Genomic DNA, 57,671 nt, shown 5'->3' with positions numbered 1-57,671 from the left:
GCTGTTCGACATGCCGCGACGGCATGAGAGCACGTCGATCAGGGCTGCACGTGCAGCGCCGCGAACTGTATCCATGTCGAAAGACAGCTTGCCATCCTCGGTGAAGAGGCGAGCGGCATGGCGGCCGAAGCGCGCACCGCCGTAAAGGTTGCCGCCCGCGCCGGAGTCGACGCGAACGTTCTGTCCCGCGAAGGCAAGCACGAGCAGCGCCATCAGCATATCGTCTTCGATCAGAGCGCGGCCGAGGGCATCGTGCAGGGCGTCGGTGCGGAAATCGCCAATCATATCCTGACCCTTCTGGGTAACATCCGGGCGTGCCTTCGGTGTTGAGCCGGTATCGTCATTGATGGCGCTCTCGGCACCATTTGCACTGTCGCCCTTCGGCTTCGCCGCCTCGGGCATGCGGTAGTAGACGGTCTGAACCTTGCCGTCGCGATTGAGATAAAGGCCTGTGTCGTCGGATTTCGAGGGCTTGCCGTAGACCTGGCTTGCCTTCTTCGGCAGTTCCGGCTGACCCCAGCTGTTGACCTCGACGATCGCGCCGCGCTTCGGCAGATTGGACGTCATCCATTCGTGCTGGGCGCCGAGAAAACCTTCGACGTTGGTGGTGTAGCGGCTGTCCTGGTCGGCCGGCGCGAACAGATCTTCGACCCATTCGATGCCATAGGCCTCGCGCAGATCATCGCCGAAGCTGGCATCCTTGGCATACATGCGCTTCTTGGTCAGGGCATTGGCGATCGACCACCAGGCAGCGGTGTCGCCCTTCTTCGGCTTGTGCGCCTTCCAGACTTCCTTCTGTTCGACCTCACCGGCGGCAGCAATGATCCGCAACTGCTGCTCGGAGGGCATATCGCCCAGCGCCATCTGCTCGAGCATCGCCGGCAGAACGTTTGCAAGCAGGCGTAGCTTGCGGATCTGGCGAACGGGGAGCGCCAGCGCGACGGCGATCGCTTCCTCGGTCCAGCCGAGTGCGACGAGCCGCTCGATACCCCGCCATTGGTCGACCGGGTTTAGCGCTTCGCGCACGCTGTTTTCGACCATCGAGCGCATGGCGCCGTTGTCGTTCGCAGCATCCACCACGAGGATCTCGATTTCCCCGAGGCCCGCAGCGATCGCGAGGCGCACTCGGCGATGGCCGGCATCGATGATGTAGCCATTGCCACCATCCGCTTCGGGCGCAACGATGGGCGGCTGGACGATACCGACGGCTTTGATCGTCGCCAGCATCAGCGCATCGGCCTGTGGCGACGATTTCGTCTGACGCATGCGGTCGGGGTTTTCCTTCAGAGCGCGGGGATCGATCGTCTTGATCTGCATGGGACTGTCCTTTCGGGAGGGTTACGAGCCGGCGCCTTGCCAGCCCTTCCTGTCTTCATTTTTCTCGAAGACACCTCCGGGACCGCGGGGTCGGCCGAACTGCCGCAACTGCGGCCGAGCATCCCTGCTGGGCAGGACGAGCGGGGCATCTGCCCTGCGAAGGACAACCGGCCGGGATCGCACAGGCGGCGGTTGAGCGGAAGCGGCGGCAGGAGGACCGATCTGCGACCGGTTCCATTTTCTTTCCTATACTTCGCCCCTTTTCTAATTTACATCGCAGCGATTTCCGGTTCATCATGCAGCGCCAGATCTGCGTATAGACGCGGCCCGTCTGAAAGACTTAGGGGCGCCGTTTCAGAAGCGAGAACGCATCAGCCACTATCCTCTTCAGCATCGCCTTTCGATCGGCCTCGACCGCGGACGTTGGGGCAGGGTGAGTGGCCGGAACCGGCCCGCCATCCTCAGGATCCGCAACCGGATCTGCGAGTGAGATAGCCGGTTTCGCAGCAACGACGATGTGCGAGACGGTCGTTTCGTCGGACTTCACAGTGACGGCGACTTTGTTGCCGGATCGGATCTGGTCGACCGCAATTCGAGCAGCGGCCTCCTCGTCGTCGGCTTCAATGAGAGAGGTCTGGATTACAAGATAAAAAGGCATGGGTTCCCGCAGTGTTATTCTTCAGGTCTCATCGCGCGCGCATCGGTCAAGGCGCCAAAAGCGAAAACGAAATCCGTATCTCGTATCCACATCGACTTAGCGGCCGAAGCGAAAAGGGCGCTCGACCCGTGCGGGGAGCGCCCTTTTCTCTGATCCCGGACGATATCGAAAGCCGCGGCGGTTGCCCGGCGGCAGGACATCATCGAAACGGGAAGTGATGCTCAGATATTGTTGATAGCCACAGATTTCAAGTCGCGGCGTGAGCGACCCCCTGATAGATGTCGCCGCCCATCCGATAACTCCCAAGTCGAGGCAAGATGAGCACGGACCCCAACACCCGGAAATCCATCGCGCAGCGGGCCATCGACAGGGCGAAAGGCCATGGCGTGCCCATCGATGAAAATCCGGCCTTCATCGCGCTTCTCGACGAATGGGTTCGCGGCGAGATCGATATGAAGCAGATGCGGGAGCGCTACCTCGGCAGACTCGCCCTGCAGGAGGCCGAGCAACGCGGCCGCCTCGCGCGCAGGCGAGCACGACCGGAACCAGGCGAGACCTGAAGACCTCCGGTTCCGGCCGCAGTTTCAAGCGGCCTCCTGGGCACCGTCATCCACGGCGGCGGCCGCCAGTTCGTCTTCGATCCCAAGGAGAAGACGGCGCTTCTCGGAGAGCTCATCGGCGAACTGGAAGGTTCCGCCCGTGCGGGAACGATAGGACGTCAGGCGTCGCTCGGCGTCATCCAGGCGCTGGCGATAGCGCCGTTGTTCCTCCTCGAACCCGTCGAGCCCATGCTCGAGCCGGGAGATCGCTCCAAGTGGGGTGACAGTGATAGCAAGCTCGATCTCGTAGTCGGCGCCGCTGCGCTGGATGAGCGTCTTGTAGCGATAGCCATCGCCCCTGCCGAACCGCTCGCCCTCATAGACGAGATCGAACCCGCCGATCGTCGCCAGATGAACCTCGCCCTCGTGCTGGAGCTGCAGAAGCGTGAGGATCTCTTTCATCAGTGAGCGGCCGGCCTCCTTGCGCTCGGTATGGCTCTCTCCCAGCACCGTCATCGTAAAGGCGTCGCCTGACGTGGGCTGGAGCCGCTCGAGGTCCTGGCCGACCTCACCGATGCGGCGGGTCGAGATCTCGATCTCGCGTTCGGCATCGCGCATCTGCCCGCGGACGGCATACTGATCGTCTTCGTGGGCGGCGCGGAGCCGTTCGAGCCGGGCAATGTCGGCTTCCAGGCCGGCTTTCTGCATCAATCGCTCGTCGCCGGACGCGATGGCCTTGGCCATGGCGAACTGGTTGGCGGCGCCTTCGCCTACATCTTCGAGCCTGCGGATCGACGTGTCGCCTGAAAGGGCAGCGGCGATAAACCGCGCCTTGCGTTCGTTGTTCTGCCACATGGAAGCGTCGAGACTTCCCTCGGTGGCATAGGCGAAGATGTCGACCTCGTCATGCTGGTTTCCCTGTCGAACGATGCGTCCTTCGCGCTGTTCGATCTGCGACGGCAGCCACGGGACATCGAGATGGTGGAGCGCTTTCAGCCGGAGCTGGGCATTGACGCCGGTGCCCATGGTCTCGGAGGATCCAATCAGGAAACGCACCTTGCCGGCGCGGACATCGCCGAACAGCCGTTGCTTGGCCTCGGTCTTCTTGTAGTCCTGCATGAAGGCGATCTCCGCCGCGGGTACGCCGAGCCGGATCAGCTCGTCGCGGATGAACCGGTAGGCCGAAAACCCCCGGGTCTTCTCGACATTCATAGTGCCGAGATCGGAGAAGATCATCTGCGCGGCCCCCGGCAGTTCGAAATCCTTGCCATCGGGGCGCCGGTAGACCGCATCACCGGTCTCCTTCCAGATCCGGTGCGCATTGCGGACCAGGAGATTCAGCTTGTTATCGTCCTCGTTCCCAGCCGCCGGCATGACGAACCGCAGATCGATAGCGGCGTGGCGGCCGTCAGTGATGACGGATAGAAGAATGTCGTCACCGGGTTTGGCCGGACCCTCGCGCTGTTCGATCATCTTGATCCTGCTGCCGAGCGTCTGCTGATAGGTCTTGAACAGCGCCGTCGGCTTCGCGGTCATGATCTGCCGCCGGCCGGTCGAGATGTCGGGCACCCTCACATACTGCCGAAGGTCATCCGGCATGACCACATCGGCAAACGAGCGGAACATCGCGATCAGCTCGGGGACGTTGACGAACGACGCAAAGCGACTGACCGGCTTGTATTTGCCGGATGGTTGGATTTCCAGTTCGGTCGTCGTATCGCCGAAGCAGGACGCCCAGGCATCGAATTCATGCAGCCCGCGCTCGAAAAGAGCCGCGTGGCCAAGCAGTCTCTGGATCGAGAACATTTCGCCTAGCGTGTTGGTGATCGGCGTGCCGGAGGCCAGCACCAGCGCCCGGCCGGGATTTTTCGTCTCGATGTAGCGGGACTTCACATAGAGATCCCAGGCGCGCTGCGAGCCGTTCGGATCGATGCCCTTCAGCGTCGACATATTGGTGGCGAAGGAGAGCTTGCGGAATTCCTGCGCCTCGTCGACGACGATCTGATCCACACCGATCTCCGAGATCGTAAGAAGATCGTCCTTGCGGGTAGCGAGACCTTCGAGCCGCTCCTTCATTCCTTCTTTCAACCGCTCAAGCCGCTTACGCGAGACGCGGTCCTCGCTGTCGACCTTGGTCAGCAGATCCTCGTATAGCTGCAGCTCGTCCTGGATCATCTCCTGCTCGAAGGCCGACGGCACGGCGATGAAGCGAAACGCCGAATGGGTGATGATGATCGCGTCCCAAGTGGCGGTCGCTGCCCGCGACAGGAAGCGAGCGCGCTTGTCCTTGGTGAAATTGGTCTCGTCGGCCACGAGAATGCGCGCGTTGGGGTAAAGAGCCAGGAATTCGCGCGCCGCCTGCGCCAGGCAATGGCCGGGGACAACCAGCATCGCCTTGGCGATCAGCCCCAGCCGGCGTTGCTCCATGATCGCGGCCGCCATCGTCATGGTCTTGCCGGCGCCGACGGCGTGGGCGAGATAGGTCGAGCCATCGGCGATGATCCGCCAGATGCCGCGTTTCTGGTGCCCATAAAGAACGAAGGCGCCAGAGGCGCCGGGAAGTTTCAGATGGGAGCCGTCGAATTTGCGTGGCGCAATGTTGTTGAAGCGGTCGTTGTAATCGCGGGCCAACCGGTCGGTGCGGTCCGGATCGGTCCAAACCCAGTCTTGAAACGCCTGCTTGATCTTCTGCAACTTGTCGCGCGCCGCCTCGGTATCGACGACGTTCAGCACCCGGCGCTCGCCATCGACATCCTTGAACACATCGAAGATCTGCGGGACGCGGCTGTTTAACGCATCGGCGAGCAGCTCGCCGGCATGCCGGCGGCCCGTGCCCCATTCGGATGTGCCGGCTGCAGAATAGCCGAGCTGGCGCGCTTCCACCGTCCAGGAGCTAAGCTCCGGCATGTGGTGGATGCGGATATCGCTTTCCATCCTTTCCTTGACGAAGGCGACGACATCCGCGGCCGGGATCCAAGGCGCGCCGAGGCGTGCCGTGATGTCCGACGGACGCAGGTCGGCCGGTTGGACCGCCTGAAGGGCACGAACATTGCGCTCGTAGACCGGATCAAGTTCCGCTGCTGCCTGCGCGGCCGCCAGCTTGGTGCGGACCGATCCGGAGAGATAGGCATCGGCAGTCTTCCAGGAACCATCAGCCGGATCTTGAAACACCGTGTCACGGAGGTCATCGATGACTGCGGAGATTTCGCGATGGAGGAGTTCGGCGATATGATCGACATCGACATGGCCGCGCTCGTTGAGTACGACCGCCAGCGCATCAGCAGCATTGGTGATGACAGGCGACATCGGCGGAGCGATCACACGGGTGGCGAAGATCGGACCCGGCTTCGCCGTGTCGGTCTCCAGATCATAGTCCTCGATCGATGCAACCAGCCAGCAATCGGGATCATCGCGGAAGGGCAACAAGTTCGGCTGACGATGGGTCTCCTTCACCTCGCCGGTCTCTGGATCCTCCTGGATCGAGACGGTTGTGTGGTTGATCGGACCGAAGTCGCGGACGAATGCCGACCAGGCGAGGCGGAGCCGCACCTGCAGGTCGCGCCACGGCCGGTCCGTCTCCTGGGCCTTCAGTATCTCACGGACGGCATCGCGGATCGGGACCAGTTTCGAGATGATCCGAACATGCTTTTCAGAGATCCCGTCACCGGGGCGGCCCTTCCGGACGGTCACCGCTACCGCCGTGCCGTCGAGCATCTGCATCAGCCCCTTCGCCCGGTCAACGAAGAAGCTGCCTTCGCGGACCGGGCTATCCTTCGGCCTGAGGTCGACGATCTCGGCGAGCTCATCTTCCAGATCGATATCAATCGGGGTCGGCTCGCCGTCATAGACGTCGGCCGGAAGAAGTTCGATGGCGGCGTCGAGGATGGTGTCGAGATCGGCTCCGTCGCGGGCGACGCAGGTGTACGTCTCGCCAAACGGCCCAGAGGTGAGGGCATGGGTGCCGAGCACGAAGTCGGGATGGCGTGCAAACCAGCGGTTCACGCGGATCGCACCCTCATCGTCGACAGCAGGCCGCACCTCATCAACATCAAGCCAGATCTGATCGCCTTCCGGTTCTCCTGCCTTGCGCTTGCGGAAGAAGAGGATGTCAACGACGACATCGGTGCCGGCGTCGCGCCGAAAGCTGCCTTCTGGCAGGCGGATCGCCGCGATCAGGTCGGCGGTTTTGGCGATATGCTCGCGTGCGGTCGTCGCGGCCTTGTCCAACGTGCCATGCGAGGTGACGAAGGCGGCCAGTGCGCCCGGCTTCAACAAGTCGATCGAGCGCGCAATGAAATAATCGTGGAGCCGCAAGCCAAGCGACCGGTAGGCCCGGTCGGAGCGGACGGTGCGATCGGAAAAGGGCGGATTGCCGATGGCGAGATCGTAGATCGGCGCCAGATCCGTGCGGGCGAAGTCGCCTTCAATGATGCGAGACCGCGGCTGAAGAAGGCGCACGATGCGCGCCGTGACCGGATCGAGCTCGATCCCGGTGACATAGGCGGTGTCGCGGTACTCTGGTGGGATGAGGGCAGGGAAGAGCCCTGTCCCGATACCGGGCTCAAGCACCCGGCCCCCGCGCCAGCCGAGACGCTGGATCCCAGCCCAGATCGCCCGGACGATCAGTTCCGGCGTGAAATGGGCATATTGGGTGCAGCGGGCAAGCGAGGCATAATCAGCCTCCGACACGGCGGTTTCGAGCGAAGAACCGAGCGCGTCCCAGCCATCACAAAAATCGACCTCGCCCGGCCGGCGGAACATGCCATTGGCAAGCTCGCCAGCACCGAAGCCAGTGAAGCGGACCATCTGTGCCTGCTCCTTGGCGGTCGCCGGCCGCTCCTGCTTCACTATGCCCTCCGTGACCAGGATTGCCGCCACGTTGACGCGAGCACGATCCTTCCATGAGGCACCGAGACCGCGGTCGCCGTCCAGATAGAAATTCTGGCGCTGACTGTTCGGGCACGCCGCCGAAGTCACAACTGGCAAAGCCGGGGCGGGCGCCGGCGGAGTGGGATCGGGATCGTCGTCATTGGCCGCCACTGTGTCGAAGCCGCCAAATGCGGTGACACCTAGCGCAAGGCCTGAAGAGAGCGCAGAGCTACCGAACATGTCGAGAGTGAAAGGATCGTTGCTCATCGGGAGTTTTCCTTTTCGGATGCGCGCCATCGCTCGCCCGCCGCAATAGCGGGCTGGAAGCGCCTGATGGATTGAAGGGATTGATGACGCCTAGGCCGCGATGTCAGGCAGATGCCGCATATGAACGGGCAGTTTGGCGGCGGTCTCATCATCGGTAAGGTCGTCCAGCAGCTTCAGAAGCGTGCCATTGGTGCCGCTCCACAGCATGACCATGCGCTGCCCCTGCATCACCGGTGGAAACCGATCGCCGGCATAGCCGCGATAGGCATTCGTAGTGCTGCTCCAGATATGTTCTAGTAGCTCTTCACGGGACATGGCGTGAACCGGCTGGGTTTCGCGCTCGAAGATCGTCGCCCGCATCGTCTCGACCGAAGTGGGATCGGACAGGTCGCAATAGCCGTGGAAGTACCGAGGCTTTCCGTCGATCCGCAGCGCAAGGAAGATGCTGGTGGTCGAGCCCGTTAGGAATTCGCGCAACGCGAAGATCGGCCCGCACATCCACAATGGCGGCAGGATATTGAGCATGTAATCGTAGAGTGCCTCATCAAGTTCGAACCATTCTCCGCTGTAAAGCGGAGCAGCATCGCTCCGCCACCGGTCGGGGCGCTGACTATGGCGATCGAAAAGCCGGAACATTTGCGGGCGCGTTGCGACGCCCTCGAAAATCTTGCGGATGGGGGCAGGGGTGTTCATCTCTGGCTCCTTCAGGTTTCGGGACCTGGCGATGGCCACTCCATCACCTCTGTTTTAGTCCCTCATGACACCTTCCGGGCCGCCGGCATCCCGATCGGCCGCGTCAAGGGCCGGCTTTAGCCGGGCGAAGCCTCCCTTGATGCGGTCGGCGGCGATGCGGCACGCCTCTCTCTTCCTTCGCTCTTCAATTTCTCTCTCCTTCTCTCCTGCAGGACTTCATTCCAATCCTCCGCCGGCGGCCGGAGACGGACCGAAGGGCGATCGACCTGTGCGGCCAGTGCCTGAAGACGACGTGCGAACGCATCGCCTTGGCTATTGGCATCGGTGGCACAGACGAGGTGAGTGCCAGGGCAAGCGAGAAGGTCGACCAGCGCCGCTTCGGTTCTGGGCGACCATCCGCCACCGGTACTGAGGTAAAGACTTCCGTCCTGCAGATCTTCGATCGTGGCGAGGCTCATCGCGTCGATGGCAGCCTCCGTCACGCAGAGACGGAGAGCGTCAGGCGCACCCAGGCGAAACAGAACTTTGCTGCCACCCGTCGAAAAGCCGCGCCAGTCAGGTCCGCGCTCTTCCCATCCAACCACCAATCCGGCGCCATCGCTATGGGCGGCCCACATGCTGCCGAATGGACCTTCTCGAACGATCCCTTGATTGATGGCCGAGCGCAGGATGGAGATCGGGATCGCACGCGACCAGCAGAGATACCTCCAGACGCCGGATCCAGTAGCTGGAAGACCGCGACCTTGCCATCGTGTCAGAATATCCGCAGGCTCGACCTTGGACGGCGGCTTCTTCCAGATGACGGGTGCAGCTGTGAAGCCGATGAGATCGCCAACACGGTCGACAGCCTCTGAAAATCCTAAATGCTGAAGCAAGCAAGTAAGAGCGAAAACGTCGCCTTTGTCGTCGCTCAAGGGATCAAACCAGCCGCGACCTTCGTGGGTGACGATGATGATTTCCGCTCCGCGACGAAACTTCACCGCCCGGCGCGTGCTTTCCTTCACATCGACCGCGAACCCAGCCTGTTCGAGGACGGCAGCACAACTCACCGCCTCGCGTAGTTTCTCGATTTCTTCTCTTTTCATGATTTTTCCGATCGCCTGCGATCGTTCCTCAATTTAACTCCCCGCATGATCGGCGGGACATCTTCCAGCCGCCGCGAAGAGCAGAGGGGGCAAGGGCGCGGGAAGCAAGGTGCAAGGTTGCACCGCCCGCGGCGAAGCTTCCCTTGCCGCCGATAGGTCGCCAGCGGCACTCGGAACGGCAATTGCCGGCTCAGTGAGCCGGCCACGGATGAAATTCATGGATGACCGAAAGGTCATCATCGGCGTCGATCTCGTCAGAGGGCAGGACGCCATACTCCCCGTCGACTTCGAAGACGGTGACGGGGACCATCAGGTCGCGGGAGAGCTGGAAGGCGTGGGACTGTGCGAGAGAAAGATCGTGCGACATGTGAGAGGCTCCATTTGGGAGCGGGCCAATTCCCGCTCGATGGCTCCTCAAGAGGCCCTGGGACGGGCGCGATCACCGCGAGGGTGCAGCCCGAGTGGCCGCAGCTTGCTAGCGGACCCCTTGCGGGTTGATCGTGGAAGATCCGGATCTGGGCCAGGACGCCATCGCAAGAGAGCGGGTTTGGCGTGCTTCCGAATGGTGCCGCCCAGCCACAGCCGAATTCGAATGGAGTTGGACACTCAGCCGCGTACAAGCCAGACATTCGGGACATTTGCGGATGTCCTTCACAGACGAAAGGGAGAGGCGTGTATGCACACGCATGTGTTTGCAAACCGCTCGACGATAAGCCATGTCATGGAGGAGGTGAGGGCGAACAATGCTGGCATTCGGAAACATGTTGGACCTGGCGGGAATTGAACGAAGCACGGTCCGGCTGCTTCGACATCAGGACAACCGGCATGCCGGGTTCCCGACACCCTATGCTTTATGGCGTGACCATCGCGAACGCTTCGAGGCATACCAGGCGACCCAATCCTTCGCCAGTGAGCCGAAACTGCGCGCGACCTACTGGGCCTCTTTTGTCGGCATTCCCGAGCGGGAAACGTTGTTCGTTGGGCTATACGCAGCCCGGCTTCTCGGCCCATTGCCGGCCGATCGCCAGCACCCGATCACCGGCGGCATAGAGCCCGCCGGAAGCTGCAACGTTTACGAAGTTGATCGCCTGCCTTCGCTTTCCGAATACGCCGGCCGGCTCTGGATCGACTGGGGCGATAGCTATAGGTCCTGGATCCAGCGCGGTGACGGTAAGGCGAAGCGCCTAATCGAACTGCGGCGAACTCTAGGCGATCCTCCATTCCCCGGCTTTGCGGCCTTTATCGCCAATCTCTCCGATATCGAGAGCCTTCCCGCGACCTGGCAGGCACCTCTGTCTGCGACGAGCGGCATCTATCTTCTGACCTGCCCGAGAACGCGCGAGCAATATGTCGGCATGGCGTCGGGTGTCGACGGCTTCATCGGCAGGTGGCGCGAATACTTTGCAACGGGCCACGGCGGTAATGTCGGGCTTAAGAGTCGCGACGCCAGCGACTACCAGCTATCGATCCTTAAACGGTCGGCTCGACCGCGACGATCGCGGACCTCGGGGAGCTCGAACGACGCTGGAAGGACAAGCTGCAGAGCCGGGAAATGGGCCTTAACAGGAACTGACATGACAAAAGCAGATCAGATACGCTCATTAGCGGCGGATGGCCTGAAGGCGGCGGACATCGCTGCTCGATTGGGGATCCGCTATCAGCATGCCTACAATGTCATCAATGCCGGTCCCCGTCGGACGTTGGAAGCGGCGACCAAGCCGTCCCCCATCGGTCGACCGGAAACGCGCCCACAAAGCAAACCCGCGCTCACGACCGACATCCTGATCAGCGGCGGCTTTACACGGGTCGGACGCTGGATCATCTCGGGGGACAGCCTTGCTGTCGAAACGCCTGCGCCGAAGTCCAAGGGTGTCTATGCCTTCGTAAAAGCCGGCGTCGCGCTCTATGTCGGCGTCGCAACAAAAGGGCTCGCGGGCAGGCTCTATTCATATGGGCGCCCGGGGATCTCGCAGCGAACCAACCAGCGCCTCGAAGCCATCATCATGGCAGAGCTGTCAGGCCCTGAGGCCATTGAGATCTCCATAGCCATGCCTCCGGATCTCGAATGGAATGGCCTGCCGGTCAACGGAAGTGCGGGCCTTGAACTCGGATTGATCGAGAAATACTCGCTTCCGTGGAATATCCGCGGCGCCACTGCGCTCGAAGCCATAGCCGGCCCGGGTCAACCGGCGTTAGGCCGAGATCCGGGACAAAAAATGTAGAACATCGGAGAAATCAGCATAGCGACGGCCGCTCGGCCGGGATTTCGGGAATTCTCGACACGGCACTGCCGGAAGTAGCGCAGCCGCAGGAGGCTTAGCATAGCGCCGGTCAGTGGAAGCCGGGACCGACTGCGCCCGGCGGGGGCGTTCCGCTTCAGGCTGCTGCCTGGTCGTCCGAGACATATTCCCTCAAGCCGTCGAAGACTCCCAGTCTTTTTGGCGGAGCCTCCTTGACGCATCGTTGGGGCGGATCGGGGCCAGTCGATGACCATCGCTTCAAGAGGGCCGAGGCCGTCTCCTTCTTAATCGATCTCGTCAAACAAAAAAGCCTACGCGGTTGGGCGTGGCCACGGGCGCATAGACACAAGGTTGTGCGTTCTAGCTCAGATCGAAGCAACGCAGGATTGACCAATGCACTGGCTACAGGCGCTATTGCGCAACTCCTTGAAGCTGGGTTGATTCGCCCCGGAGAGATCCATGGCCGTCGTCGATGCTCGAATTCTTATTCTCTGCAAGACCTACCCGTCGCCGAGCGGAAAGTATGCGGAGACGACGTGTGTTGCTGGGATGGACGAGAGTGGCAAGCTGGTCCGCCTCTTCCCGGTTCCTTTTCGTCTTATTGCCACGGGTCAACAGTTTAAGAAGTGGCAGTGGATCCGTGCGAAGGTTGAAAAAGCGCGCAAAGATCATCGGCAGGAAAGCTTGACCATCAAGGTCGACACGATCGAAGGCGAAGCCGTCGTTCAGCCGGGCAAGGATTGGGCCGAACGAAGACACCTGATCTCGCCCATCCATGTCTACGATCATTTCGATAAGATAGATGCCGAGCAGCGGGCCAGCGGTATGTCGCTCGCCATGTTGAAGCCGGCGCGGATCCTTGGTCTGGATATCGAGCCAGTCTCGAATCCCGAATGGACCGAAGAGGAACTGGCGAAGCTAGTGCAAGAGCAAAAGCAGGGCGGTCTCTTCGATGATGAAGACAAGCCATCGATCAGGACCCTGCAGAAGCTTCCCTTCGACTTTTACTACCGCTACCAGTGCGGCGAAGGTCCAGGCGCGAAAATGTTCAGGCACAAGCTTGTGGACTGGGAGGTGGGTGCTCTCTATTTGAACTGTCATCGCTCCCATGGAGCCGACTGGGAAAAATACTTCCGGGACCAACTCGAAAATAAGATTCCAGCGAAGGACCTGATGTTTCTCATGGGCAACCAGCACCGGTTTCAGGACCAGTGGTTGATCATCAGCCTCATCTATCCGCCACATCTTGCCCAGGGGCTGCTGCTATAGCTAAAGAGCTACGACCGCTTCGGAAGCCGGTCCTGGTTTCGGATGTACCGTGCAGGATCGTCGCCGAAGAGATGCGTCATCTCGTATCCGAAAGCGCCCATGCGTTCGCCGACTATGAATCGGTGGCAGGTTTTCGGATCGCGTTCGAAGCAGAGGAGGCAGACCGCCTGCTCCTCGGAGGCGGTCGCGAGCTCTTCAATTGCCGCGGCTACTTCGGGAAGGTCAACATGCCCGGAATAGATCGAGCGGAACCGATCGTAGTCGCCCGCCTTCGCCGCTTCACGGCCTTCTTTCGGATCGCCAAGCTGCTGCATCGCGAGATACTTGATGCCGGCTTTTTCAAGATGCTCCCGCAAAGCGTTCTTGGAGAATCCCTTCTTGCGTGACAGGGGAACTGCCCGGACATCTGCTACCGCTTCGATTCCGACGGCGGTCAGCGTCTTCACGAAACGCTCGATGTCGGTGCCCTCGTAGCCGATGGTGTAGACTGTCTTCATGCGATGCTCCTTCTTCGCTCGTGATAGCGAGCGTCGCTGGCCTGACGCTTGCCTAGCGCGAACGCGCCTCGATACTGCATCGGGGAGGGGGCCGCCAGAGGGAAACGCCGATTTCCGCAAGGGCGGGTAACCTGGCCGCCGCTATTGACTTGCAATGCCGAAGACCTTCTAGCCCGAGTTTCTGTGGACGGCCCGCATCGCGCGTTTGCAGGAATCTTGGCCAGCCTTGTACCTTCCCGGTCGCTAAACGTTACAGGAGAGATGGAGATGGCACTGAAGTGGACCGCGCTTGGTGTCCTGCCGAACATTAACATGATGTCGGACGTCTTTGCAGGCGAGCACATGGCGCTGGTGGGCTTCCAGGATGATCGCTTCCTAGATGCCCTCGCCAACGGTCCAAACCTCCAGACCTTTCTCTCGAAATTCGAAGGCAACCACGGTCAGCGGCTAAGACCGAGCCTGCTGGTGAGATCGGATGCCTATCCGGATCGCCCGAACTCGGAGGCAATTTCGAGCTTCATGGATATAGTTGTCGCCTGTGTCGTGCTTGATGCCAGAGTGAGGGCGGTGACATGGCGCAGGAACGTCGGCCCGTTTCATACCGATGCCTTCGAGATCTACCCGTGGATGATCGACCCGCAGGGCAAGAGACTCGTCGCCGGTAACGCCGCGCTGTGGGCAATCCACGAACTCGACAAGTTCCGCGGCGCGGCGTCGGCGGCCGTTCCGGTCCAGGACGTCGGAAACGAGCCGGCGCATCCCCGGTTCTTCAAGCAGCTCCTCGCGCTATGGAAGTCCCGGTTCATCGACGGGCACAACGATTGGACGTCGCGCGCTATTCTACGGTCTCTGAAAATGGCTGCGTCCGCGATGCGCCTGTCGTCTCCTACCGGTTCCACCGAATCCTTCTACGACTACGGTCGCGTCCTGTCCCTGTGGGTCAGCGCGTTCGAGATCCTCGTGCATCCCGGAGCGACCGGCAAGGCGACCCGTCAGAGGGTGCTCGACCTGCTGAAGTCCATTCCATGGCAGAGCGAGATGGCGAGGGAGGAGACACATTCGGCTGACTTCGGCGGCGGAAAGACCTTCGACCTCCGGCTCGCGAATGCGCTCTATATGAAGATGAATGACCTGAGGAACAACTTCCTTCATGGAAATGCCGTCGAACCAGAGGACTTCCGACTCAAAAACGGGACGTTGATCCTGTCCTTCCCGGCCGCAATATTCCGGATGGCTCTTGCGACAATACTGGGCGATCCGGATGGGGTGACATCGGAGCAGGTCATTGCGGGTGAAAAAACTCGAGAGGAATACGGCAAGCACCTGCAGGCGACGAGGTTCAGGAACGACTGCGAGGAATGCCTTCTGGCGGCAGTCAAACCGCAGACTCCCGACGACGAATAGCAGCTTCCGACATTACGAATCAATTCGTGGAAAAGCTAACCCAAGTGCATCACGCCTGTTTTGCAGAGTAGGGGATCACCTATCTTCGTGCAAATGCGCCATAAACACCTCGGTCGGCGTCCTGTATCCGAGGCATTTGCGCGGTTGATCGTTGACATGACGCGTGAGGTGGAGAAGGTCGCGTTGCGACACAACTGCCAGATCTGTGGTGCCTGGCAGGAAGCGTCGAATGCGCTTGTTGGTGTTCTCGACTGTCCCTTTTTGCCAAGGCGCACTTGGGTCGCAAAACCAACTGCACGCACCGATCCCTTCTTCCAAAGCCCTGAACCCGGCAAACTCGGTCCCTCGATTCAACGTGAAGCTTTGACGCGCGAACGCCGGCAAAGGAGAAAACGCTCTGATGATCTTGTCCATGATTGGGCGCGAGTGCCGGCTCGGATTCTTGATGAGAACGGTATAGCGGCTCTTGCGCTCGACGAGAGTGGTGATATTGGCATGGCCGAGTGGGCGTTCGAAGATGAGAAGGTCACCCTCCCAATGGCCAAACCGCGATCTATCTCCAACAAAATCAGGCCGTTGGGATATGCGGTGCGTGGCTGGAAACGCACCGTCGCGCGGCTTCCTGGAGCGCATTGCACGACGTTTGCGGCGTGCCTCCGGTAGATACTGATAGAGACCAAGCCCATAATCTTCCTTGCTGTAGATGAAGCGATAGATTGTCTCCTTGCAAACGCGAATACGACTGAGGCCGTCCGACAGCAGGCGTCCGGCAATCTGTTCCGGCGACCAGCGAGCCTCCAACTGGTTGATGATCTCTGTGCGCAAGGTCGGGTGGCGCCGCAGCTTTCTCAGCCGGCGACGTCGGTCCTGCGCAATGTCGTTCGCAACCGTGCTGTAATAACCGTTGTAGTCCGGCAGTTCACGGTCGTGAAACGTATTGCGCTTGATCTCGCGGTAAATCGTCGAGCGATGACGGCCAAGCTGACGTGCCATCTCGTTGACGGGAACTTTTGCCGCCACCAGCTGATGTAGGCGTCGCCGGTCGGCGAGGGCAAGCTGCATATAGCATCGAGACATGCCAAAATCTCCAAAGTGAAGCCATTGAAATTACTGGCATGTCGCACTTGGAAATAGAATGTACCTCGTAATGTTATAACGTTGCATAAGCAGGTTTATGGAACTGCAGCTTTGAGAGAAACAGATGGCAATGTCACCAGACCTGGCTGAACGGTGACACCCCGCAGGTTCAGCGCCTTAGAGCCTCACCGGTACTTTTCAAGAAGAAATGCATCTTTTCCGGATCGATCGGAACATCGATCGTGTCCTCCGGTCTGACCCTGGATGAAGCGTGAATCTGAGCGGTAAACGCACTCGCACCAGCTTTACCGATGGCAAGCGTGTGCGGGCCGAGAGGTTCGATATCCGCGACGTGCACGCGGATCATCGGAAAGGTGCTGTCCGCTGTCATCGTGTGCTCTGGCCGAATACCGAGAACGACAGCCTGGCCAATACCCGCCGAGAGATGCTCCTCCATGCGTGCGGGAACGACAATCGCCACATCGCCTTCCGCCCGGAAGACAACGCCGCCGTCGCCGGCCTCCAACCGTCCTTGAACGAAATTCATGCTGGGCGCGCCGATGAAAGCGGCGACGAAGAGGTTCTTCGGCGATTCATAAAGCGTGATCGGGTCGGCAGCCTGTTCGATCCGGCCCTGGTTCATCACCACGACCCGGTCGGCCATGGTCATCGCCTCCACCTGGTCGTGCGTCACATAGACGATCGTGGTCTGCAGACGGCGATGCAGCAGTTTGATCTCGGTGCGCATTTCGATGCGCAACTTGGCGTCCAGATTGGATAGCGGTTCATCGAACAGAAAAACATCGGGCTGGCGTACAATGGCGCGCCCGATGGCGACGCGCTGACGTTGACCGCCCGAAAGCGCGCTCGGTTTGCGATTGAGATAGGCGCCGAGATTGAGAATGCGCGCAGCATTCGCAACAGCAGTGTCGATGTCCTCTTTCGGCGTTCCACGCACCTTCATGCCGTAGCCAATGTTTTCGGCGACCGTCATATGCGGATAGAGGGCATAATTCTGAAACACCATCGAGCAATTGCGCAGACCCGGACGCAACGCAGTAACCTCTCGCTCGCCGATGCGGATTTCTCCGGACGTCGCCTGTTCCAGCCCCGCGATCATTCGCAGCGTGGTTGTCTTCCCACAACCGGAAGGCCCGACGAGAACCACGAATTCCTTGTCGGCAATCACCAGATCGAGCGGAGGAATGACCGCAACGCTACCGAAGGACTTGGTGACCTGATCCAAACGCACCTGCGACATGCTGAAACCTTTTCATGAGAATTCCATCGCCTACCCGAAGCGGCGATGGTCCCTTCCTCTACCAACGATGCTGATCCCACCCCGCAGAGCCGGGATGGGATTTATTGAAGACGGCCTACTTCGCAGGCAGGCCCATCGACGAGCGATAAGCTGCCCGTTGTTTGTCACGGCCGAACTCGTCCGTAAGCTTGTTCCATCCGTCAGCCACGGTATCCAGCGCCTGCTGGGGCGTCACTTCTCCGGCCAATGCCTTGGAAAGCTCGATCTCGAGAATTTCCGTGTAGGAGAAGTAGCCCGGCAGGCGCATATCGAGCGCCGTGTTTTTCGCTGTGACGGCGTCCTTCTGCGCGCCGAGATATTCCTTAGCCTCGCGCTCGGAGAAGATCTTCGACCACAACTTGGTATTTGTCGTATGCGAAAGGCGGTAAGGGTTGACGCCTGTGCCGCCGGTAATCGCCGCCTGACCGGAAACCGCCGGGCTCGTCAGGAAGTGGATATAGTTCCAGGCCGCCTCCTGGTTCTTGGAGGACGACGGAACAGCCGCCTGCCAGCCACCGAAGGCCATGAAGGAGGTCTGGACGACCTCGGCCTGCTTGTCCCACTTCTTGGTCTTGTAGTTCCAGATTTCGTCCGAGCCCGGCAGCGATGCCGAACCGACATTGCCAGCAACCTTCGACTGTTTCGGGTCGGCGGCGATGACGCCGGTGTCGCCCCAGCCGATCGATTCCGCGACCTGTCCGCCCGCAAAGGCGGCATTGACTTCGCCGAAGGAGAAGTTCAACGCATTCGGCGGCGCCAGCTTCGAAGCGCGGATATATTCCTCAAGGCCGCGAACCCAGCCCGGATTGTTGACCTGCGCATCCATCGTATCCGGATCGAAGAACATGCCGCCCGGATTATCCGGATGGCTTGTGTAACCGGCAACATGGCTGAACAGGAACCAGAACTGCTGGCCACCACGGCGGAAGGCTTCCGCCGTGCCCCAGAGGCCCTTATCCGGCTGCTGGAAGAATTCAGCGATGTCGAGATACTGCTTCCATGTCTTCGGCGGGGCTAGATCGTAGCCATACTTCGCCTTGAAGGCGCTCTGGTTTTCCGCGTTTTCAAACAGATCAATGCGGTAGGTATAGGTATGGGCGTCACCGTCCATGGTCTGCGACAGGACCTTGCCGTTCCAGACCATCAGTTGCTCGCGGTAAACCGGGGCAATGTCCTCCCAGTCGGCACCCGATTGCATCGCTTTCGGCATTTCCGAGAGATAGTCGGTAAAGTCCGGTGCCCAGGCCGGTGCGAAGGCGACCACGTCGAACGTGTCTTCGCCCGAGGTCAACGAGGTTACAATCTTCGGATAGAGTTCCGACCAGGGAAATTCAACGACGTTCACCTTGCCGCAAGTCTTTTCTTCCCAACCCTTGCCCGCGAGTTGCAGCGCAGAGGCGATATAGGGCCCCGTCTGCGTCGTGGCGGTGAGCGTGACACCGGTATAATCCGGTTCGCAGGCAAGCGCGGATGTGGTGCCCGCCGCAGCAAGCAGTGCCGCAGCCGTTGAACTCAATAGCAATCTTCTCATGTTTTCCTCCCCGGAATTGAACAATGACTAGGGTTGTTGAGCGGTCACTTTATTGCTCCTAAAAGCAGGCCGGACCGCATCAGCCTGCTCAAAATGCCCGCCATGACGACCATGGGTATGATCGCGACCAAGGCGGCTGCCGATATCGCCCACCATTCATCGCCGCGTTGGCTGTTCTGGCCTGCGACGAGAATGGGGAGTGTCTGCCATTTGGAATTGGTCAGGAAGAGAGCAAACAGGAACTCGTTCCAGACAAAGGCGAGCGTGATCATGAACGTAGCGATCAGGCCCGGTTTGGACATGGGCAGGACGATACCGAAGAAAATTCTCCATGTGGGGACGTTGTCGACCATCGCCGCTTCCTCCACCTCGACTGGCAGCGCCGCGAAGAAATCGCGCATCAGCCAGATCACGATCGGCAGCGAGAAAGCGACGTAGGCGAAGGTAAGACCCGTATAGGTATCCACCAGCTTGATGCCCATCTTGCCCATTTCCGTATACATCAGGAACAAGGCGAAGGCGGCGACGATCGGCGGAAACATGCGCTGGCTCACGAACCAGAAGACGATATCGTCATTGCCGAGGACCGGCCCTGGAAGCTTGATCCGGCTGGAGCCGACGGCCAGTGCAAGCGCTGCGACAAAGGCGTAGATTAGCGAGATAGCCTGTCCGAAGCCCAGCACATGGCGGCCAAGCAGATATCCGCCGAAGGCGACGACGACGAAAATCACGCCGGACAGCAGCCTGACCTCGAAGGTGAAGCGCACCAGAGCATAGGCTGCCATTGATCCGATAAAGGTGGCCAGCACCGATGCCGAAAGCCCGACGATCGTCGAGGCGATGAAGGTGTTATAGAACTGGCCGCGCGCGCCCGACAGAAGCTCGCTCCAGGCTGTCAACGTCGGGTCGAAATCGACAAATGGAACATAGGTCGGCCCGCCGACGACGCCGAGCGGCGATTTGAACGAGGTGATCGCCACCCAGTAAAGCGGGAAGAAGGTGAAGGCCAGCCAGAGCAGGCAGCCTGCGAGCGCCCACCAGCGGCCGGATCCTTTGAGGTCACGCACGCTCATTTGTGCTTCTCCAGATAGGGCTTCAGGATGGCGAGATAGACGAGCCCGATCACGGTAATGACGATCAGGAACAGGAAGGACAGGGCGGAGGTGTAGCCGAGGTTGAACTTCTTGAAGCCCTCCTGATAGGCGAACAAGGTGAGCGTTTCGGTCGAAATGCCAGGTCCTCCGCCGGTCATCACGAACACCGTATCGATGATCTTGTAGCTCTCGATGAGGCGGATGAAGACCACAGCCACCGAAATCGGCAGCATCATCGGGAAAGTGATCCCCCAGAACTGCTGCCAGGGGCTGGCATTTTCAAGCGCGGCAGCCTCGTAGACGTCCTCCGGCAGGGTTTGCAGGCCGGCAAGAAGCATGAGGATGACGAAGGGTGTCCACTGCCACACTTCGACGGAAATGATGGCGCCGATAGCCCATCTGGTCTGCGTCAGAAACGGCAGATTGGGAAAGCCGAAGGCGGTCATCAACTCGTTGAGAGGGCCCATCGTCGGGTTGAGGATCTGGCGGGCAATGAGTGCAACGGCGACGGGCGCCACCAGCATTGGCACGAGGAAGCTGACCCGGAACAAACCTTCGCCAGGCACCCGACGGCTGAGCGCCAGCGCCACGGAAAAACCGATGACATACTGCAGCGACACCGCAACAAAAGCGATGATCGTCGTCGTCCAGGTGACACTCCAGAAGCGAGGGTTCTGAAGCAGTTCCGCATAGTTGCCGAAGCCGACGAAATGCGCGGGGATCGGCGGCACGAGCCGTAGGCTCATGAAGCTGGTGGTCAGCGAATAGATCAGCGGGAAGATCGAGATCACCAGCACGATCAGCAGCGCCGGCCAGATGAAGAAGTGTTTGACCGGATCGTTGCGGGTCATGCTGCGCCTCCTTTCTGCAGAAGCGCCTCGATTTCCTCGTTCTTCGGCATTGCAGGCGCGGTACCCCGTCGCGTCACCGCGATACCGGCGGTCGCGCAGCCGAAGCGCAGGGCCTCGACCGGAGTAACGCCCCGCGACAGCGCTGCCGAGAAGCCGACGACGAAAATCCCGAGGATCGAAACACCCACCTTCATTATCGTTTCCCCTCAAACGGTTTCCGGCGGAATGACGCCTTTGGTGAAGAGGAAGCAGCCGTAGAAGCGGTTTTCGCCCGTGGTGATGACGCAATAGGCCTTTTTTGCCTCCTCATAGAAGGCGAAACGCTCGATGCCATACATTAGCGCCGGTTTGCCCTCGGCGCCGTCGACAACGGCCTGGACTTCCTGTTGCACGGGAGGGATCTCGTCCGGCGCGCCCATGATTTCCATTCGCCCGGCGGACGGCTGTAGCGGCGTATCCAGCGGCATTACCGAAAGAATAGCTTTGATGGCGCGGGCAGCCGACACATTGTCTATCCGCAACAGCTTGCCGAGCACCGTTTGCCGGGCAATGGAATCCGAAGGAAAATTGGTGTCGGAAACGACGACCGTGTCGCCATGCCCCATGGATCGAAGCGCGTGCAGCACATCCGCATTCAGAGCCGGATCGATATTTTTCAGCATGAAAATCCTCCCTTAGTTGCACCATTTCGCAGCACCTCGTGCCGCAAAACCGAGCCCATACCGCAAGTCCGTTACAACTCTGCGATTCCCTCAAATTCCGTCGTTCTCGCCTGCCGGTGCGGTTCTCCTCCCGCCCGCATGACCAGAGTTGGAGCCCTTAATCTCCGTAGGGGATCCAGATATTCTTCACATCCACAGCGCGGCGAAGGTATAGCGCGCCTTCGGCGGAGGCCTTGCTCCCCCACTCGAATGCTTCCTCAAAATCTTCATCGTAGATAGGAGTTTTTAGCGCCTGGAGCACAATGGTGGGATTGGTGGTACAATCCATTGGCTTGAGGCGCTTGACGGCTTCAACGTCGGCGGTGTCGGCGACTACCGTCGTCATTTGACGCAATTGCGCAAGCTTGTCCATGAACTGAACTTCTCCTCATATCTATTCGGCAAGTGACAATCGCTCGGCAATTCCACACATCGATGGTGCTCCACGCCGGCTCAGCTTCGTGGTTTGGTGCAGACATTTTTGAGCGCCACTGTCGTTAAGGCATCCTCCGTCCACTTTCCAAGACGAACGGATCAGGGGTTTTCGGACACGGCGCTCTTTGCTCTCCAGAATTCGAAGAGGTGCAACCGATCGAATATGCCTGTGCCTGAGCGGAGCGCGGAAACGCCGATCAGAAGTGCCCCCCAGATGGCAATTGTCAGGAACTGGCTAAAGTTCATCAAATTGAACGCGGAGGAGATCAGCTGCAAGAGCAGCAACGCAGCAAACAACCCTGATACTTTTCCGGTGCCGCCATATGGATCGATGCCCCCCAGAACCGCCGCCAGGATGCTGATGAGAAGGAAGCTCTCGCCATAGGACGCGTTGGCAGAATTGAATCGGGCCATCATTACAAGCCCGCCGCATCCTGCAAGCGCGCCCGATAAGGCATACGTCAAAAGCAAAACTCGTTTGACATGTATGCCCGAGAACTGGGCAGCTTTCTCGTTGGCGCCGACAAGGTAGACCTTCTGACCGAAGGATGATCGCCGAAGAACCACCGACACGAACACGCAAAGGGCAACAAACAGCAGGAACGCAAGCGGTACCCCCAGATAGGTTCCATTTCCAATCGCAACGATTGGATCTGAAAAGCCTGACAAGACGTTTCCACGCGTCAGTCCAATGGCAAGACCTTTGCAGGCGATCATGGTCCCCAGTGTGGCCAGAATGGGGGATACTCCGAGATAGGCGATGATGAAGCCGTTCAACAGGCCTATCAGAATTGCGACGGCGAGGCCCGCGGCAACCGCGCCTACTTGCCAGGTGAGCCAAAGCACACTTCCAGCATCGCCCCACGGAATTGTGAACTGCAACACCGACGCTATCGTCAAAGCGCAGAGATTGGCCGTCGAAATGATCGACAAATTCAGCCCGCCGGAAAGGAGCGCAAGCATCATCGCAAGACCAAGAATGCCAAGTTCCGGGGTCTGAAAGGCTATCGACTGAAATGTTCCCACACTCAGCAGCCGATCGCCGAGAATGAGGCCAAACACCGCTAGAACGGCCATGAAAATGGTAGCAAGCGTCATCGTTGTGGCGTTCTCTCGAACGAAACGGGATATGAGAGATCGATTGGCGGACGGCTTCATGGTAATTTCCTCCCTAGGACGCGAGTCCAGCATGCCGACGCCGCTGAGACAGCGCAGTCGCCGAGACCGCAAGCAGAATAACGCAGCCGACAAAGAACTGATTCCAGTATGAGGACACGCCAAGCAATATCAGTCCGTTCTGCAAAATTGCGATGAGCATCACGCCCAGTACGGCGCCAAACACGGAGCCGTTGCCACCGGCCAGACTCGCGCCGCCAAGAACGACAGCCGCAAGCACTTCGAGTTCCTTGCCGATGAGCGTCGTCGGCGTAACCGATTGGGCCAGCTGGGCTTGCGATATTGATGCGATCGCAGCCATGAACCCCATATAACCGTAGACAAGGCACCTCAGGCCGAAGACATGAAAACCAAGGCGTTCGGCGGCTATCTCATTCCCCCCCATGGCATATATTTGACGACCGATGTTTGTCTTGTTGAGCAAGACCCAGGTCATAAAGAATGCGACCACTAGCAACAGCGCCTGGAAATTGATCGCATAAGGAAATCCATTACTGTCGGTGAATTCGAACCACCAGATCCCTTCGCGGAAATAGCTGGGAAGCGAGGTGATATAGTCGCCGCGGGTGATATATATTAGCAACCCATAAAAAATATTGAGAGTGGATATAGTCACAATAACCGAAGAGATGCGAACCTTATGAATAATAGCCGCATTGAATAGCCCACATAGTATACCAGTGCAGCAGGCGACAAGGAACACTCCGAACCACCCAATTGGATAGGTCTTGGCAATCATGAGAGCCACATATTGAGCGACGCTGGCTATGGCAGTAAAGGAGATGTCGATCCCACCGAACACCAAGACCACAAGCAGACCGGCTGCAAGAATGCCTGCAAACGAAGTGGAGGTGAGAAGGTCGAAAAGGTTTTGCAGCGTCAGAAAACTGTCCGTCGCTGCCGTGAGGAACAGGGACAATACGATGACGACCGCAAGCAGCCAAAATTCGTGACTTCGTGTCCAGCGTTGAATTGTCTTAGGCATAGATTTCCTCCTGCAGATTTCTCTCGGTCGACGAAAGCGGATCCACTTCGCTGACGAGCCTGCCTTGCCGCATGACCAGGACACGATGGGTGTGGTAGAAGACCTCCTGGGCTTCGTCGGAGATGAGCAGTACCCCGACGCCTTCTGCCGCCAATCGGTGCACTATCTCATAGATTCCGTCCTTGGCCTTGATGTCCACGCCGACGGTTGGGCTATCGAGTATCAGCACGCGGGGTTTTGTGGCCATCCACTTGCCCAACACTACCCGTTGCTGGTTGCCTCCTGACAGAGTTCCGACGGGATTTTCGAGGTCGGACACTTTCGTGTTCAGGCGAACGATCCAATCATCGGCTGCGGCTACACGTTTGGCGGGGTTGATGAGGCCGAATTTGCCGGCCAAGCTGTCGAGGACCGTCGCGAGGATGTTTGCAGAAATGGGCTGCCCCAGCGCCAGGCCGAGCATCAACCTGTCTTCCGGGACGTAAGCCACGCCGCTGGCTATTGCGACACGATTGGAGCTGGCTATCAGCGGCTTTCCGGAGACTTCAATCGTGCCGCGGGACGGTGGATTCATACCGAAGATGCTGAGTGCGAGTTCTGTCCGTCCGGAGCCCAAAAGCCCGGTAAGGCCGACGATCTCTCCTTTGCGAATGTCGAAGCTGATATCCTCGTAGTGGCCTGGTCGAGACAGGTTTCGAACCGCCAGCACAACCTCCGCAGCCTCGCCTCCGGGCCGCGGAGGCGCATAGTGGAACTCATGACCGGTCATCAAGGTCTCGAGCCGCCGTGAAGTGATCTCGCTGGCATCGAAGGTCCCCACCTTACCGCCGTCACGCAGAACCGTTACGCGCTCGGCTATCTCCATTACTTCATCGAGACGGTGGGATACGAACACCGTGCAAATGTCTCTGCTCTTAAGGTCGTTGACGACACGCAGCAGAGAATCCACCTCATGCCGGGTCAACGAGGCGGTGGGCTCGTCCATGATGACCAGCTTTGCGTCGGCGGCCATGGCGCGGCAAATCGCAACCAGTTGCCGGTTTGCGATAGAGAGGTCCGACACCATCGTCTCCAGGTCGAGATTGACGTTGATGCGGGCCATGGCTTTCGCCGCAATGTCATTTATGCGGTTCCAATTCGCGAGCCGAGGCAAGCCCATGTGGCTGCCGATGGCGATGTTCTCCGCCACGGACATATTGGGGAAGAGGGAGAGATCCTGATAGATAACCTGGATGCCACTCTTGGTGGAAAGAATGGGGTCCAAACGCGCATGTTCGCGACCCTCCAGAACGATGCTACCACCTGGATCGGGCGCCTGCACGCCAGCAATAATCTTGATCAGGGTGGATTTGCCCGAACCATTTTCGCCAACAAGACAGTGAACTTCGCCGGCCTCCAGCGACAGATCGACATCTCGAAGCGCACGAACTCCGCCGAAATGCTTGGAGACATGGGTCAATTCAAGGAATGTGGTCATAGTGGGCTTTACCCTTAGTCGCTGGCATCTGTCCTGCCGCAGGCGAGCGCGGACCCGCCTGCGGTATTTCCTGCAAGGACGGCTACAGACCTTGGGCGATCAGGCCATCCACGGTTTCTTTGTTGATGTGGGTGATCTTGTCGACCTTGATGAGCTTTCCGGGAACATCCACCGTAGCCTTGCCGAGGCCGGGAACATCCATCCCGTCCTCGATTTTCGTTCCGTCGAGGACCAATCTGGCGACGGCAACCATCGCAGAGCCAGCTTCTCTCGGGTTCCACATGAAACCTTCCCGAATGACGCCGTCCATGATCAGGTCCTTGGCCTGCGACGGCAGCACCGTGCCTATGACGGCAACCCGCTTGCTCAGGTGCTTTTCCTTCACGGCGTTGCCGGCGGCGATCGGACCGTTCGAGCCAAACGCGAGAATACCCTTGAGCTTCGGATAGGCCTTCAGCACGTCGATGGTCGTGCGGTAGGCGCTGTCGATTTCGTCGGCGCCAGGGAAGCGATCGGCCACGAGGTTCATCTTGGGATAATGTGCCTTTTGATAGGCGATGGCCGCGTCGGCCCACTTGTTGTGCAGCGGGGTAGTCAGGGTGCCGACATAGACGACATAGTCCCCTTCCTCGCCCATTTCCTTGGCGAGGCTCTGCATTTGAACTTCGCCGAACTTGGTCGAGTCAATGAGTTCGACGTCCCAGTCGCGGCCCTCCTGTTCCGGCCCCTCGTGGACAATAACCTTGATGCCTGCTGCCTGAGCCCGCTTGAGCACAGGCTCGCAGGCCTTGACGTCCAGGGGCACAAGGCCGATCACGTCCACCTTTTTGGCGATCAGATCTTCCAGCAGCTTGACCTGCTGAGCCGGGTCGATGTTTGCCGGACCGGTCATGGAAACGTCGATGTTGAATTGCTTCCCTGCCTCCTGCAGGCCGCGCTCAAGGGCACCGAAGTACGGGATGCCGGCAATCTTGACAACAGTCACCATGACTGGGTCGGCCGCCATCGCGAGGTTTGGCGTGGCAATCAGCCATGCCACGCCTGCGGCCAAAGAAAACTTCAAAATGTCACGACGTTTCATGCTCTTCTCCTCCTGTGAGCGTTGTAGACTCTAGATTTTCGGAATTGCGTCTGCGGCCCGTCGCCGCCAGATGTCGCCTCAGAGGCCGTAGCGTGTCGCCAAGCCGCGCAAATACGGCAGCCCTTGATCAAGTACAGCGCCAGCATTGGGCGCGGCCGGCCGCCACATGCAGAGTGCCGCAGCAAGCTGTGGCGGTACCGAGACAAAGCTCTCAATGACAAGATCGCCATCGAATCCGGTGTCGCGCAATGTCCGGAAGACCAGTTCCCAATCTACGGTACCGGTGCCTGGGACACCGCGATGACTTTCGGAAAGGTGGATATAGGGCGAGCGTCCCGCGGCCTGGCGGATGCCGTCGTCGAAACCACTCTCCTCTACGTTCATGTGATAGGTGTCGAGGTGGACGAAGGTATTCGGTTCATCGATTTGCTCAAGCAGCCATATTCCTTGCGCGGCCGTATTGAGAATGTGGGTGTCGAAGCGTGTGCAAGGTTCGACACCGAACGTCATGCCGAGTCCAGCAGCGCGCCGGGCTACCGGCTTCAGTGCCCGAACCACCGCTTCGTACTCGCTACTTGTTGGGGGAACACCGGTCTTGTAGCCGAGCGCCGAGTAGGTGACGCCAGTCAGCATGGAGCACCCAATGTGGTGAGCGGCGTCGAGAACTTGAAACAGATATTGCGTACAGGCTTCCGGAGCCAGGTGAGCCATCTTGTCTTCGGGCAGGCAAAGCGACGCGGTTGCCTGAAGACCATGATCTCGGATTATCGACTTTGCGTGATCCAGATCGATTTTGGCCGGCTCGAACAAAGGGATCTCGATTATTTCCAGCCCGTATCGCGCCGCCTCAGGGATAGCGGCGTTGGCCGCCTCTGTCGTCCACTCGGGCGCCCACAGACTGAAGTGCATTCCAAATTTTGCCATTGCATTTATCCTCCCGTAATCCGCTGCAGAGCCAACGAGAACGCTGGACCAGACAGCGTCAGCGCGACATCTCTTCACCGCTGATCATTATGGGAATAGTCATCGAAAAATTTGCAAAGGTCAACACAAATATAGCTTGTGAAACACATTTGTTTACAGGCTCCAACACCATGCCACGCCACAAATTGCCGTTCCGTCGCATTTGTACGATCATCGCTTAAAAAGAACCTAACACAAAAATCTTTCTTGAAATACATTTGTTGTGACGATATATGTCTAGTGGCTAAGGGGATTGTGACCCCGGCAAATCCCATCGGAGGTCAGAATGCCCAAGGAAATCCACATCGACCCCAGGACCTTCAAGGTGCGCAGTACGTTGAAAGCACCCTCAATTCCTATCCACGCGTACGATGAGAATATCGAGGCGGAACGTGCCCGGTATGGCGACGAGGGATTGCTGCAAATTCTGCGCGATATGATTATCATACGCGAATTTGAGACGATTTTGGCTTCGCTAAAGGGAAAGGGAGCATATTGCGGCATTGAGTTTAACTACAAAGGGCCGGCTCACCTTTCGATCGGGCAAGAGGCTGCTGCCGTCGGAGCGGCAGCCTCACTCGAGCCGGATGACCATATTTTCGGCAGTCATCGCAGCCATGGCGAGTTCATCGCGAAGGGCCTTTCTGCGATCCGAAAGCTCCCAGATGATGCCTTGCGTCTGATTATGGAGAGCCATGAGCGTGGTACGCTTCTCAGGACCGTGGAGACCTCGCTGCAGGGTCCGAAAACAAGCGAGACCGCGGAGAATTTTCTACTGCTCGGCCTGCTTTCAGAGATCTTCATGCGCTCAACCGGTTTCAACCGAGGCATGGGCGGGTCGATGCATGCCTTCTTCCCGCCTTTTGGGACTTATCCGAACAACGCAATTGTCGGCGCGTCCGCCGGAATAGCCACGGGGGCCGCATTGCGAAAGAAGCTTGCGGGGGCCAGCGGCATCACTGTGGCCAACGCGGGCGATGGCTCTACTGGCTGCGGGCCCGTCTGGGAAGCTATGAATTTCGCCGCTATGGCACAATTCGAGACGCTGTGGGCAGATGCTTTCAAAGGAGGTTTGCCGGTCCTGTTTTTCTTCACCAACAACTTTTATGCGATGGGCGGTCAGACCATCGGCGAAACAATGGGATGGGACCGCCTGTCTCGCATAGGGCTGGCGGTCAACCAGCAAGCCATACACGCGGAAACCGTCGACGGAACAAATCCGCTCGCCGTTGCTGACGCCGTCGCACGCAAGCGCGAGCTTTTGGTTCAAGGCCGCGGGCCCGCCTTGCTGGACGTAGAATGTTACCGCAGCTCGGGTCATTCAACAACAGATATCAACTCATATCGGACGAAGGACGAGATGCAGGCGTGGGAACAGCACGATCCTATCATTCTGTTCTCCAATCGCCTTCAGGAGGCCGGGATTGTGACCGCTGGCCAGGTCGCCGAACTGCGCGAACAGACAACGGATCGCATGCGCTCGATTACTGCGATCGCGGTCGATCCGGCACTTACTCCTCCCGTTGATATTCATGCAGATCCAACGCTGATCGGCAAGCTCATGTTCTCGAACACCAACATAGAGCTGCCCTCGCAAGAAGTTTCGCTCCTCAAGCCTGTCGACGAGGTGAGCCGGATCCGTCAGGACGCGAAGAAAAGTCGATACGGCTTTGCCGAGGACGGAGCCAAGCTGTCACCCATGCGGGCTATCACATTGCGTGACGCGTTGTTCGAGTCCGTCTTGCACCACATGACGCACGACGGCAGTCTTGTCGCCTATGGGGAAGAATGCCGGGAATGGGGTGGCGCATTCGGCGTTTACCGGGGGCTTGCCGAAATCCTACCGCATGATCGGTTGTTCAATTCACCGATCTCCGAAGCTGCGATCGTTGCGACGGCGGTCGGCTTTGCGCTCGAGGGCGGCCGCGCGCTGGTGGAACTGATGTATGGCGACTTTCTAGGCCGGGCGGGCGACGAAGTCTTCAATCAGATGGCAAAATGGCAATCGATGTCCGGAGGTGAGCTGAAGGTTCCCGTCGTTTTGCGTTGCTCGATCGGTTCGAAGTACGGCGCCCAGCATAGTCAAGACTGGACGGCATTATGCGCCCATATTCCAGGCCTCAAAGTTGTATATCCGGCAACGCCGTATGATGCGAAAGGCCTGTTGGCTTCCGCATTGTCAGGCAACGATCCGGTGGTTTTCTTTGAAAGCCAGCGCCTCTACGACACCGTGGAAGAGTTCCGCAATGAAGGCGTGCCGACCGGCTACTACCAACTTCCCATTGGTGAACCCGATTGTAAGCGCGCTGGAGAAGACGTCACAATTCTGACGGTGGGACCTTCGCTTTACTCCGCGCTCGCTGCTGCTGAAGAACTCGAAAGCACCTTCGGCATCTCGGTCGAAGTGATTGATGCGCGTTCGCTTGTTCCATTTAACTATGAACCCGTGCTTGCCTCGATAAGGAAAACCGGACGCATCGTACTGGTATCGGAGGCCTCGGAGCGCGGCAGCTTCCTGATGACGCTCGCCGCAAACATTACGCGATTCGGCTATGAAACTCTTCACGCCGCGCCTCGTGTAATCGGCTCTCCGAATTGGATCGTGCCCGGCGCTGAGATGGAATCAACCTACTTTCCCCAGAAAGATGACATCATTGATGTCATCACCAGCGAGTTGTTTCCAGGCCAGCGCAGCAACCGCCGCAGCATACGTGACTGGGACGATCGGGAACTTGCCCGTCTCGGTCTGTGAACCAACACATTTTTGAGCGAGGAACACATATGGATATCCCGATCATCATGCCGAATCTCGGAAACGAAATCGACGAGGCCCAGATCGACGAGTGGTTCAAGACGGAAGGCGACATGGTCACCGAAGGTGAACAACTCGTCCTGATCACGACACCCAAGGTCACCATGGAAATCGAAGCCCCAGCGACAGGCATTCTGAAGAAAATCCTGATTCCCGCAGACGAGCTTGCGGCAGTGGGCTCCACGCTTGGGATCATCGAGACATGACAAACGCGACCGCAAACTTACCGCTTCCAGTCTTCCGCTTGGGTGGGTCGGGGCCGAACCTTCTGCTTCTCCACGGGTTCGGAGCTGATCGAATGAGCTGGATAGCCAATCAGGACGCGCTCATGCAGTCGTTTGCGGTTTTTAGCTGCGACCTGCCTGCGCATGGCGGTCAACCGCCTGGCAGGAATGGCATGAAAATCTCGGAGATGGCCGATGAACTGATTGACGCACTCGCGCGACAGAACGATCGCTTTGTAGTGGTGGGGCATTCACTGGGCGGCGCAATCGCCATCGAACTGGCAGCCCGCCGACCGGATTTGGTCGCCGGCCTTGGCCTGATCGCACCGGCTGGTCTGGGCAAAGAGGTCGGTCGAGAATTTCTGAGCGAACTGCCTGAACTTAACGAGTTGGGCTCTGCGTTGGCGCTACTTCAGCGTTTGGTCTCGCGCCCGCGCCTGATAACGCCACCGATCGCTCAACGGCTCCTCGATCACCTGGAACGACCGGGCATTCGTGCCGCTCTTAGAGCCCTGGCTTCGGAGTTAAGCCATGTCGAGACCTCGATTGAACCCCATGTGGCCTCCATAGCCGTCAGCAGAGTTCCGCGGATCGTCATTTGGGGAGAGGAAGACACGATAAATCCGATCGACCGTCCGAGACTGTCGAGGTTCAACGCTCAAGTGCTGACTCTGCCGGATACCGGGCATCTTCCTCACGTTGAGGCAAGCAGAGCCGTAAGCCGGCATCTTTGTGAATTTCTGAAGAGTGCCGTATTGGAATTGGGGGGATGAGTTCATGATCGTTGTCTGCGGTGATGCCTTGATTGACTTCTTGCCGGTCGCGCTCCCGGAAGGTGGCAGTGGCTACATCCCTGTCTGTGGTGGATCCTGCTGCAACATCGCGACAGCGATTGGCAGGTTAGGCGGGAAAGTCGGATTCATGGGAGGGCTGTCCGAGGATTTTTTTGGCGCCATGCTGGTTCAGCAATTCAACGAAGCGGGGATTGATCTTCGCTATGCAACCCGCCTGCCTTTCGACACGACGTTGGCTTTTGTGCGTCTGGGCGACGACGAGCCTGAGTACGCGTTCTATGACAGCGGCAGTGCGGCACGGCACTGGACGCTGAAAGGGGCACCATCTTTGGGCACCGAGGTTGACGTCCTGCACATCGGTTCGGTCACGTTGATTCACCCCCCTGTCTCGAGCGCTTGCGAGTCGCTGTTCGAGAACGAACAGGGTAAGCGCGTGCTCTCAATCGATCCAAACTGCCGGCCCGGTCTGGCGCAGGATCCAGAGGCATATCGCCAGCGTCTCAATCGCCTCTGCGGTATGGCTGATATCGTAAAGCTGTCGGTGACGGATCTCGGATTCATGCAGCCGGGTGTTGGGCCGCATTCAGCAGCGGAGAGTTGGCTTTCAAACCGGGCCAAGATCGTCCTCGTCAGCCGGGGTGCGGGCGGCGCAACGGTTTATCTTGCGGGTGGCAGAGTCGTTGAAGTTCCAGCACGCCCTGCAAGGGTTGTTGATACCGTTGGAGCCGGAGACGCACTCATTGCAGGCTTTCTCACCCATCTCCAGCAGAGCGGCGACTTGCATCGCGATAGCATCGGTGCCTTGACGGGTGACCGGGCTCGCAAAGCTCTCGAGTTTGCCGCACATGTTGCAAGTCTTGCCTGCGAGCACCGCGGAAGTGACCCGCCGTGGCGCAGAGAAATCATCGTGGCTGGATACGACGAGAGCAGTCAAATGTGACGCCAAGCACCGCAAGCTATTGCGGAGGTTAGCCGCGCCAGTTAAGGGTGAATCGCCACGTCTAGAGATGCTTTACTCGAAGATCTGCGAACGGATTTGGGCGCCGTTCGCATCGTGGGCGCAACGATTATCCAAGTTGGTAGAATTATGGGCTGCCGACACTTTCGGAGGGGCGGATTGGATGACAAAACTGACAAGGATGCCCCCCACCAGCTTGCTGGACGCTGAAAGCCTCAGGTTGAAGGCAGCTTTTCTTTATTACAATCAGAAACTTACCCAAAACGAAGTCGCCGCAAAACTGGGGGTCAGCCGCAGCACAATCGTTAAGCTCCTCGATGAGGCGCTGAAGCGGGGCGAAATCCAGATTTGGGTGAAGCAGGCCGCAAGCGAGTTGGAGCTGGCATCTGAGCTGGAAGCCGCGCTCAATCTCGACGAAGTGATCGTCACGCCGCCGGCGAAAGATGTCGACGGAACGGCCCGGGCCGTTGGGCAAGCGCTGGGTCAGTTTCTTTCCGACACCATTCCCAACAACGCGACGATCGGGGTTGGCTGGGGACGAACACTCAGTGCCGCGCTTTCGAGTTTTCGCCCGCTGCGGCGCGAAGGGGTAAAAATTGTGTCTCTGCTTGGAGGTACAGTGGAAGCCCAGCATGAAAACCCGATCGATTTTACCTGGCAGCTCGCCAATCAACTCGGGGCGCAATGTTTTCTTTTGATGGCGCCGCTGCTGGTTGACTCTCCCGACACCAAAGAACGCCTAATCGAAAAGTGCGGCTTGAATCGGATCATGAAGCTGTCCGCCGATCTGGACATTGCACTGGTGAGCGTCGGCGATATCGGCACCCATTCAACATCGCTGTCGGTCGCATCTCTTGCGCCAGAGGAGTTGGAGACGCTCATCGGCAAGGGAGCAATGTGCGATGTTCTGTGCAATTTTCTTGATCGAGACGGCCGCACGGTGGACCATCCGGTAAACGATCGGGTGATGTCAGTCGATCTCGATACAGTGAGACGCGCACGGCACGTGGTTATCGCATCGGGGGGAGAACAACGAGCCGCCGCAATCTTGGCAGCTATCAGGCGAATCGGCTGCAATACTTTGGTGACTGATGAAAGCGCTGCGCGTCAGATGCTCAGCTTGCTCAGAAGTCCGAGGGTTGATTGATAATTTTCGTCGCCGTTTTTTCCAGTTCGCCGCCAAGAACGACGGCTGGGCCGAATCGCTCCAAAACCACCGTGACGGCGTGGCCGACCATATGGGCTTCCGGATGGCCGAGCTGCCGAGGGCCGTGCGCTGATGTCCTGCACCCCGGACCAAAACGCACCGGGCCTGGCGCTGCCGTGCGCCTCGGGGATCGAGGGTTATCTTAAAGGAAAAGCAGGAAAACAATGTCCCCATCCTGGCGCCGGGCGAGATCTGGTCCGCGGCCTGTAGGTTCGGCTGCCTCTCGGCCGACTTGGCCCAAACACTGAACGACAAGATGATGCGTGCTTCGATCGCTTAGGAGTCGAAGTGGGTTCGGCACTCCGCCCGCATGAAAAGCGATCTTTCTGAAGCAGGACTCAACGAGCCGGAACGCACTTCTCCTAAATGTTCATGTGGACCTTAGTTTTTCGTGCCTGGGCTCGCTTGAGAACGGGTCGCAGCGCTAACCCAGAAGGCGTGCCGATTTCCAATCGCCAAGCTTGCAATCGTGGGTGCGATGAGGAGTTGGACAACCGAAGAGATCTCTCCGCGATAGATGGCGAGATCGGCATCGGTTGCATCGGAAAAATCGTGGTGCCGTGTCACCTCCTGATTGCTGTAGAAGCGGGGCACTAGAAATCAACTTGAACTTGAACCGAGTGCACCGCGTTTCTCGCATCAGATACCGGCTGTTCTTCCCCAAGCTCGTTTTTGCAGCGACATAACAGGACGTGGGGGCCTGGCTCCGGCGACCAAGTCAACTCGAACCGCTGCCAACTTCTTCCCTCGCGCGGCCCTACTGAGGCAGTCCGCCATGAGCCTCCACCGTCCACGCTGACCTCGACGCTAGAGATCTGGCAATCTCCCCAAGCCCAGCCCCATATTTTCGTTGGCATGTCCGCTGACAGCAGATCATTTGGGGACGGCGATACGATAACGGACTCCGGGGTCACGTCCCAAACCGGCTTCGTTCCCGACGCGGTGGGGTCATTATAGAACCGCGTCGTATAGGCGCCGCTTGCGCGCCGGTTCGCGGCCGTGATGGAACCAACCCACTTTACGGAATTCGTGCCATACCAACCCGGCACAACCAGTCGAACCGGACCTCCACGCTCCGGAGTGAGCGGCCGGCCGTTGATCTCAAGTGCAAGAAGAACCTCTTCCGCGAGTGCTTTCTCGATAGGCAGGTCTTTTTGATAGGCTTCTTCAATTTCGGCGTATTCGCCCCACTCGAGGCCGGAAGTCCATACATATGACGCATCGGTGCTGATCTTTGCACGTTCCAGAACAAGCGACAGCGGCACGCCTTTCCAAACCACATTTCCGATCCTGCGTTTAGCCACTGTCGGCGCAAGCGGACTTCCAGCGCATTCGTGAAACGACATGTACTCGCGCTGTGGCATTGCTTGGAGGTCAGACAGATGCAATCTCGTCGGGTTGCCGACGAGGCCATCCACATCCAAATGCCAATGCTCGGGGTCGATCTCCAGGAACCCCATATGCGTCACCAGAAAAAGATCATCTTCAGGGGTGATCCACGATTTAAGGGCATGAACGCCGTCGGCAGGGCCCTGGAAGGAGAAACCCTTCTTGGTCATGTGCATACCCGTCCGCGCCATCACCTTTACTCCGGCACGGCCACGGCCTCGGGGCTCGTTAGAGCGTCCTCAGCGCGGCCTTCCAAAAATCTGATTGGGTTTCGACGCACCCGGTTCACGGTGACGTCGAAAATATCGAAGCGGTTGTAACCAGCAACGACGTCGTGAAATCGTTTCGGCTCAACACAGTCGTCGAGATCGATTTGGGCATAGCCGATACCTTCATCGATCATTTCGTCACCAGTTGCGGCGCCAGTCGGCCCTAGGAAAAAGCTAGTGGCCCGCGGACTGGCATCTATGATCGCTTCGATCGCAGGATCATCCAAAGCAATGGATTTGCGTGCGACTTCGTCCAGGTGCCCCGCCACGATGATCCCGAAGCACTTGGCCTCGAAGCAGTGCGCTGAGGCACGGATGCGGTTGGCTGCCCGGTTGTCGTAGTTGTCGCTTTCTGTGGGAACGCGAGTGGGCCAGATCGGCGGATAGCTACTTATATGAACTTGCTCGCCCTGCGTCATCAGGCTGTAGCGCGCGAGCGGATTTGTATTTTCCCCGCAAATTAGGCCGCCAATGCGACCGATTCTCGTGTTTGCGACGACCAATCCTGCGCCATCGCCCGGATCCCAAACTAGTTTTTCAAAGAAGGTTGCGACCAGTTTTCGATGGTGGATCAGGATTTGGCCGGTATCGGAAATCAGAACATTGCTATTCCACAAACCTCCGACACTTGCCGGGTTGCGCTCGGAAAAACCGATTGAAACGAAAACACCGTTATCGGAGGCGGCCTTTCGCACACGCTCAATTTCCGGGCCGTCAATGTACACCGAAGCTGTCAAGAAGCGTTTGAAATGCTCGTGCGATTGAATGGGCGGGTAAAGTGCTGCCCAGACAGGGAAACCGGGAAGAAAGCTCTCCGAAAATACCACGAGCGATGCGCCATTTCGGGCCGCCTCTGCTATCACCGAGCAAGCTTTTTCCGCGCTCGCCCCAGGATCGAGATAGACGGGGGCAATATGAGCAGCCGCGGCCCAGAATTTCATGTTTCCCATCTATATTCCCCTACTGATCAAGGCTCGCCATCAGCCATTTCGACAAGCTCGCCAATGACCGGGTCATGATTGCCGTTTTGCCGTTAGACCGATTTCAATGCGTGCACCCAGCGGCAAGCTGGCGCAGCCGATTGTGGTGCGGGCAGGATAGGGCGATGAAAAACGTGTGGCGTAAATCTCATTCATCTGACCAAAGTCGTCCATGTCGGTGAGATAAACGTTGACGGATACGACATCATCCGACCCCAAGCCTGCTGCTTCAAGAACTTCAAACAGATTATCAAAACACTGGCGTGTCTGATCGGCGACGGTTCCGTCGACAAGTTTGCCGGTGCTGGAATCGAGCGGCGTCTGGCCCGAGCAAAATAACAGGTTGCCGGCCCATGTCGCGTGCGAATATGGTCCTACTGCCGCAGCGTTCGAAGCATTCACAGTTCGTCTAGACATGGTTTCTCCCAAGGCAGGTTAAGCAGCGCGACCTGCTGGCGACCAGCATATCCGCAAGTGGTTTGCGTCATGATATGCTGCATGTTCGCCTTTGCAGCCCGCTCGAAACTATCAAAACGAATTTGTGCGCCAACCCGAATTGGATGCACTACTCTGTGCAAAAATAGACGGAGGGTCGCATGGCGACTGCAATCGATCATCTTGACTGGGACGATCTCAAACTTTTCCTCATCGTCGTACGGTGCAAGAGCGTGACCGGAGCCGCCCGGGAACTGAAAGTCAGCCACTCCACTGTTTCCCGTCGGCTTGCTCGCCTGGAATACACGGTTGGCGGCGCACTCGTCGAAAGGACCAGGGATGGACTTCTGCTGACCCCAGCCGGGCTTGTTACGATGCGGCGAGCGGAGGAAATCGAGAATGGGGTGAATGCGCTTCGCAGCGACGTGAGCAATCGAGACGAGGTACGCGGTACGGTCAGATTAGCCACCATGGAGGGCATCGCAACGCTTTATCTCTCCGAGCGCCTCGTTGAACTCAGTAGTCGGTACCCTGATCTTGACATCGAGCTTGTGACATCGCCGCAAACCGTTCGGGTCGCTCGCCGGGAGGCAGATCTTTTCCTAAGCTTCTTCAAGCCACATGGAACTGCTCTCGACAGTCAGCTGATCGGACGCTTCAAGACTGGCCTATTCGCTTCGCAGGCCTATCTGGAACGCAATGGCGTTCCCTCTCAAGCGGCGGATCTTCGCGAGCACCGCTTTGTCGGCTATATCGAAGAGCTAGTTCTGCTCGAAAGCGTTCTATGGCTAGAGGAACTCGTACCCGCCCCAACGATGGCGTTCAGCTCAAACAGCATGATGTCGCAGATGTTCGCGGCGTCTGCGGGCGCAGGAATTGTAGCGCTTCCTGAATTCGCACGCAGTCTGAAACTCGGGCTCATTCCAGTGCTTGAAGAGTTGAGCGGCGAACGTGAGATCTGGATGTCGGCACATCAGGACCTAGCTTATCTGCCGAGAGTGAGAGCCGTAAAGCAGTTCGTGAAAGCGCTGGTTCGTCGGGACGAACAACGCCTTCTGGGAAACGTACCCTGGTCACGGTGAAAGGCGCACGTTGCTGCCCGCCGAGCAGGCTGGCCTGTTAACTGGCGCCGGGTCACGCCACGCCGTTCAAATCTGCACAGTAGGTTGCAAAAGTATCGGCTTCCGCCGCAGTTTTGATTGCGTCAACAAGATGGGTGGCTAGATTAAAGGAAGGAACTCCTCATGTCGCAAATCAACCGCGACGCCCGCAAGGCTTTGGACCTTCCTCGCCTGCGTGCTGATACTCCCGGCACAAGAAACAGAAACCACCTCAACAATGCTGGGGCGGCGCTGATGCCGAGTCCGGTGATTGACGCAGTGATTGGGTACCTGAGCCGGGAGGGCGAAATCGGTGGCTACGAGGCAGCAGCGGAGGCCAACTCGCTGTTGGAGGGAGCCTATGACAGCTTGGCCACTTTCGTAAACTGCGCTCGCGACGAGATAGCGATAGCTGAAAACGCGACGATCGCCTGGCAGCGCGCCTTCTATTCCCTTTCTTTTGGACCTGGAGACAGGATTCTGACGGCAAGTGCCGAATTTGCGGCCAACTACGTGGCCTTTCTGCAGGTTGCCAAGCGCACCGGCGTATCGATCGAAGTCATTCCGAATGACGCCTCTGGCGTCCTTGATCCGGACGCGCTGACGAAAATGATTGATGAGCGCGTTCGATTGATAGCGGTCACCTGGATCCCGACGAACGGCGGGCTTATCAATCCAGCAGCAGCGATCGGTCGAATAGCGCGAGACAACGGCATTCTCTATCTGCTCGACGCCTGCCAAGCTGCGGGTCAAACGCCGATCGATGTGAATGCTCTCGGCTGCGACATCCTCACCGCTACCGGCAGGAAGTTTCTCCGTGCGCCGCGGGGAACGGGTTTCATGTACATGCGAAAATCAGTTCTGGAGAAGATCGAGCCAGCGATGATCGATCTCTACGGCGCGCCCTGGACCGCACCCGATCGATACGAGTTGCGACCTGATGCCAGACGCTTTGAAACGTGGGAAAAGAACTGTTCGGTTCGTCTCGGCTTGCGGGCAGCAGTGGACTACGCGCTCGAAATAGGGCTCGAAAACATCGAAGCGCGCTGCAGTCACCTTTCTTCAAGGCTTCGGGAAGGTCTGAGGGGGATGCGTGCCGTATCCGTACATGACCTTGGGGCGCCGCTCGCGTCCATCATCTCATTCACCGTTAACGGCTGGGATTCGCCAGCCGTCATGGCCTATCTGGCTGGCAAGGGAATCAACGTCTCGGTTTCCCCGCCCTCTAGTACACCCGTGGACGCGTATACGCGACAACTCCCGCCGGTGGTGCGAGCTTCCCCACATTATTACAATTCGGAGGAGGAAATTGAGGCATTCCTAGAGGCAATTGCTGGTATTGCCGCGTAACTGATCGGCGCGACTGGATCAACTGGATACCAATAATGCCATTTTGTTCGGCTATTGGTGAGGCTTCTTCGCGGGAACACGGGCAACGTCCCATCTAGGCGGCGAGCAGACTTCATCGTCGTTTTGTTCATCCTGGCCTTAAAAGAGTGCCTCTGGCGCCACCCACACCGGCTTCGGGGGTACATGTCGGAGAAGTGGCAGTTCTCGACTTCAGGGTTGGTGGTGGCGTCGTAATGTATCGCGCGAGAAAGATAGCAGGCAAGCGAATATCATCACTTCCACCGGTGATATTTAAATTTACGAGTTCAGAAAGGGCCGCAGCGTCGCAGGGTCCACACTCGCCTGATCGCTAGTCAGAGCTCTGTCAACGGCGATTAAATCGCACTCGTCGCGCTCGTTCCGATCAATCTTTCTAGCCCTTGTCTCCGCCCCGCCCCTTGACCTGTAAAGGCGTTCAGGAAGTCTGCGTCGAAGCCGAATAAGACCCCGCCAATGTTGTAGCACGGGTGAGTTCTCGGCCGCGTCCGCCGAGGTTTACGCCTTTCTCGATATCGATCGCAGGAAAGTCCGGTTTCAGAAACGCCGCTGCAGGTGATGTAGGAGATCTACCCAGCGTCCACCAACGGCAGCAACAAATGTGCATCAGCGCTGGTCTCGCATAGCCGTGCCGCGGAATCCTGCTGCTTCCACTGGCTTACGCTAATGATGGTCGGAAAGTCAGGGCCAACCGCCTCATCGATGGCGGCGACGGCCACGCTTGGAAAGCGTGGCCGCTGGGTCGAGGAGATGGCCACGCGCACCGCGGCTTGCCCGGACTCATCAAGTCCGGATGGCTTTCTACCGGCAATTCAAGTTCCCAGTCCGTTTAGCGAACCGAACATACAACGCAAATTTGCGGCCCCATTTGGTCGCCTGCATCGTGTACGGCATTGCCGGCTCCAATTACAGCCGGCGAGATCGTGCCTGCTCGGAACGACGATCCTTGGAGAACAAGCATCACCTATGCGTCTGGCAGACGGCGCTTTGATCGTGTCCGGGATGCCCGTGATGAAACTCTCAAGGACCTGACCAGCGCGGCAGCAAATTGAGCAAAGTGCGCTGCCCTTTGGCTCGTTTGCCACGTTCCGGTGGATCGTTTCGCATCCTATGATTACGCCATAAACTTCACGGAGGATCGTTATGACAATTTACAATATCGCTCTGATCGGATTTGGCGGCGTCAATCGCGCCCTGACTGAACTCATCGCCGCCAAGAACCAGCTCTGGGAACGCGACCTTGGCTTCCGCCTGAATATTGTCGCTGTGAGCGACCTCTATTTGGGTTCGGTAATCTCGCCAAATGGTCTTGATGCAAAAACTCTGGTCGACGCGAAGTTCGAAAAGGGTGGCTTCGGACAACTTTCGGGTGGAAGTGCTGAAGCTGACAACGAGACCATCATCAAGACGGCGCCGGCAGACATCGTAGTCGAGGCAACGTACACCAATCCCAAGGATGGCGAACCCGCCGTCTCGCATTGCAGGTGGGCACTTGAGACCGGCAAACACGTGGTAACCACCAACAAAGGCCCTGTAGCCATCGCTGCCCCAGCGCTCAAGGCGTTCGCAAAAACCAACGGCGTGCGCTTCGAGTACGAAGGCGCCGTGATGAGCGGCACACCTGTTATTCGCATGGCGGAAAGAACCCTTGCCGGCGCCGAATTGAAGGGCTTCGAGGGGATCCTCAACGGCACATCCAACTTCGTCCTCGGTCGCATGGAAAGCGGTCTGGATTTCGCCTCCGCCGTCAAGGAAGCACAGAAACTCGGTTATGCCGAAGCCGACCCGACCGCAGATGTGGAAGGTTTCGACGTTCGTCTGAAGGTTGTCATCCTGGCAAACGAACTGCTTGGCGCGAATCTCAAGCCTGAGGATATAAGCTGCAAGGGCGTCTCCGGTCTTTCACTCTCCGACATCGAGGAAGCCGCCAAGGCAAACAGCCGCTGGAAGCTCATCGGGGCTGCGGTCCGCAATGACGACGGCAGTGTGACCGGCAGTGTTTCCCCCAAACGGCTTGGCCTCGATCATCCGCTGGCAGGCGTCAACGGCGCCACTAATGCAGTCTCACTCGACACCGAACTGCTGGGCGCCGTGACGATCACCGGACCTGGCGCTGGCCGCATCGAAACTGCATATGCTCTTCTTTCCGATATCGTCGCCATTCATTCCGCGGGCGCTTCTTCCACCGCTAAGGAAGCTGCATGATGCACAACCTTGCACTCACCCAAGCGACAGGCCTCGAAGAAATTGCCGTCACCAGCCCCTTCGACGGTACGCTGGTCGGAACAGTTGTGGAAACCTGTGCTGCAAGCGTGGATGCGCTCCTTGAGCGAGCCAGGCGCGGCGCGCAGATTGCCAGAACCCTGCCCCGTCACAAGCGGTCGGCGATCCTTGAAACGGCCGCAGCAGCAATCGAGGCCTCGCGGGAGGAGTTCGCGCTCCTGATCGCCAAAGAGGCGGGCAAGACGATTACGCAGGCCCGCAAAGAGACAATCCGGTGCGTCAATACGCTCAAGCTGTCCGCCGACGAGGCCAAACGCAACGCGGGCGAAGTCATCCCGTTCGATGCTTACGCGGGCTCGGAGTCTCGCCAGGGTTGGTATACGAGAGAACCGCTGGGGATTATTGCTGCCATCACGCCCTACAACGACCCACTCAACCTCGTTGCCCACAAACTCGGTCCCGCGATTGCCGGTGGCAACGCAGTGCTTTTGAAGCCGTCCGAGTTTACCCCACTCTCTGCCGTCAAGCTCGTCGAGGTCATGATCGAAAGCGGTCTACCTGAAGAGATTATAACGGTTGCGATCGGTGGCCCTGAGCTTGGAAAGGCTCTTGTTGCGGCGAGAGACGTTCGCATGATCTCGTTTACTGGCGGCTTTGCCACCGGTGAAGCGATTGCCAAGACCGCGGGCCTCAAAAAACTTGCCATGGATCTCGGCGGCAATGCGCCTGTCATCGTTATGGAAAATTGCAACTTCGATGCGGCCGTCGAGGCCTGCGTATCCGGAGCCTACTGGGCGGCCGGTCAGAACTGCATTGGCACGCAGCGAATTCTGATCCAGCGGCCGATCTATCAGCAATTCAAGGCGAAATTCGTCGCAGATACCAAGAAGCTCAAGACTGGCAATCCCTTGGATGCCGATACCGATGTCGGCCCGTTGATCTCCGAAAAGGCTGTCAGCAGAGCGATCGCAATGGTCGAACGGGCGCTCGCTGCCGGCGCGACATTGCTTTGCGGCCATAGGCCAGCCGGCAATCTCTACCCGCCGACCGTCCTGGAGGATGTTCCGATATCCTGCGACGTGTGGGGCGAAGAAGTATTCGCGCCGATCGTCATTCTTCAGCCCTTCGATGGATTGGCTGATGCAATCGGTCTTGCAAACGGCCCTGACTACAGCCTTCACGCCGCCATTTTTACCAATGACCTCGAAGCGGCGCTCGAAACTGCAAGCAAGATCGAGGCCGGTGGCGTCATGGTCAACGACTCCTCCGACTACCGGTTCGATGCAATGCCGTTTGGCGGCTTCAAATATGGCAGCATGGGCCGCGAGGGTGTGCGGTTTGCCTATGAGGACATGACCCAGCCGAAGGTCGTGTGCATCAACCGGTTGAAGCCTTAACAGCTCTTTCCACGCTCAATGCCATCAGCAATGTCGGGGTAAACAATGTTCAAGGGTTCTATCACTGCGCCTGTCACGCCATTTGCTGATGGCCATGTGGATGAGGGCGCGCTGCGCGATCTCATCGAATGGCAGATCGACGAAGGGTCCTTCGGCCTTGTTCCGTGCGGAACGACGGGGGAAAGTCCGACGCTCAGTCATGCCGCGAGTTCTGTGAAAGTCGGCCGGACACAGTTGCAAGACGCTGCGCCCGTGACCGCGGGGAAGGAATTCGAAGCGTTTGCTGAATTCATTGACGAGGATATCGTTCAAGTCCACTACGCCTCTAAGCTTCTTAAGGAGATAAACCTCTGCGGTTCGGCGAGCGGCACGGCAATCAACGTACCCTCAGGCTTCGCGCAGGCGGTATGCGATCACCTGTCCCAGAAATCCGGCTACCGGTTAATTCCGGCCCGCAACTTCATCGAAGCCACATCGGACACGGGCGGGTTCGTCTCCTTCGTGCTTGAAGGCATTGCCTTCAACCTGACGAAGATTTGCAACGACCTTCGGCTGTTGAGTAGCGGTCCCCGTGGCGGTCTAGGAGAGATCCGCTTGCCGCCGGTCCAAGCCGGCTCGTCGATCATGCCTGGCAAGGGCAATCCCTTCATCCCGGAGATGATGAACCAGATTAGCTTTCAGGTTATCGGCAATGATCTTACGGTGACGCTCGCCGCCAGTGCCGGTCAACTGCAGCTGAACGCGATGGAGCCGGTCATCGTTTTGAATATCCTGCAGTCGATGCGCATGCTAACCAGAGGCATGGTGATCTTAATGGAACGCTGCATCGATGGCATCGAAGTTGACGTCGATCGTTGCCAGGCGTTGCTCGACCAATCTATCGTTCTTGCTAAGCCGCTGGCGAAGTTGATCGGATACAGCAAAGCGGCAGATCTAACCAAAAAGGCGCTGGTCGAAAAGAGAAACTTACGAGATGTTGTCGAAGAAGAAAGAGGTCTGACGGAAAGCCAGGTTCATCAGATTTATGGAGATACCGCGGAGTTTGCGAATTTCTCAAGAAGTGGTTGGACGGAGGGGAAAGATGGCCGTTTTCACTGAAATATCCGACGAAGACCGAAACTCGATAGCCGCAGCCTACGGTATGACATCGTTGTCGTCGGTGATCGGTATTGCCGACGGTGACAGGGAAACGACCTATCTTTTCCGGACAGCGGGCGGTGAATTCATCGTCACGCTTTTCGAAAACGGCGCCGAGCCGCTGGATCTGGAACGCGCGTTCGCAACGATGGAGAAGCTGAACAACAGGGGTATTCCATGTCCTAAACCGACGCGGACGGTTGATGGCGACGCCACCTTCCAGGCTGCCGGTCGCCTTGTTGCCATCGTGAGCTTTGTAGCGGGATCATCGACAAACAATCCAACGCCAGAAAAGAGCGAAAATCTCGGCCGCCTCATGGCGCGGATCCACGTGATCCTGCAAGGGGGCCGAAAACATTCTCTGGATGAGCTGCCAACGGGTGCCCTGCATGGAGCCCTGGTACCTTCCAATGTCTTCTTCCTCGGAGAGAACGTCAGCGGTGTGATTAACTTCCGGCTCCGGCACGATGACGTGCTGATTTCTGAGATTGCGGACGTTCTCATTAGCTGGGCGAGCCAGCCGGCTGGAGAGCTGGACGAACAGAAAGCCCGGGCCATCTTGGCAGGCTATGAGAGTGTAAGACAGCTGACTGAGGCGGAAAAGAAAGCACTTCCCGCGTTCGTCCTCGCATCCGCCGCCAGACACTATGCTAGCAAAAAGGAAAAGATTTATATGCTTGAGGCGGCTGTACGCGCATTTGAATCTTCGGGATTTGGCCAAGTTGCCCGGCAACCGGCCTGTCGGGCATGAGATATCTTCTCGACCGCATCGACGAACAAATCCTAAGCGCGCTGCGGACCAACGCACGGGCCTCTCACGCTGAGCTATCGGGCAAGGTCAATCTGTCCCGTAATGCTGTTCGCGTTCGGATAGAACGGCTAGAACGCGAGGGCTTCATCAAGGGTTACACGATCGTCACTGGGGATGGCGGAAACGATAGCCCGATCACCACCGCATTGATGTTTGTCTACCGCCAGGACCGTATGAGGGGTGGCGAGATCATCCAAGCTCTGCGGACAATTCCCGAGGTCGTCGCTTGCGATGTGATGACGGGCGATTTCGATCTCGTCGTCAGAGTGGAATCTCCGCGAGCCGATCGAATTCGCCAGATCTGGCAGCTGATATCCGAGCTCCCGGGCGTACGGGACACCCTTACGGCATTCGCTCTTTCCTCCGTTGTGCGGAGGGATGAGGTTCGCCGCGGCCAAAATCCGGCAGCTTCCAATGAGCCTTTATGAGCCCTGTTAAGAAACTGCGAAACATGCGTGCACCGACCAATGCAGTCGAACTTCTACCGAACGGCCGAGGCGCATGTGAAAGCGCATTGTACCCGGCATCAGATCGTATGGATGCCGCGACCCCGCCGGTTTTCTGACCCGGCGTTTCCACTCAACGATGTGGGGAAACGCCTCCAGTGGCAATCGCGGAGGACCTTTTTTCCGGCTACGTCAATATGTGAGAGATGGGTTGAGGGCTGACGGGAGCAAGGGTGTTTGCCGCGGGCGGTGGTCTATACGACGCGGCCGCCTGCGAGATCGACGTGTGGAACCGGCAGGCCGCGCCAACAACCAGTCGCAGATCGGTCTACCATCACGACGGGACTCCGAGAAGTCGATAAGAGGAAGCACCAGAAGGCCGCAGCGGAAAATACAAGTCTCCTTCGACAGCGCCTCATGGACGTGAACGAGCCGCCTTGACGATAAGATTGATGGTGAGGCCTGCTCCGAGCACTGCTTGCGTTCAAGCGCGGCGAGCCACGTGTATGCGCAATGGTCAAAACGCCGGGCCCAGACGATGAAGATGGGAGTCGCATTTGCGGGGAAGTGTTGATTGCGGAACGGGTAAGGCATGTCAATCGCGCAAGGGTCTGCTCTTCGCCCCAGGGCGTCACTGGCTATCAGCCGCTTCGCAAGGATTGCGGGTTGCACAAAGTTCGGGACGGCGATTTCACCGAGTCGCGGACAAAAGTCGCGTCGGATTTAGATCGATTTTTCGTGAGCACCGATCTGGCAATTTGTCCTCGTATTTTGAGCGAGGACATGATGCCCAGACGGAATCCCTGAATCGTAACGAACCCGCAAGACGCGGCGTCGCAGCTTTTCGCCCATTTTAAGGGCGAGCCCCCTTGCCTTTGAGGATTGGCCTGCGGGTGGTCCCGCCACGTTTCTAGTCCTCATGCACCGCGTGCATTTTCACGATGCGAATTATTAATTTGATTGAATGCACCGTCGGGCCTCACAACGAAGGGAGGCGAGATCAAAATTTCCGAGACGTGGGTGACCGCGCCAATCGGGGGACAACCCAGATATCGGGAACGGAATGTGCCCATCTAGTCAAGCGGAGGCGAGTATGACTGGTAGTCAATCCACAAGGAGATCGGCCGACAAGATCGACCCGGAACAACTGACCATCGTTCCACTGCGACACCCTTGGAGGTGGGTGGCCGTCGCCTTGGTCTTAGTGTCGGTCGCCGGCATGATCAGGTCAGCAATTTCCAATCCCGAGTTTCAGTGGCCCATCGTCGCGCAATATCTGTTCAACCCACTCATACTCGATGGTCTTTGGCAAACCGTTCTAATCACAGCGGTCGTGATGGCCCTAGCCACTCTCGGGGGAACCATCGCCGCATTGATGATGCTGTCTCCGAGCAAGCTGCTTTCTGTGCCCGCTGCGGCCTTCGTCTGGTTCTTCCGAGGCACTCCAGCTCTCGTCCAGTTGATCATCTGGTACAATCTGTCGATCGTCGTCAAAGATATCACGCTTTGGCTGCCGGGGGTCGGCACAGTGTATTCGGTGTCTACAAATGACATCATGACCCCACTGGTCTCGGCCATCGTCGCACTCTCGCTTCATGAAGCGGGATATATGGCCGAAATCGTCAGGAGCGGATTGAAGTCGGTCAACAAGGGCCAGTACGAGGCGTCGGCATGTCTTGGGATGAATCCTAGCCTGGCGCTGAGGAGGATTGTCCTTCCCCAAGCGATGAGAATAATCATTCCGCCGACCGGAAACGAGACGATCAACCTTCTCAAGACGACCTCTCTGGTCAGTATCATCGCTGTGGGCGATCTGCTGTACTCGGCCCAGTCCATCTATGCCCGGACGTTCGAGACCATCCCTCTGCTCCTTGTTGTGTCTTTCTGGTACCTCGCCGTAGTCTCGATCATGTCTGGCGGTCAGTTCTACCTGGAAAAACATTTCAGCCGCGACGAGCATCGCATCAATCCCGGAATCACGAGGGCAATACTCGGGAACCTGGCCAAGATCGGTCGGAAGGAGGCGCTGGCATGACTGCACCCGGCACACATCACGAGCGCTTCGGGATCGCATCTACGACGATGGTACATGCCAAAGGCATCCGCAAATCCTACGGCCATCTCGAGGTGCTCAAAGGCGTGGACCTCACGGTGCCGTCCGGCTCGGTCGCTTGCATCATCGGCCCTTCAGGATCGGGAAAGAGCACATTCCTGCGCTGCATCAATCACCTCGAGGAAATCAATGGCGGGTTGATGCTCGTCGACGGAGACTTCGTTGGCTATCGCCTAGAAGGCAACAAACTCTACGAACTGCCGCCGAGCGCGATATGCCAGCGCAGGGCCGAGATCGGAATGGTTTTCCAGCAGTTCAACTTGTTTCCTCACATGACCGTGATCGAAAATCTTATGGAGGCTCCTTTACGCGTGAAGCGGGAGCCGGTTGCGCAGGCGACGGCAAAGGCGATTGAACTTCTCAAACGGGTGGGCCTTGCCGAAAAGAGGGACGCTTACCCGAGGCAGTTGTCGGGCGGCCAGCAACAGCGCGTGGCTATCGCACGGGCGCTCGCGATGAACCCAAAGGTCTTGCTTTTTGACGAGCCGACATCCGCACTCGATCCAGAGCTCGTGGGCGAGGTGCTCGAGGTGATGAAGAGTCTGGCGCGCGAGGGAATAACCATGGTAGTCGTGACGCATGAAATCGGGTTCGCCCGCGAGGTTGCCGATCAGCTTATTTTCATGGACGGCGGGCTTGTCGTCGAATCCGGCAACCCGCGAGAGATGATTGCCAACCCGCAGTCTCCCCGAACACGTGAGTTTTTGGCGCGCGTCCTCTGACGCGCGGAAAAACTCCCGGACCGCCCTCCGAAATTCATCTATCCACAGCCACAGAAGCTGAAGGACAGGACTTGCCAATGAACTCTTCTTTCGAGCAGCGCATCATAGAACTGGCCATCGATCTCCCGAAACCGCCCGGATCGGTCGCGAACTACGTCGCGACTCATCAAGTCGGGAACCTCCTGTTCATTTCAGGGCAGCTTTGCGTGTCTCCCGGCGGCACACTCGTGGCGTTGGGATCGCTCGGGGAAAACGTCTCTGTCGAAGACGGAATACGAGCTGCTCGGGCCGCTGCGATCAATGTCATAGCTCAAGCTAGAGCCAGCCTTGGAAGCCTGGACAAGATCAAGAGGGTCGTTCGACTGGGTGGGTTCATCGCTGCGACGTCTGCGTTTTCCGAGCACGCTCGCGTCATGAACGGTGCCTCGGACGTCATCGTTGAGATTTTCGGCGAGCAAGGGCGGCACGCGCGGAGCACCGTCGGGGTTTCTTCCCTGCCATTGCAGGCCGCAGTCGAGGTCGAAGCCCTGTTCGAGCTAGACTGACAAATGCCTGCATGCCCCCTTCGGCGGTTTGTCGCAAACGCGGCTTTTCAGGCCGCAGGCGCGTTCAAAGCTCCAGTCGTTCATAGACGCCTTGTTTGAGCGTCCTCTGCCTGTCAGACACGTCTTTGATCAGGTTCCGGAACCACACATGCCCGGGGTCTAGTTCATTCGATCTATCGAAGATTAACGAAATAGTGACATCGGGAAGTTCGAGCGGCGGAGGAACGATCGCTGTCTCGCTTTCTTCAGAGAGTGCCAGCAACACGCCGTCACCGAACGCCGAAATCAGCTCCGTGCCTTTAATGACCCATGGAGCAACGAGATAGTGCGGTATCGTTGCAACCACTTTTCGATGAAGGCCGAGCTTCTGCAAGGTTATGTCCGCGACGCCGGCTGCGATGCCGTCCGCGGATATCTGAAGGTGCGGCGACGCGAGGTAACGATCCAGCGACATGTCGGCCATCGCCGGATTTCCAGTCCATCCAGCACAAACCATCCGATCCCTCGAAAGCTCCACGACCTCGAAGTGCTCGGCATCGAGCTTGGGGTTGCCAAGCACCGCGCATTCCACTTCGCGGTTCTTCAACGATCCGAGTGCGTCGGGTTCCCTGGCGTGGACCACATTCAACGAAGCATTGGGCGCGAGCATCGAGAAATTCTCGATCAGTTCGGGCAAGTAGGTGACGGCCGTATAGTCCGAAAGGCCAATCCGAAAATTTCTAGAGGTGGTCGTCGGATCGAAATTGAGGTGTCGGTCCACCGCCACCCGAATTTCGTGCAGGGCCTGGGAAATGACCTCCGCCAATTCTTTCGCCCGTGCGGTCGGCTCCATGATCCCCGCTTCTCGGGTGAAGAGGTCGTCTTTAAACACGTCGCGAAGCCTGCCCAGTGAATGGCTTATGGCTGACTGGGTGCGCCCAAGTCTGTCTGCAGCCCTGGTCACACTCCGCTCCCGCATGAGGACGTCGAAGGTCCTTAGGAGGTTGAGATCGATTTGGTTCAAAGAGAACTCGGCCATATCGGGACCCTCGGGTGCTTTTGCTCGCCGTCAAAAGATATCGGCGGTCCGCAGAAGATCATGAACGCAGCTCATATTGTCAATGCATCTTTTCAATTCGATTCACTGTCCAGGATGTGCTTCCTTACCCGTGCTAAACGCCAACGTCCAAAAAAGGGGATCATCATGAAAGCCACGCATCTGGGTATTTTCGTCGCCCTCACGCTTGCGCAGAACGCCATCGGAGCGGAGGTTCCGGTCACGGAATCCGTCAAGTCGTCCGGTACGCTCACAATCGCAAATGGGCTCGATTACGCACCATTTGAGTTCGTCGATGCAAACGGCCAGCCGGCTGGCCTGGACGTGGATTTGGCGCACGAGGCGGCGAAGCTCATCACGGCTAAACTCGACCTTCAGCGCATACCTTTCGCTTCCCAAATTCCTTCGCTCTCGGCCGGAAGGGTCAAGGTAGCGTGGGCGACGTTCACGGTGAAGGAAGATCGCTTGAAGCAGGTCGACTTCGTCACGTTCCTCCAGTCAGGAACCGTGGCGATGGTTCTCCCTGACAAAAAAGACTCCATCTCGGATGCGAAGAGCCTGTGCGGCAAGCGGGTGGCTGTCCAGACCGGATCGGCGGCCGATTTCACCACGGACAAGCTGAGCGAGGACTGCGCGAAATCCAACCTGCCCAAGATCGACAAGGTCATCTATCCCGAGCAGAAAGACACGATCCAGGCGGTGCTGACAGGTCGGGCCGACGCTCGTTTCGACGACTCCACCGCAGCTGGATATTACGAGCAGACCAGCAATGGAAAGCTCGTCGTTGCTCCGGGAGTCTACGATGTCCTACCTTTAGGCGTCGCCGTCCAGAAAGGCGACAAGGCCTCAGCTGAAATGATGCAGGCAATTTTTCAGGAACTCATCGCCAACGGCAAGTACGAGACCGTCCTCGACAAGTATGGCATGTCGCTCGCGGCGGTCAAAAAATCCCGTATCATCACCTCTGTCGATCAGATTGCCGAATAAGCCCCTTACGAGCGGATGAGCGCCATCCGCTCGCTTTCACCCTCGCTTTGGCTTGTTTGCCGTGACCAAATTCACGAGCGACGGGAGCAGACGGAAACTGCGCCATTTTTTCACCGAGATCATGTATGAACGCACACGCTTCAACGAGGCACCAGACCTATCTGAACGCGGCCGAACTCGCAGTCATCCGCAGCCAATACCCGATCGTCAAAGAATGCATCTATTGGAACAACGCCGCTGTTTCCCCTATATCGATCGGCGTGCGGGATGCGATCGCCCGGCAGGCGACACTCCATGCCACGGACACGTCCGGGATCATGGTGGCAAGCGCGCCGACATGCGACAAAGGACGCAGCCTTGCCGCCAAACTTGTTGGCTCGACTGCGGAACGGATTGCCTACATCCAGAACACCTCGCATGGCCTGTCGCTCGTCGCCTTGGGAATCGACTGGAAGCCTGGTGACAACCTGGTGGTTCCTGAGCTCGAATTTCCCTCAAACTTTCTCATCTGGGAGACGCTTTCCCAGCAAGGTGTGGAAATCCGCACGATGAAGGCGCGCAACGGAGCGCTTGCTCCAGATGATCTTCGTTTCCTGGTCGACAGCAGGACGAAACTGGTCGCAGTGAGCCATGTTCAGTTCTACAGCGGTTTCCGGGTTGATCTCGCCGGATTCTCGCAAATCTGCGCCGATCACGACGCATTGTTGGTCGTCGACGGCACGCAGTCGGTCGGGGTGCTGAGCGTGGACATGGAGGGCGAAGGCGTAGATGTCCTCGTTGTGAGCGCGCATAAATGGATGCTCGGACCAGTCGGAATTGGCTTCGCCGCGTTCTCCGAAAGGGCTTTCGAACGCATCAAGCCGCGCATCGTCGGTTGGTTGAGTGTGAACGACGCCTTCTCCTTTCATCGCGTTCTCGATTTTCTTCCAGACGCCAAGCGGTTCGAACCAGGCACCGAGAACGGCGCAGGCATCTTCGGATTGGCCAAGAGGCTTGAAGAGATCGATTCCATCGGCATGGAGAAGATCGAGAGTTATGTTATGGAACTCGGAGCGCGAATTCGGACGCAGGCTAAATCCGCAGGGTACGAAATCATGAGTGATTGGCCGGAAGAATCCCAGTCGGGCATCATCCTGCTGAAGAATCCAAAGATGGCCACCAGCGTCCTGTTTGCAGACTTAGATGCTGCCGACGTGAAATGCAGCGTCAGGAACGACGCCGTCCGTTTTTCGCCCCACTACTACAGCAATGAGGATGAGCTTGCGCTGGTCTCAGATGTATTACGCGGAGCAGCGTCCCGAGCCAATGCGTAACACGCCACTCGCTCGAAGGCGGCACTTTGATAGCGTGCATGCTGCATTTGTCGCATTCCGGCCAAATTCCGGTGATCCTGGACAGCAAGGAACGGTGTCAATACAAAGGCCGCCGATAGTTGGCGCGAGGGCGTGCCGGTACCGCCGAAACAACCGCTCCATTTCTTCCGGCGGATTCAGATAGCGGTCGGCGTGGCGCTCGCGCTCGAAGCCGACATCGTCGATTGTGGTGCGGGTGCGAATGCAGGTGACGATGTCCTGCAACTGCCGGCGACCTGGTTCGTGGAAGAGGATGTCATTGGTGACGACCGTCTTCACCTTGAACCGCGCCGCAAGATTGGAAATCTCATGCAGCCGCAGCTGGTCGTTCTGCCGACGCCGGAGGCAGAGCGACACATAGGCCCGATCACCAAACAGCTCGGCCATCTTGCGCAGCTGGATCGCACAGACGTCATCCGGCAGGTCCGGCACCAGAATGCCGATCATGCCGTCGGTGTATGCGATGACATCATCCCAATGCAGGATGCAGTTGTTCTTGCCGCCGCGCGACTTGCCAAGCGTGATGAGACGAGTCAGCCGGGAATAGGCAGCCCGGTCGCTCGGATAGACCAGCACCGACATGCCGTCTTGCAGATCGAGCCGGCAACCGACAAGGAGGCGTAATCCCGTGGCGCGCGATGCTTCGAGCGCCCGGACAATCCCGGCAAGGGAATTGCGATCGACAACGCCGAGAGCTTCGATGCCGAGAGCCTTGGCGGTCTCGAACAGTTCCTGCGCTGAGCTTGCGCCGCGCAGGAAGGAAAAATGGGTCGTGACCTGCAGCTCGGCATAACTCATGCGAAGATCCCATGGCAGAACCAGCGATGGTTTCCGGTTTCAGGATCGATGCCATCACCGGAACGAAACACCCAGAGACGCTCGCCGGCCTCGTCTTCGATGACGAAATAATCCCGCACCGCCTCCATCTCGGCGTCGCGCCGCCACCACTCGCCAAAAATCCTCTCGGGCCCATCGGCCCGCTTGACCTTCCGGCGCTTGCCGCGCCAGGTGATCGATACCGGCGGACGGTCCGGTAGCAAGGCAATCGCTTCGATCAGCTCGGGACGGGCCAGCAGCCGGACAGGCCGGCGCCAATGGCTGACCCAGGTGACCTCGACCGGATCGGCAGCAGGACTGATGCGCTGGACGGAGCGCTCGGGCACGTCGGAGGCAACCGGCGCCACCCGATACACGCGCTGCCCGCGGTTGCCATAGATATCGATCAATGGCGTCACGTCCTTCACTTCCTCCTCGACCAGCGATGACGACCTCTGGCGCTCCTCCAGCGGCTCGACTATGACCGCAACCAGGGTGAGCTTCTCGATCCCGAAGCCGGGCTCGATCTTCTCCGTTCGATCGCGAAACAGCTTCGTCAGCCAGGCGACGTCGCGCACCGGCTTCACCGCGCCGGCGCGGATTGCCTGCCTGGCACCATCGACCTTCTCGACGATCAGATCCGCCCGGCGAACGCCAAGGCCGCGTTTCTGAAGCTCCTCGATCAATTGCACGACCAGCCGACCGACATATTTGTTGATGGTTTCGGCAGCGCCGATCGGTTCGGCAAAGGCGCGGCTCACTTCAATCAGCTCGGCGGTGCGGATCGGATCGATCGGTTCGGAGACTCGGCCGAACATCTGGTCGAGCCGCCGGCCAATCTCCGGACCGAAACGAAGCGTCAGCGGCGCGCGCGGCGTGTTGGCCAATTCGCCGATCGTCTGGAAACCGAGCGTGCGCAGATCGCTGACGACTTTCCCGGGAAGGCGCAGCAACGATATCGGCAGCTTTTCGACGGCGCGCACCGTCTCGCCGATCGGTACGATGACCGTCTCGCGGCTGATGGCACGGGCGCAGGCGTGGGCCGCACCCCAGGTGTCGGCGATCGCGACCCGCGGAGTGAGCTTCTTTGCCAGGAACTGATTGGCGATCTTCGTCACCATTGGCAGCTCGCCGCCCTGCAGGTGATCGGCACCCTCGGTATCCATGACGATCCCGTCGATGCCATCGACTGCGACGATCGGTGAGTAGAGCGTCAGCGCCCAAAGGGTGATGCGTTCGAGTGCTGCGGCATCCTTTACAGGATCCGCATCGACCAACATCAGGCCACGGAAAAGCGCCTGTGCTTTGGCCGCCGGCATGCCGACATGCACCCCGGCTTTTCGGGCGGCCGCGTCTGCGGCCGAAACCCAGCGTTTAGACCCACTCCTAGCGATCACGGCGATCGCCTGTTCAGGCGGAATAGACGGATCGGCGCGACGAATACGATCCGTCGGCAGATCCGGCCTTCGCTCGAAATTTGAGAGCTCTTCGACAGGCGAGAAAAATGTCGCAGGAGGAGCTCGCCCATCGTGCCAGCGTTGATCGGACCTACATCAGCTCTCTAGAACGATGCGTCTACAGCCCAAGTATTGAGGTGCTAGACCGATTCGCTGCCGTGCTGGGTGTTGAACCTGCTGACCTACTTAGAAAGCCAAATAAGGAATAGCGAGCAACCGTGCGGCGACCTCGGTATTCTTAACGCGATCGCCGCCCTAACCTGTTGCGAAAGTTGGCTTTCGCGGCGTAAGCATATGTATGGAACTGCGCGGCAGCACATTCGGCGCCGAGGAAGCCGGATGGCGGCCGCCCCTTGGCTAATTGCGCTCCCCCCGCAATTACATAGCCGGTGACCTGCCACTGAAGTTTCATCCGGCTGCGATTAGAGCCTCGGCGGTTTTGAACCGCTCCCAAACGTTGGACCAGCGGACGCTAGAGTTTTCCGGCTTCATTCAGGGAGGCGAGCTGGTTGCGCCTCCCGAATTCATCAGCGAGATCGGCGGCTTATTGCCGATTGCACCATGAGGCCGTTCTTCGTTGTAGTATCTACGCCAATCCTCCATCTTTTCGCGGGCATCCGCAAGGGTTAGGAACCAATGCAGGTTCAAACATTCGGCACGAAAGCGGCCATTGAATGCTTCAATGAATGCATTATCGGTCGGCTTGCCTGGGCGTGAGAAGTCCAAGGTCGCCCCCTTGGCATAAGCCCAAAGATCAAGATCGCGGGATACGAACTCCGTCCCTTGATCGACCCTGATGGTCTTTGGATAGCCGACATTCCGGCACACCCGTTCCAACGTCTGCACGACATCTTCACCGTAAGCCCACGGTGAAGGCCGTCTTGCAGTGACGGGCTGCTGACTGCGAGTCCTAGTGGTAACACTAGGAGTAGCCATATGACGAAGCATTCAATTGAGGTGATCACGTCCGTAGAGCGCCGTCGGCGCTGGTCACGCGAAGATAAAGAGCGCCTCGTCGCTGCATGTTTTGAGCCGGACGCGGTGATCTCCGAGATTGCCCGCGCGGCCGGCATCCATGTCAGTCAACTTTTCCGCTGGCGTAAGGAGCTTTGCCAAATTGAGCAGCTGAGCTCTGATACGTCGACTTTTGTGCCGGTGATCGTGTCAGATGTCGCATTAATCAGAGCTTAATTGTTCTGGGTAGGATCAGCAGATGCACCATCGGTCGTCGTCGGGGGGCATATTCGTTTGGCATGGCGGCAGATGAATTTGATATTGGGTAACGCAAGAAATGCGATCTAGCATGACCGAGCAAGGCCACGGAGTGCAATTACAGCGCCAGATCCAAGGGAGCTTGACAATGGTCGCACATTCTATCGTTCACCCGGCTTTCGCCGACACCAAAACGCTCACCGGCACATGGAAGCTTAAACGTTGGGTGTTGGAAGACGTAGACACAAAGGAACAAAAGCCCTCTCCGTTTGGCGAGCGCCCCGCGGGCTGTGTCTTCTTCTCATCGGGTCGCATATTGGTTCTGATCACGGCTGAAGATCGCAAGCCGGCCGAAGGTGCCGATGGGCAGAGTGCCGCCTTCCGCAGCTTGTATACGTACTCCGGTAAATATCGGCTGGAGAACGATCGTTTCATAACGAAAATTGACATTGCGGGTGATCAGAATTGGGTGGGCTCCGAACAACAACGGACCTATCGCGTGGACGGTGACACCCTGATCATCGAAAGCGTTCCGGCTACCCAAGCCGGAAAGACGTTGCGCGGTATCTTGGAGTGGGAAAGAGAGCCTTAAGTCAAGAGCAGGCTTGGCTCCTGAACTTTTAGTGGGCCTGAGGTCGGGCCGCCAGGAATTAGTGGCCACCGAGCGCACCCTGTTCCCCGGATATTCGAATTGCGTCACGCCACCGAGTGCTGATTGATTGACGTAAAATGAGACCAATGACGAGCGCGTGAGTCTTGGGACGATTATGGGCTTGCTGTTGAGGACGTCAGGAGCGTGACCTTGCCTACTGGTTCCCGGTCAAACCGGAGCAAGACGAAATGTGGCCTGTCGGCCCGATCGATATATTGGAGATCTGTTCTGATTGTCCGATAGTGATGAGCCGGCAAAGGTTAGACCTATTGTCCGGCACATCGCCTTTCAGCCGGTTTTACAAGATAGGTCGCGCATCGACGCTGCTATTCCTGAAGTGTTGCGATGAGTTTTGGTGGTCTCCGCAGCTCCGCCGCAGCGGCAGACGCGGCTGCATCGACCGTCCCGCCGGACACGTGAACCGTCGGAGTTGCGAACTGGATGCCTTTTTCCGCGAACGTCTTCTTGAGACATCACTTGCCTGGTTTGATACTCTTGGCTCCATCGAAGTGATCCAGACGATCGGAGCTTCGCCTATCCTGGGCGACCTCTTTATCGCAGCATGGCTGGGGTCCGTTTTGATTGCGCTGATCTTCGTGATTTGGCTGCGAACACGCGTCAAGGATCGCCCGTTGGCAGATGCGAAACTTGGCGATAATGATATCAAAGATGTCATTATCGCCACTCGCGCTGCGAGTTCGCTGGCGTAGACTGAGGCTCTCTTCAACGCATCCTCAAGGATCAAAATGATGGTCTCTCTGAAGTACTCCGCAACCGCGATGGTGGTCGCCCTCAACATCAGCGCTGCACTCATTCTCGGTGCACCGGCGCATGCCGCCGAGCCAACTTCAACCGCGCAGGCGAACGTCGGCTTGTGGGTCGTGCTAGATGCCAAGGCTGGAAAGGAAGAGGACGTCGCGCAATTCCTGCGCGGCGGCCGCGCTATCGTGCAGGACGAGCCGGCAACGATCGCTTGGTATGCGGTTCGTTTAAGTAAGACCCAATTTGCAATCTTTGACACGTTCCCCGACGAGGCAGGTCGGTCGGCGCACCTGGCTGGCAAGGTCGCAGCCGCATTGATGGCCAAGGCCCCCGAATTGCTGGATCATGCGCCCACCATTTCAAAGATCGACATCATGGCGACGAAATAGCCCGCAGCGAACCAACCGGTCGTTTGTGGCGGGCCAACTCCATCATACTTCGGCGTTGGCCTGCACGGACGACATTGAACTCGCTCCATCGGCTTTGGCGTTCGAGATGAGCGTCAATGCGGCCGTAGAGTTGGTTTCCCGCTAATGAACGCTACCAGACTTTTTAGCACGACCGCGTATGTGATCTTGTTATTCTTGGATTCGGCAACGCGACCGCTACCCCACTGGGATATTCCCTCTTGCGTTAGGGCTCGTCGCACAGCCGCCCGCTCCTCCAGCCGACGTGCATGAGAGGTCCAAGCGGGGTAGAGATTTCGCATCGCAACGGCCATACGACTTCCCCAGCGGTGGACTACGAGAAAGTACGGATCAACGATTGAATAGGACTCTCCCAATCTCGGTCCGTCAACTTGGATTCTATAAGCGCAAACGCGGAAGCCAAATGCTCCTTTCCTTTATGAACTAAGGGCGCGTACATCGATTGATCCGGTAAGAAAAAGTCGGCGCGCCAGATCATGCGTAGCGCCGGATCATTCGGACGGCGACCGCGT

Annotated in this window: 50 protein-coding genes and 6 pseudogenes (2 of these 56 cut by a window edge); 28 read left to right on the top strand and 28 right to left on the bottom strand. The window is 58.3% G+C overall.

Annotation, left to right across the window (positions count from 1 at the left end):
* Positions 1-1,317 carry the 5' portion of a ParB N-terminal domain-containing protein gene (locus RL_RS25690; protein WP_041936704.1) on the bottom strand. Its footprint begins 432 nt before the window's first position, so only the first 1,317 of its 1,749 coding nucleotides appear in the window; it begins with the start codon at positions 1,315-1,317; its stop codon lies off the left edge, out of view.
* A gap of 340 nt (positions 1,318-1,657) precedes the next feature.
* Positions 1,658-1,975 carry a hypothetical protein gene (locus RL_RS25685; RefSeq protein ID WP_011654728.1) on the bottom strand — a complete coding sequence of 106 codons (318 nt, stop codon included), beginning with the start codon at positions 1,973-1,975 and terminating at the stop codon, positions 1,658-1,660.
* Between the two features lie 317 nt (positions 1,976-2,292).
* Between RL_RS25685 and RL_RS25680 the strand changes: the two genes are divergently transcribed.
* On the top strand, positions 2,293-2,535 hold the full coding sequence (locus tag RL_RS25680) for a hypothetical protein (protein WP_041936703.1): 243 nt from the start codon (positions 2,293-2,295) through the stop codon (positions 2,533-2,535).
* Between the two features lie 24 nt (positions 2,536-2,559).
* Here RL_RS25680 and RL_RS25675 read toward each other — a convergent pair whose 3' ends face one another.
* The 4 genes from RL_RS25675 to RL_RS40255 form a co-directional block, all read right to left on the bottom strand.
* Entirely contained in the window at positions 2,560-7,650 is a 5,091-nt protein-coding gene (locus tag RL_RS25675; protein ID WP_011654727.1) for a DEAD/DEAH box helicase family protein, read from the bottom strand.
* A gap of 90 nt (positions 7,651-7,740) precedes the next feature.
* A complete protein-coding gene (locus RL_RS25670; protein ID WP_011654726.1) occupies positions 7,741-8,343 on the bottom strand; it encodes a DUF1419 domain-containing protein in 603 nt (200 codons plus the stop codon).
* 116 nt (positions 8,344-8,459) lie between these two features.
* Positions 8,460-9,428 (bottom strand): DUF3991 and toprim domain-containing protein, encoded by a 969-nt coding sequence (locus tag RL_RS25665; protein WP_011654725.1) that lies wholly within the window; start codon positions 9,426-9,428, stop codon positions 8,460-8,462.
* 190 nt (positions 9,429-9,618) lie between these two features.
* Positions 9,619-9,795, bottom strand: a complete 177-nt coding sequence (locus tag RL_RS40255; protein WP_011654724.1) for a hypothetical protein — start codon at positions 9,793-9,795, stop codon at positions 9,619-9,621.
* Between the two features lie 376 nt (positions 9,796-10,171).
* Here RL_RS40255 and RL_RS40745 point away from each other — a divergent pair, with 376 nt between their 5' ends.
* Complete coding sequence (locus RL_RS40745) at positions 10,172-11,650, top strand: hypothetical protein (RefSeq protein WP_011654723.1); 1,479 nt, start codon at positions 10,172-10,174, stop codon at positions 11,648-11,650.
* Positions 11,651-12,127: 477 nt separating this feature from the next.
* Entirely contained in the window at positions 12,128-12,937 is an 810-nt protein-coding gene (locus RL_RS25645) for a hypothetical protein (RefSeq protein WP_011654722.1), read from the top strand.
* An 8-nt stretch (positions 12,938-12,945) separates the two neighbouring features.
* Here RL_RS25645 and RL_RS25640 read toward each other — a convergent pair whose 3' ends face one another.
* Positions 12,946-13,434 carry a DUF488 domain-containing protein gene (locus RL_RS25640; protein ID WP_011654721.1) on the bottom strand — a complete coding sequence of 163 codons (489 nt, stop codon included), beginning with the start codon at positions 13,432-13,434 and terminating at the stop codon, positions 12,946-12,948.
* Positions 13,435-13,695: 261 nt separating this feature from the next.
* Between RL_RS25640 and RL_RS25635 the strand changes: the two genes are divergently transcribed.
* Positions 13,696-14,838, top strand: a complete 1,143-nt coding sequence (locus tag RL_RS25635) for a hypothetical protein (protein ID WP_244432390.1) — start codon at positions 13,696-13,698, stop codon at positions 14,836-14,838.
* A 75-nt stretch (positions 14,839-14,913) separates the two neighbouring features.
* Here RL_RS25635 and RL_RS25630 read toward each other — a convergent pair whose 3' ends face one another.
* The 13 genes and pseudogenes from RL_RS25630 to RL_RS25570 form a co-directional block, all read right to left on the bottom strand.
* Positions 14,914-15,915 carry an IS30-like element ISRle2 family transposase gene (locus tag RL_RS25630; RefSeq protein ID WP_011654719.1) on the bottom strand — a complete coding sequence of 334 codons (1,002 nt, stop codon included), beginning with the start codon at positions 15,913-15,915 and terminating at the stop codon, positions 14,914-14,916.
* 169 nt (positions 15,916-16,084) lie between these two features.
* Positions 16,085-17,176, bottom strand: coding sequence for an ABC transporter ATP-binding protein (locus tag RL_RS25625; protein ID WP_011654718.1), 1,092 nt, complete (start codon positions 17,174-17,176; stop codon positions 16,085-16,087).
* Positions 17,177-17,291: 115 nt separating this feature from the next.
* A complete protein-coding gene (locus RL_RS25620) occupies positions 17,292-18,746 on the bottom strand; it encodes an extracellular solute-binding protein (RefSeq protein ID WP_011654717.1) in 1,455 nt (484 codons plus the stop codon).
* A 44-nt stretch (positions 18,747-18,790) separates the two neighbouring features.
* Positions 18,791-19,819, bottom strand: coding sequence for a carbohydrate ABC transporter permease (locus tag RL_RS25615; RefSeq protein ID WP_011654716.1), 1,029 nt, complete (start codon positions 19,817-19,819; stop codon positions 18,791-18,793).
* The gene (locus RL_RS25610; RefSeq protein WP_003560016.1) at positions 19,816-20,691 is read right to left on the bottom strand and encodes a carbohydrate ABC transporter permease; all 876 of its coding nucleotides are present in this window, start codon (positions 20,689-20,691) and stop codon (positions 19,816-19,818) included. Before RL_RS25610 ends, RL_RS25615 begins: the two co-directional genes overlap by 4 nt.
* A complete protein-coding gene (locus RL_RS25605) occupies positions 20,688-20,885 on the bottom strand; it encodes a PfkB family carbohydrate kinase (RefSeq protein WP_041936701.1) in 198 nt (65 codons plus the stop codon). Before RL_RS25605 ends, RL_RS25610 begins: the two co-directional genes overlap by 4 nt.
* Positions 20,886-20,897: 12 nt before the next feature.
* Positions 20,898-21,353 carry an RbsD/FucU family protein gene (locus RL_RS25600; protein ID WP_011654715.1) on the bottom strand — a complete coding sequence of 152 codons (456 nt, stop codon included), beginning with the start codon at positions 21,351-21,353 and terminating at the stop codon, positions 20,898-20,900.
* 232 nt (positions 21,354-21,585) lie between these two features.
* Positions 21,586-21,765: pseudogene (locus RL_RS25595) on the bottom strand (transaldolase family protein); the annotation flags it as partial.
* 161 nt (positions 21,766-21,926) lie between these two features.
* Complete coding sequence (locus RL_RS25590; protein ID WP_011654714.1) at positions 21,927-22,985, bottom strand: ABC transporter permease; 1,059 nt, start codon at positions 22,983-22,985, stop codon at positions 21,927-21,929.
* A 13-nt stretch (positions 22,986-22,998) separates the two neighbouring features.
* The gene (locus tag RL_RS25585) at positions 22,999-23,988 is read right to left on the bottom strand and encodes an ABC transporter permease (RefSeq protein WP_011654713.1); all 990 of its coding nucleotides are present in this window, start codon (positions 23,986-23,988) and stop codon (positions 22,999-23,001) included.
* Positions 23,981-25,465, bottom strand: coding sequence for a sugar ABC transporter ATP-binding protein (locus RL_RS25580; protein WP_011654712.1), 1,485 nt, complete (start codon positions 25,463-25,465; stop codon positions 23,981-23,983). The genes RL_RS25585 and RL_RS25580 overlap by 8 nt, the downstream gene beginning before the upstream one ends.
* An 82-nt stretch (positions 25,466-25,547) precedes the next feature.
* Entirely contained in the window at positions 25,548-26,546 is a 999-nt protein-coding gene (locus RL_RS25575; protein WP_011654711.1) for a substrate-binding domain-containing protein, read from the bottom strand.
* Between the two features lie 78 nt (positions 26,547-26,624).
* Complete coding sequence (locus RL_RS25570) at positions 26,625-27,470, bottom strand: sugar phosphate isomerase/epimerase family protein (RefSeq protein WP_011654710.1); 846 nt, start codon at positions 27,468-27,470, stop codon at positions 26,625-26,627.
* Between the two features lie 325 nt (positions 27,471-27,795).
* Between RL_RS25570 and RL_RS25565 the strand changes: the two genes are divergently transcribed.
* The 5 genes from RL_RS25565 (at position 27,796) to RL_RS25545 (ending at position 33,444) form a co-directional block, all read left to right on the top strand.
* Positions 27,796-30,261 carry an alpha-ketoacid dehydrogenase subunit alpha/beta gene (locus RL_RS25565; protein ID WP_041936699.1) on the top strand — a complete coding sequence of 822 codons (2,466 nt, stop codon included), beginning with the start codon at positions 27,796-27,798 and terminating at the stop codon, positions 30,259-30,261.
* A 29-nt stretch (positions 30,262-30,290) separates the two neighbouring features.
* The gene (locus tag RL_RS25560; RefSeq protein ID WP_011654708.1) at positions 30,291-30,527 is read left to right on the top strand and encodes a lipoyl domain-containing protein; all 237 of its coding nucleotides are present in this window, start codon (positions 30,291-30,293) and stop codon (positions 30,525-30,527) included.
* A 92-nt stretch (positions 30,528-30,619) separates the two neighbouring features.
* Positions 30,620-31,318 carry an alpha/beta fold hydrolase gene (locus RL_RS25555; RefSeq protein ID WP_244432389.1) on the top strand — a complete coding sequence of 233 codons (699 nt, stop codon included), beginning with the start codon at positions 30,620-30,622 and terminating at the stop codon, positions 31,316-31,318.
* Positions 31,319-31,322: 4 nt separating this feature from the next.
* Positions 31,323-32,279, top strand: a complete 957-nt coding sequence (locus RL_RS25550) for a carbohydrate kinase family protein (protein ID WP_011654706.1) — start codon at positions 31,323-31,325, stop codon at positions 32,277-32,279.
* Between the two features lie 181 nt (positions 32,280-32,460).
* Positions 32,461-33,444 (top strand): sugar-binding transcriptional regulator, encoded by a 984-nt coding sequence (locus RL_RS25545; protein WP_011654705.1) that lies wholly within the window; start codon positions 32,461-32,463, stop codon positions 33,442-33,444.
* 653 nt (positions 33,445-34,097) lie between these two features.
* Here the strand turns inward: RL_RS25545 and RL_RS25535 are convergent.
* The 3 genes from RL_RS25535 to RL_RS25525 form a co-directional block, all read right to left on the bottom strand.
* Positions 34,098-35,084 carry a molybdopterin-dependent oxidoreductase gene (locus RL_RS25535; protein ID WP_041936697.1) on the bottom strand — a complete coding sequence of 329 codons (987 nt, stop codon included), beginning with the start codon at positions 35,082-35,084 and terminating at the stop codon, positions 34,098-34,100.
* Between the two features lie 5 nt (positions 35,085-35,089).
* Positions 35,090-36,112 (bottom strand): carbon-nitrogen hydrolase family protein, encoded by a 1,023-nt coding sequence (locus RL_RS25530; RefSeq protein WP_011654702.1) that lies wholly within the window; start codon positions 36,110-36,112, stop codon positions 35,090-35,092.
* A gap of 63 nt (positions 36,113-36,175) precedes the next feature.
* A complete protein-coding gene (locus RL_RS25525) occupies positions 36,176-36,559 on the bottom strand; it encodes a RidA family protein (protein WP_011654701.1) in 384 nt (127 codons plus the stop codon).
* 179 nt (positions 36,560-36,738) lie between these two features.
* Between RL_RS25525 and RL_RS25520 the strand changes: the two genes are divergently transcribed.
* From RL_RS25520 to RL_RS25470, 12 genes and pseudogenes are all read left to right on the top strand, one after another.
* On the top strand, positions 36,739-37,659 hold the full coding sequence (locus RL_RS25520; RefSeq protein ID WP_011654700.1) for a LysR family transcriptional regulator: 921 nt from the start codon (positions 36,739-36,741) through the stop codon (positions 37,657-37,659).
* Positions 37,660-37,821: 162 nt separating this feature from the next.
* A complete protein-coding gene (locus RL_RS25515) occupies positions 37,822-39,027 on the top strand; it encodes an aminotransferase class V-fold PLP-dependent enzyme (RefSeq protein WP_011654699.1) in 1,206 nt (401 codons plus the stop codon).
* Positions 39,028-40,206: 1,179 nt separating this feature from the next.
* Positions 40,207-41,268 (top strand): homoserine dehydrogenase, encoded by a 1,062-nt coding sequence (locus tag RL_RS25505; RefSeq protein ID WP_011654697.1) that lies wholly within the window; start codon positions 40,207-40,209, stop codon positions 41,266-41,268.
* Complete coding sequence (locus RL_RS25500) at positions 41,265-42,683, top strand: aldehyde dehydrogenase family protein (protein WP_032984729.1); 1,419 nt, start codon at positions 41,265-41,267, stop codon at positions 42,681-42,683. The genes RL_RS25505 and RL_RS25500 overlap by 4 nt, the downstream gene beginning before the upstream one ends.
* A 45-nt stretch (positions 42,684-42,728) precedes the next feature.
* Positions 42,729-42,833: pseudogene (locus RL_RS40740) on the top strand (dihydrodipicolinate synthase family protein); the annotation flags it as partial.
* Between the two features lie 54 nt (positions 42,834-42,887).
* Positions 42,888-43,781, top strand: a pseudogene (locus RL_RS25495) (lyase family protein); the annotation flags it as partial.
* Positions 43,765-44,571, top strand: coding sequence for a homoserine kinase (locus tag RL_RS25490; RefSeq protein WP_011654694.1), 807 nt, complete (start codon positions 43,765-43,767; stop codon positions 44,569-44,571). The pseudogene RL_RS25495 and the gene RL_RS25490, both read left to right, overlap by 17 nt.
* Entirely contained in the window at positions 44,568-45,059 is a 492-nt protein-coding gene (locus RL_RS25485) for an Lrp/AsnC family transcriptional regulator (protein WP_011654693.1), read from the top strand. Before RL_RS25490 ends, RL_RS25485 begins: the two co-directional genes overlap by 4 nt.
* Before the next feature lie 460 nt (positions 45,060-45,519).
* A pseudogene (locus RL_RS40735) lies at positions 45,520-45,767 on the top strand (IS110 family transposase); the annotation flags it as partial.
* A 403-nt stretch (positions 45,768-46,170) separates the two neighbouring features.
* Positions 46,171-47,112: an amino acid ABC transporter permease gene (locus RL_RS25480; RefSeq protein WP_011654690.1), complete on the top strand. Its 942-nt coding sequence runs from the start codon at positions 46,171-46,173 to the stop codon at positions 47,110-47,112.
* Positions 47,109-47,912, top strand: coding sequence for an amino acid ABC transporter ATP-binding protein (locus RL_RS25475; RefSeq protein ID WP_011654689.1), 804 nt, complete (start codon positions 47,109-47,111; stop codon positions 47,910-47,912). Before RL_RS25480 ends, RL_RS25475 begins: the two co-directional genes overlap by 4 nt.
* A 77-nt stretch (positions 47,913-47,989) precedes the next feature.
* A complete protein-coding gene (locus tag RL_RS25470) occupies positions 47,990-48,457 on the top strand; it encodes a RidA family protein (RefSeq protein WP_026264766.1) in 468 nt (155 codons plus the stop codon).
* A gap of 64 nt (positions 48,458-48,521) precedes the next feature.
* Here the strand turns inward: RL_RS25470 and RL_RS25465 are convergent, their stop codons facing one another.
* Positions 48,522-49,475: a LysR family transcriptional regulator gene (locus tag RL_RS25465; protein WP_011654687.1), complete on the bottom strand. Its 954-nt coding sequence runs from the start codon at positions 49,473-49,475 to the stop codon at positions 48,522-48,524.
* Positions 49,476-49,640: 165 nt separating this feature from the next.
* Between RL_RS25465 and RL_RS25460 the strand changes: the two genes are divergently transcribed.
* Positions 49,641-50,480, top strand: coding sequence for an ABC transporter substrate-binding protein (locus RL_RS25460; protein ID WP_011654686.1), 840 nt, complete (start codon positions 49,641-49,643; stop codon positions 50,478-50,480).
* Positions 50,481-50,605: 125 nt separating this feature from the next.
* Positions 50,606-51,793 (top strand): aminotransferase class V-fold PLP-dependent enzyme, encoded by a 1,188-nt coding sequence (locus RL_RS25455; RefSeq protein ID WP_011654685.1) that lies wholly within the window; start codon positions 50,606-50,608, stop codon positions 51,791-51,793.
* Positions 51,794-51,916: 123 nt separating this feature from the next.
* Here RL_RS25455 and RL_RS25450 read toward each other — a convergent pair.
* Both RL_RS25450 and RL_RS25445 read right to left on the bottom strand, forming a co-directional pair.
* Positions 51,917-52,630: pseudogene (locus RL_RS25450) on the bottom strand (PHP domain-containing protein); the annotation flags it as partial.
* Positions 52,627-54,105, bottom strand: a complete 1,479-nt coding sequence (locus RL_RS25445; protein ID WP_049778445.1) for a Y-family DNA polymerase — start codon at positions 54,103-54,105, stop codon at positions 52,627-52,629. The pseudogene RL_RS25450 and the gene RL_RS25445, both read right to left, overlap by 4 nt.
* A gap of 47 nt (positions 54,106-54,152) precedes the next feature.
* On the opposite strand from RL_RS25445, the gene RL_RS38120 reads away from it, so the two are divergent.
* Complete coding sequence (locus RL_RS38120; protein WP_086935599.1) at positions 54,153-54,314, top strand: helix-turn-helix domain-containing protein; 162 nt, start codon at positions 54,153-54,155, stop codon at positions 54,312-54,314.
* Between the two features lie 283 nt (positions 54,315-54,597).
* Here the strand turns inward: RL_RS38120 and RL_RS25440 are convergent.
* Positions 54,598-54,963: pseudogene (locus tag RL_RS25440) on the bottom strand (integrase core domain-containing protein); the annotation flags it as partial.
* Positions 54,964-55,041: 78 nt separating this feature from the next.
* Here RL_RS25440 and RL_RS25435 point away from each other — a divergent pair.
* The 4 genes from RL_RS25435 (at position 55,042) to RL_RS25420 (ending at position 57,120) form a co-directional block, all read left to right on the top strand.
* On the top strand, positions 55,042-55,296 hold the full coding sequence (locus RL_RS25435) for an IS66-like element accessory protein TnpA (protein ID WP_041936693.1): 255 nt from the start codon (positions 55,042-55,044) through the stop codon (positions 55,294-55,296).
* A 112-nt stretch (positions 55,297-55,408) separates the two neighbouring features.
* Positions 55,409-55,909, top strand: a complete 501-nt coding sequence (locus RL_RS25430; protein ID WP_244432394.1) for a lipocalin-like domain-containing protein — start codon at positions 55,409-55,411, stop codon at positions 55,907-55,909.
* A gap of 248 nt (positions 55,910-56,157) precedes the next feature.
* A complete protein-coding gene (locus tag RL_RS39750) occupies positions 56,158-56,679 on the top strand; it encodes a hypothetical protein (RefSeq protein WP_011654680.1) in 522 nt (173 codons plus the stop codon).
* Between the two features lie 162 nt (positions 56,680-56,841).
* Positions 56,842-57,120, top strand: coding sequence for a putative quinol monooxygenase (locus RL_RS25420; RefSeq protein ID WP_041936714.1), 279 nt, complete (start codon positions 56,842-56,844; stop codon positions 57,118-57,120).
* Positions 57,121-57,633: 513 nt separating this feature from the next.
* Here RL_RS25420 and RL_RS38115 read toward each other — a convergent pair.
* Positions 57,634-57,671, bottom strand: the final stretch of a protein-coding gene (locus RL_RS38115) for a glutathione S-transferase family protein (RefSeq protein ID WP_129557812.1). The gene runs 283 nt beyond the window's last position; only the last 38 of its 321 coding nucleotides appear in the window; its start codon lies beyond the right edge, outside the window; its stop codon occupies positions 57,634-57,636.

It is taken from the genome of Rhizobium johnstonii 3841, from assembly GCF_000009265.1.
Taxonomy (GTDB): Bacteria; Pseudomonadota; Alphaproteobacteria; order Rhizobiales; family Rhizobiaceae; genus Rhizobium; species Rhizobium acaciae.
This window is presented reverse-complemented; position numbering and strand designations above follow the sequence as displayed.

What these genes read in the sequence shown, in the direction of transcription:
- RL_RS25685 (WP_011654728.1), bottom strand. Translation starts at nt 1,975, where the DNA reads ATGCCTTTTTATCTTGTAATCCAGACCTCTCTCATTGAAGCCGACGAC.
- RL_RS25680 (WP_041936703.1), top strand. Translation starts at nt 2,293, where the DNA reads ATGAGCACGGACCCCAACACCCGGAAATCCATCGCGCAGCGGGCCATC.
- RL_RS25675 (WP_011654727.1), bottom strand. Translation starts at nt 7,650, where the DNA reads ATGAGCAACGATCCTTTCACTCTCGACATGTTCGGTAGCTCTGCGCTC.
- RL_RS25670 (WP_011654726.1), bottom strand. Translation starts at nt 8,343, where the DNA reads ATGAACACCCCTGCCCCCATCCGCAAGATTTTCGAGGGCGTCGCAACG.
- RL_RS25665 (WP_011654725.1), bottom strand. Translation starts at nt 9,428, where the DNA reads ATGAAAAGAGAAGAAATCGAGAAACTACGCGAGGCGGTGAGTTGTGCT.
- RL_RS40255 (WP_011654724.1), bottom strand. Translation starts at nt 9,795, where the DNA reads ATGTCGCACGATCTTTCTCTCGCACAGTCCCACGCCTTCCAGCTCTCC.
- RL_RS40745 (WP_011654723.1), top strand. Translation starts at nt 10,172, where the DNA reads ATGCTGGCATTCGGAAACATGTTGGACCTGGCGGGAATTGAACGAAGC.
- RL_RS25645 (WP_011654722.1), top strand. Translation starts at nt 12,128, where the DNA reads ATGGCCGTCGTCGATGCTCGAATTCTTATTCTCTGCAAGACCTACCCG.
- RL_RS25640 (WP_011654721.1), bottom strand. Translation starts at nt 13,434, where the DNA reads ATGAAGACAGTCTACACCATCGGCTACGAGGGCACCGACATCGAGCGT.
- RL_RS25635 (WP_244432390.1), top strand. Translation starts at nt 13,696, where the DNA reads ATGGAGATGGCACTGAAGTGGACCGCGCTTGGTGTCCTGCCGAACATT.
- RL_RS25630 (WP_011654719.1), bottom strand. Translation starts at nt 15,915, where the DNA reads ATGTCTCGATGCTATATGCAGCTTGCCCTCGCCGACCGGCGACGCCTA.
- RL_RS25625 (WP_011654718.1), bottom strand. Translation starts at nt 17,176, where the DNA reads ATGTCGCAGGTGCGTTTGGATCAGGTCACCAAGTCCTTCGGTAGCGTT.
- RL_RS25620 (WP_011654717.1), bottom strand. Translation starts at nt 18,746, where the DNA reads ATGAGAAGATTGCTATTGAGTTCAACGGCTGCGGCACTGCTTGCTGCG.
- RL_RS25615 (WP_011654716.1), bottom strand. Translation starts at nt 19,819, where the DNA reads ATGAGCGTGCGTGACCTCAAAGGATCCGGCCGCTGGTGGGCGCTCGCA.
- RL_RS25610 (WP_003560016.1), bottom strand. Translation starts at nt 20,691, where the DNA reads ATGACCCGCAACGATCCGGTCAAACACTTCTTCATCTGGCCGGCGCTG.
- RL_RS25605 (WP_041936701.1), bottom strand. Translation starts at nt 20,885, where the DNA reads ATGAAGGTGGGTGTTTCGATCCTCGGGATTTTCGTCGTCGGCTTCTCG.
- RL_RS25600 (WP_011654715.1), bottom strand. Translation starts at nt 21,353, where the DNA reads ATGCTGAAAAATATCGATCCGGCTCTGAATGCGGATGTGCTGCACGCG.
- RL_RS25590 (WP_011654714.1), bottom strand. Translation starts at nt 22,985, where the DNA reads ATGAAGCCGTCCGCCAATCGATCTCTCATATCCCGTTTCGTTCGAGAG.
- RL_RS25585 (WP_011654713.1), bottom strand. Translation starts at nt 23,988, where the DNA reads ATGCCTAAGACAATTCAACGCTGGACACGAAGTCACGAATTTTGGCTG.
- RL_RS25580 (WP_011654712.1), bottom strand. Translation starts at nt 25,465, where the DNA reads ATGACCACATTCCTTGAATTGACCCATGTCTCCAAGCATTTCGGCGGA.
- RL_RS25575 (WP_011654711.1), bottom strand. Translation starts at nt 26,546, where the DNA reads ATGAAACGTCGTGACATTTTGAAGTTTTCTTTGGCCGCAGGCGTGGCA.
- RL_RS25570 (WP_011654710.1), bottom strand. Translation starts at nt 27,470, where the DNA reads ATGGCAAAATTTGGAATGCACTTCAGTCTGTGGGCGCCCGAGTGGACG.
- RL_RS25565 (WP_041936699.1), top strand. Translation starts at nt 27,796, where the DNA reads ATGCCCAAGGAAATCCACATCGACCCCAGGACCTTCAAGGTGCGCAGT.
- RL_RS25560 (WP_011654708.1), top strand. Translation starts at nt 30,291, where the DNA reads ATGGATATCCCGATCATCATGCCGAATCTCGGAAACGAAATCGACGAG.
- RL_RS25555 (WP_244432389.1), top strand. Translation starts at nt 30,620, where the DNA reads ATGAGCTGGATAGCCAATCAGGACGCGCTCATGCAGTCGTTTGCGGTT.
- RL_RS25550 (WP_011654706.1), top strand. Translation starts at nt 31,323, where the DNA reads ATGATCGTTGTCTGCGGTGATGCCTTGATTGACTTCTTGCCGGTCGCG.
- RL_RS25545 (WP_011654705.1), top strand. Translation starts at nt 32,461, where the DNA reads ATGACAAAACTGACAAGGATGCCCCCCACCAGCTTGCTGGACGCTGAA.
- RL_RS25535 (WP_041936697.1), bottom strand. Translation starts at nt 35,084, where the DNA reads ATGGCGCGGACGGGTATGCACATGACCAAGAAGGGTTTCTCCTTCCAG.
- RL_RS25530 (WP_011654702.1), bottom strand. Translation starts at nt 36,112, where the DNA reads ATGGGAAACATGAAATTCTGGGCCGCGGCTGCTCATATTGCCCCCGTC.
- RL_RS25525 (WP_011654701.1), bottom strand. Translation starts at nt 36,559, where the DNA reads ATGTCTAGACGAACTGTGAATGCTTCGAACGCTGCGGCAGTAGGACCA.
- RL_RS25520 (WP_011654700.1), top strand. Translation starts at nt 36,739, where the DNA reads ATGGCGACTGCAATCGATCATCTTGACTGGGACGATCTCAAACTTTTC.
- RL_RS25515 (WP_011654699.1), top strand. Translation starts at nt 37,822, where the DNA reads ATGTCGCAAATCAACCGCGACGCCCGCAAGGCTTTGGACCTTCCTCGC.
- RL_RS25505 (WP_011654697.1), top strand. Translation starts at nt 40,207, where the DNA reads ATGACAATTTACAATATCGCTCTGATCGGATTTGGCGGCGTCAATCGC.
- RL_RS25500 (WP_032984729.1), top strand. Translation starts at nt 41,265, where the DNA reads ATGATGCACAACCTTGCACTCACCCAAGCGACAGGCCTCGAAGAAATT.
- RL_RS25490 (WP_011654694.1), top strand. Translation starts at nt 43,765, where the DNA reads ATGGCCGTTTTCACTGAAATATCCGACGAAGACCGAAACTCGATAGCC.
- RL_RS25485 (WP_011654693.1), top strand. Translation starts at nt 44,568, where the DNA reads ATGAGATATCTTCTCGACCGCATCGACGAACAAATCCTAAGCGCGCTG.
- RL_RS25480 (WP_011654690.1), top strand. Translation starts at nt 46,171, where the DNA reads ATGACTGGTAGTCAATCCACAAGGAGATCGGCCGACAAGATCGACCCG.
- RL_RS25475 (WP_011654689.1), top strand. Translation starts at nt 47,109, where the DNA reads ATGACTGCACCCGGCACACATCACGAGCGCTTCGGGATCGCATCTACG.
- RL_RS25470 (WP_026264766.1), top strand. Translation starts at nt 47,990, where the DNA reads ATGAACTCTTCTTTCGAGCAGCGCATCATAGAACTGGCCATCGATCTC.
- RL_RS25465 (WP_011654687.1), bottom strand. Translation starts at nt 49,475, where the DNA reads ATGGCCGAGTTCTCTTTGAACCAAATCGATCTCAACCTCCTAAGGACC.
- RL_RS25460 (WP_011654686.1), top strand. Translation starts at nt 49,641, where the DNA reads ATGAAAGCCACGCATCTGGGTATTTTCGTCGCCCTCACGCTTGCGCAG.
- RL_RS25455 (WP_011654685.1), top strand. Translation starts at nt 50,606, where the DNA reads ATGAACGCACACGCTTCAACGAGGCACCAGACCTATCTGAACGCGGCC.
- RL_RS38120 (WP_086935599.1), top strand. Translation starts at nt 54,153, where the DNA reads ATGTCGCAGGAGGAGCTCGCCCATCGTGCCAGCGTTGATCGGACCTAC.
- RL_RS25435 (WP_041936693.1), top strand. Translation starts at nt 55,042, where the DNA reads ATGACGAAGCATTCAATTGAGGTGATCACGTCCGTAGAGCGCCGTCGG.
- RL_RS25430 (WP_244432394.1), top strand. Translation starts at nt 55,409, where the DNA reads ATGACCGAGCAAGGCCACGGAGTGCAATTACAGCGCCAGATCCAAGGG.
- RL_RS39750 (WP_011654680.1), top strand. Translation starts at nt 56,158, where the DNA reads ATGTGGCCTGTCGGCCCGATCGATATATTGGAGATCTGTTCTGATTGT.